We start from the raw sequence: 55,858 nt of genomic DNA on the forward strand, positions 1-55,858 counted from the left end.
GGCGAAGCCGAACGCCGCGAGCGCGTCGGTCACCTCGGCGGACGTGCCCGGGTCGACGGCGAGCTCGACGAAGGCCGTCCCGTCCACCACGGGCCCGGCGGAACCGGCGAGCGACTCCTCGAGGCCGAGGAGCGAACGGCGGGCGTCGACGGCGGCGGGACCCGGGTCGGCCTGGCGGAAGACGTCGTTGAACACCTCGAGCGACCAGGGGCCGTCGTAGCCGGCGGCGTCGAGGTGGCCGACGAGGGCGGTGAGGTCGAAGTCGCCCTGGCCGGGGAAGAGGCGGTGGTGGCGGCTCCAGGGCAGGACGTCCATGTCCAGGCGCGGGGCGTCGGCGAGCTGGCAGAAGAACAGCTTGTCGGCCGGGACGGAGCGCAGCCCGGACGGATCGCCGCCGCGCGCGTAGAGGTGGAAGGAGTCGACGCAGAGGCCGAGCGCGGGGTGGTCGGCGAGCGACACGATCCGCCACGAGTGGTCCCACGTGTTCACGTGCCGACCCCAGGCCAGGGCCTCGTAGGCGATCCGCAGCCCGCGGTCCGCGGCGCGCGCGGCGACCTCGGCGAGCTGCTCGGCGGCCAGGTCGTCGTCGTCGATCGCCCTGGGGTCGACCGAGGAACAGATCAGCGCCGTCGACGTCCCGAGCCGTTCCATGACGTCGAAGGCGTGCTCGACCCGCCGCAGCGACGCTGCGAACGCGTCGGGCGGGAGCGCCTCGACGTCCCGGATCGGCTGGTAGAGGTCGATCACGAGGCCGAGGTCGGCGCAGCGACGGGCGATGTCCTCGGGGGGTTCGGGCGAGCCGAGCAGGTCGGGTACGAAGATCTCGACACCGTCGAACCCCGCGGCGGCCGCCGCGGCGAGCTTGTCCTCGAGCAGCCCCGACAGACAGGCGGTGGCGATGCCGTGGCGCCGACCCGCCACCTCACGCCCCCGCGGCGACGAGAGCGGCGAAGTGGGCGAGCATCCGGTCGGCGTCCGGCTCCAGGCCGGTGAAGTGCCGGAAGGCGTCGACGGCCTGGAAGACCGCCATGCCCCCGCCGTCGAGGACCCGCAGGCCGCGGGCCCGGGCCGCCGTGACCAGCGCGGTCGCGAGCGGGCGGTAGACGACGTCGGCCACCCACATCCCGTGGTGCAGCGCGTCGGCCGCCACCGGCGAGCCCGGGTGGGCCGCCATGCCGGTGGGCGTGGCGTGCACCAGACCGTCGACGCCGGCCAGCGTCGCCTCGACGTCGGCGATCCCGACGACGGAGGTGCTCGCCGCACCGCTGTCGCGGACGGCGCCGGCGAGGGCCTCGGCCCGGGTCCGGTCGGCGTCGGCGACGAGGAGTTCGCCGACCCCGACGTCGGTCAGCGCGTGCGCGACGGCCGCCCCGGCGCCGCCGGCGCCGAGCAGCAGCACCCGCCCGACCGGCACGCCGGGGAGGCCGCGCCGGAAGGAGCGGGCGAAGCCGGAGCGGTCGGTGTTGTGGCCGACGGCGCCGTCCGGCCCGAACACCACGGTGTTGACCGCGCCGAGCGCCGCGGCGGCGGGGTCGATCCGGTCGAGGTGGGCGAGCACGGTCTGCTTGGCCGGGTGGGTGACGTTGAGCCCGGAGAAGCCGGTGAGGCGCGCCGCGTCGAGCACCCGCCCGACGTCGTGGGCGCCCAGGCCGAGCACGTCGAGGTCGAGGCGGCGGTAGAGGTAGCGCAGGCCCTGGGCGTCGCCCTCGCGCTCGTGCAGCGCGGGCGTGAGCGACGGGCCGATGCCGGTGCCCACCAACCCGACGAGGTGGCTCAGGGCCACCGGGGTGCGGGGGTCGGTCAGCGTCAGGGTCACCGGTGCCTCCATGTACGAACTGGTGAGTTCAGAGTAGGCACCGACCGGAGGACCGTCAAACGACGAAGGGCGGACCGGCCTGCCCGCCGATCCGCCCCTCGTGTCCCCCGTACCGGTCTGCCCTCCGACCCGGGATGCCCTGCCCCCTACGACGCGATCTGCTTCTCGATCAGCGCCGAGTTCGCCCCGACCCGCGTGTAGTAGCCGGGCTTGCCCGCGCGGGCACAGCCGTCGCCGAAGCTGGTGATCCCGATGAGCTTGCCGCCGGCCACCAGGGGCCCGCCGGAGTCGCCCTGGCAGGTGTCCACGCCGCCGGTGTCGAAGCCCGCGCAGGTGAGCAGCGTCGGGTCGAAGGACGACGCGGACGACTTGCAGTAGGAGTCCTCGCGGATCGGGACCGTCGCCCCCAACAGGTAGCGCGAGGCCGTGCCGTTCTCCGAGGTGGCCCCCCAGCCGTAGATGCGGGCGGCGGTGCCGGGCCCGTAGAGGGCGGTGTCGGACGCGGTCGCCAGCGGCAGGGTGGCGTTGGGGACCGACTCACCGAGCGTCAGCACCGAGACGTCGAGCCCGCTGCCGACCGCGGTGAACGAGGGGCTGACCCACGTCTTCGTCACGGCCACCGAGCGGCCGGCCTTGGAGCTCTTGTCGTCCCGCCCGACGACCGCGAAGATCTTCCGGTCGGGCGCCGAGGCGGTGCAGTGCGCCGCCGTGACCACCTTGGTCGGCGCGACGAGCGTGCCGCCGCAGAACTGGAAGCCCGAGGCGTCGGTCAGGTAGACCACCCACGGCTCGTCGGCCGTGCTCGTGCGCTCGCCCCCGACGATGCGCGCCTGCGCGACGCCGTCACTCCCGGCGCCGCCCGGGTCGTCGCCCGTGCCACCCGTGGTCACCGCCGAGCTCCGACCCCCGAAGCCGACCAGGCTCACCGCCACCACCGCGAGCACCACCACCGCCGTCGAGGCGACCAGGGTCGCCCGCCGCACCAGCACCCCCGGTGCCGTCGCCGGATTCCGGGTCACCTCGGCACGGTGCCGTCCGTGCGATCGCTCCCGCATCCCGCCTCCGCTCACGTACTGCAGTTCCGCCGGCCCCTCGCGGGGCCCGTCCGGCGTACCGCCCACCGTCCGTCGGAGCAGAGATGACCAGAGACCGGCGGTCGTGAACAAGTCGGCGAGCGGGAGTTCGCCCCGCTGAGCGACGACGAACGGTCGATTTCGGACGGTAAACGACACCGCTGGGTGAGGAAGCCGCGATGAGCGGTCCGAGACGACCGCTCACCGGGCGCCGTCTCGACGATTACAGAGCGTTGTCGAGACGGAGGAGACAGTGCCGACCGTCCGACGGGACGAGCCCGGACCGGCAGGGCTCAATACAGTGGGGCGCGTGCCCCACCACGACCTCGTGATCATCGGCTCGGGATCGGGCAACTCGATCCTCGACCCCCGCTTCGACGACCTGGACGTCGCCATCGTCGAGCACGGCGTGTTCGGTGGGACGTGCCTCAACGTCGGGTGCATCCCGACGAAGATGTACGTCTACGCCTCGGACGTCGCCGAGACGATCCGGCGGGCCGGCACCTACGGCGTCGACGCGAGCATCGACAAGGTCCGGTGGCGCGACATCGTCGACCGCGTCTTCGGGCGGATCGACCCGATCTCGGCAGGCGGACTGCGCTACCGCGACCAGGAGTGCTCCAACATCACCGTGTACCAGGGGCACGCGGTGTTCACCGGTGAGCGGGAGCTGTCGATCACCCCGACCGCGGGGGGCGACGGCGAGACCGTCACCGCCGACCGCGTCGTCATCGCGGCCGGCTCGCGCCCGACGGTGCCGCCGGTGATCGCCGACTCCGGCGTGCCGTTCCACACCTCGGACGACGTCATGCGTCTCCCGGAACTCCCCCGCCGGCTCACGATCGTCGGCGGCGGCTACATCGCCTGCGAGTTCGCGCACGTGTTCTCCGCGCTGGGCACCGAGGTCACGATCGTCACCCGTGGCCCGGCCCTGCTCCGCGAGCAGGACGAGCTGGTCTCCGAGCGCTTCACCCGCCTCGCGCAGGAGCGCTGGAACGTCCACCTGAACGCCGAGCCGACCGCCGCCGAGCAGCGCGCCGACGGCACCATCGTCCTCACCTGCCCCGAGGGCTCGACGATCGAGGGCGACGCCCTCCTCGTGGCCACCGGCCGGAAGCCCAACGGCGACCGGCTCGACGTCGAGAAGACCGGCCTGCAGCTGACCACCGACGGCCGGGTCGAGGTCGACGAGTACCAGCGCACGCCGGTCGAGGGCGTCTATGCGCTCGGGGACGTCAGCTCGCCCTTCCAGCTCAAGCACGTCGCCAACCACGAGGCGAAGGTGGTGCAGCACAACCTGCTGCACCCCGACTCCCCACGCGCCACCAGCCACCGGTTCGTGCCCTCGGCCGTGTTCACCGACCCGCAGGTGGCCTCCGTCGGCGCCCGGGAGCAGGACCTGCGCGAGGCGGGAACCGCGTACGTCTCCAAGGTCCAGGCCTACGGCGACGTCGCCTTCGGCTGGGCGATGGAGGACTCCACGGGCTTCGCCAAGGTGCTCGCCGCACCGTCCGGCGAGCTCCTCGGCGCGCATCTCATGGGGCCACAGGCGTCCTCGTTGATCCAGGTACTCGTGCAGGCCATGGTGTTCGGCCAGACCGCACAGGAGATCGCCACCGGGCAGTACTGGATCCACCCGGCACTGCCCGAACTGATCGAGAACGTACTGCTGGGGCTCCCACTGTCGTCGTGACGGTGTCCAGGGAGGCCCAGAACCGCCGGAGCACCTGGGCCGTCCGCACGGGGTAGCGGGCGGGCCACCAGTGCCCCACGCCCTCGAGGACCGCGACCTGCGCCCCGGCGCGGGCCGCGGCCTCCCGGCGTTGCGCGAGGGTCCCGACGACGGGGTCTCCCGTGGCGAGGACGGCCAGGCCCGGGCGCGCGGCGGCCCGCTCGAGACGCCGGCCGGCGCGCGCCATGGCGGGCTGGGCCGCCGCCCGGTACAGCGCGAGGATCGCGTGCGCCATCGACGGGTCGTACCCGTCGATCACCCGCTCGGCGACCGCGAGCGGCATCCCCCGCCCGGCCAGGCGCGCCGCCCAGGCGTCCCGGTCCGCGAGGCCCGCGAGCTGCCGCTCCCCCGCGCCCGGCGTCTGCCACGTCACCGCGAGCTCGTGCCAGGCGTAGTCCGGGTGGAACACCCCCACCGCGTCGCTGACCCAGCTGCGCAGCAGGTCCGGGCGGTCCATCGCCACCCGTACGACGTGGGCGCCGCCCCAGTCGTGCCCGACGAGGTCGACCGGCCCGTCGAGGCACTCCAGCTCCCCGACCAGCCAGTCGCGGTAGCCGTCGGGCGAGACGTCGAACCCGCCGGGCAGGGGCGCCCCGAACCCGGGCGGGGACAGGAGCCGGACGTCGTCGCGGCCGAGCTCGACGAGCAGCCCCTCCCAGACCGCCGCCGTCATGGGGTTGCCGTGCACGAACACCGTCGTCGTCATGTCCTCGTCCCTCACTTACTTGTCAGTCGACACGCAAGTTAGCACGATATGCTCCCGGCATGGAACGGCGCACCCAGCAGGAACGGCGGGAGACGACCGAGCGGGCTCTCCTGACCGCGACCGCGGACCTCGTCGTGGAGTCCGGGCTGCGGTCGGTGACGCTCGCCGAGGTCGGACGCCGGGCGGGCTACAGCCGCGGGATCGTCACCCACCACTACGGGTCGAAGCAGGCGCTCGTCGAGGCCCTCGTGAAGGCCTCCCAGGCCGGCTTCGTCCCGGGGGTCGACGAGGTCGAGCCGGGCCTCGAGCGCGTCCTCGTCCTGGTGGAGGGCTACCTCGGGGCGGTCGGCGGGATCGGCTCGCTCTCCCGCGCGTTCCTCGTGCTCTGGGCCGAGTCGGTGGCCGACCCGGACCTCGGCCCGGTGTTCCGGGAGCGCGACGCGCTGTTCCGGGCCGACATCGTCGGCGACCTGGAGGCCGGCCGGGACGCCGGGGACGTGCGCGGGGACGTCGAGCCCGCGGTCGTGGCGGCGATCGTGGTGGCCGAGCTGCGCGGCCTCGCCCTGCAGTACCTCGTGGCGCCGGACTCGATCGATCCCGTGGCGGCCGGCCGGGCGCTGCGCGCGCACTGGCAGGCCGCCCTCGGCGTCTAGCCCTGCGCGTGGGAGGCGGCGGTGTGCTCGCGCAGCGTGTGCAGGGCCTCGATCCGCGTCGCCTTCAGCACGTCCGGCGGGTCGCCCGGGAACTGCTTGACCCAGGCGTCGGTGCGGCCGTGGTCGCTCACCGCGAACCAGACCGTGCCGGGCGGCTGGTCGTCCTGCGGGTCGGGTCCGCCGGCGCCGCTCACGGCGACCACGACGTCCGCCCCGAACATCTCGGCGGCGTTCTCGGCCATGGCCCGCACCGCCGGCTCGGCCACGACGGGGCCGTCGGGCACCTTGAGTACGCCGTGCTTGGTCGTGCGGTCGTAGGCCACGACGCCGCCGCGGAACCACTCGCTCGATCCCGACGCGGCCGCGAGGTCGCTGGAGACCAGTCCCCCGGTCAACGACTCCACCACCGCGATCCGGCGTCCGTCCCGGCTCGCACCTTCCGAGATCTCCTGAGCGAGCTGTTCGGGCTCCTCGTTGACGGGCTCGTCCACCGACTACCTCCCGGTCCACGTCCTCGATGACGACCGCGGCGGATGACCGCAGGGACCCGCCGTCGAAACCGCGAGGGTGGCGGTTGCGCGCCACGCGCTCGGGGACAGCTGGATCCTCGGCGGTGTGACCTGGATCATCGGCCGTTCCTCGGCGCCCACGGGCGCCGGACCGCCGGCGAGGGGGCGCACGATGACGACGACGGACGACCGCGACGCGATGTTGCACGAGGCCGGGCTCGACGGCCAGAACCGGACCACGCTCGGCCGGATGCTCGGCACCGGCCGGGTCGGCCACGCCGAGGAGGGCGCGGACGGCGTCATGCGGGCCACCGTCCGCATCCCCGAGGACGAGCTGGTGTGGGACCCGGCGATCCTCGTGTTCCCGCACGGCGGCCAGGTCGAGCTGACGCTGATCAACGACGACAAGAACACGCACTGCGCGCTGCTGCCGAACAACGGCGACCCGAAGCTGATCTGGCTGGTGAACCACTCGAAGGGCGTGGCCCGCCTCGATCTCGACGGTCCGGGCGCCTACTACTACGGCTCGACCACCGGCAACGACGAGGGCCGCGGGCTCACCGGCGCCCTCGTGATGGGCGGCGAGGTGCCCGACTCGGCGAAGCTCGACCGGCCACCGCAGCCGCGGCCCTAGGTGGCCTCCGGCCCCGTGAGTACTTCTCCGTGTCCCAGCACGGAAAAGTACTCACAGGCCGCAGGCACCTCCCGCCGTCCGGGCGACGTGGTCGAAGAAGGCGTCGCGGTCGACCACGACGTTCTCGTACTGCCCGAACAGCTCGAACCCGACCGTGCCGAACAGCTGGGTGAAGGCCGCGATCGCGGCCGGGGCGAGCTCGGGCGAGAGCCCGGGCAGCAGGTCGGGCACGAGGGCGTTCCGGACGGCGGGTCCGGGCTCGGCCACCGGCCCCGCGGCCTCGATCGCGATCCGCGCGAGCACCGTCGCCACCCGTCCGGCGGCCGGCAGCGTGTCCACCGGGGCCGCGTAGCCGGGCACCGGGGAGCCGTAGATCAGCGCGTACTGCGCCGCGTGCTCCCGCGCCCAGCCGCGGACCGCCCGCCACACCGCGAGCCAGCGCTCGAGCGGCGTCCCGCCCTCGTCGGCGTCCTCCGCGGCCTGCCCGACGGCGTCGTAGGCCTCGATGATGAGCGCCGTCAGCAGCTCGTCGCGGCTCGGGAAGTACCGGTAGACCGCCGAGGACACCATCCCGACCTCACGGGTCACCGCACGCAGCGACAACGCCGCGGCGCCGACCTCCGCGAGCTGTGCGCGGGCGGCCGCGAGGATCCGCTCGGTCGTCTCGGCGCGCTGCTCCTGACGAGTGGGCATGCCGGACAGCATTTCAGAGAGCAGTGCTCTTGACACGTCGACCCGGTATGGAGAGCATTGCTCTCGTCCTTCGAGAGCAGTGCTCACACTCAGGAGTCGACCATGACCGTGCACTACCAGCAGCCCGGCCTCATCACCCGTCGCGTGATGAACCCGCTGGTCAGCTTCCTCACCCGGCGCGGGCTCTCCCTCGCCGGCTCGGCCGTCCTCGGGGTGCGCGGCCGGACGAGCGGCGAGGTCCGCACGACCCCCGTCAACCCGCTACCCCTCGACGGCGCCCGCTACCTCGTGGCCGCGCGCGGGCAGACGCAGTGGGTCCGCAACATCCGGGTCGCCGGCGAGGCCGAGCTGACCGTCGGGCGCCGCACCGAGCGGATCACGGTGCGGGAGCTGACGGAGCCGGCGGAGGTCGTGCCGGTGCTGCGCGCGTACCTGAAGGTCTGGGCGTGGGAGGTGGGCGCGTTCTTCGAGGGCGTCGGCGCCGACTCGACCGACGCCGAACTCGCCGCGATCGCCCCGCGCCACCCCGTCTTCGTCGTCACATCGGCGGGCCCCACCTCCCGCCGATAACGTGCAGGGATGAGCGAGCGCGAACACGACGTCGTCCTCTACGGAGCCACCAGCTTCGTCGGGGCCCTGGTCGCCGACTACCTGGCCCGGCACGCCCCGACCGGGACACGGATCGCGCTGGCCGGCCGGTCCCGGTCGAAGCTCGAGTCGGTGCGGGCCGGGCTGCCGGTCCCGGGGAGCGACTGGCCGCTGATCGTCGCCGACTCGACCGACCGCGCGGCACTCGACGCGATGGTCGCCTCCACCACGGCGATCGCGACGACCGTCGGGCCCTACGCCAGGTTCGGGCTGCCCCTGGTGGAGGCCGCCGCGTCGGCCGGCACCCACTACGCCGACCTGACCGGCGAGGTCACCTTCGCCCGCGAGGCCATCGACGCGACCGACGCGATCGCGCAGCGCACCGGCGCCCGGATCGTGCACTCCTGCGGCTACGACTCGGTCCCGTCCGACCTCGGTGTGCTGCTCCTGCACTCCCAGGTCCAGGCCGACGGCGAGGGCGACCTCACCGACGTCACGGCCGTCGCCCGGGTCCGCGGCGGCGTGTCCGGCGGCACGATCGACTCGATGCGCGGCCTGGCCGACGAGGTCAAGGCCGACCGCACGACGGTGAAGCTGCTGCGCGACCCCTACGGCCTCTCCCCCGACCGCGACGGCGAGCCGGACACCCGCCAGCCGAGCGACAGCCCGGCCCCGCACCGCCTGCCGGACGGCAAGTGGGCGGCCCCGTTCGTCATGGCCTCCTACAACACCCGCATCGTGCGGCGCTCCAACGCGATCGCCGGCTACTCCTACGGCAAGGGCCTGCGCTACGGCGAGGTCATGGCCACGGGCGCCGGCCCGGTCGGGGCGGTCACGGCGGGCGCGGTGACGGCGGGTCTCGGCGCGATGCTCGCGGGCTTCGCGACGCCGGGTGCGCGCCAGCTGCTCGACCGGGTGCTGCCGAAGCCGGGCGAGGGCCCGTCGGAGAAGACCCGGCGCACGGGCTGGTTCCGCCACGACCTCGACGCCGTCACGACGACGGGCGCGCACTACACCGCGCGCGTGTCCGGCTCCGGCGACCCGGGCTACGCCGCGACCGCGGTGATGCTCGGCGAGTCCGTGCTCTGCCTCGCCCTCGACGGCGATCGGCTCCCGTCGCGCACCGGGTCCCTCACCCCGGCCACCGCGATGGGCCCGGCCCTCGTCGAGCGCCTGCGGACCGCCGGCCACGTCTACGAGGCCTCGCGGGCGGCCTGACCCCCGACCCGTCCGAGCGAACGGCACTCTCGCGCACGTCAACGTCGCGAACGGGCCGTTCGCTCGGAACCGCTGGCACCACTTCCGGCATAGTGTCTTGCCCGTGACGCACGACGACGGCCTGGACTCGCTGGTGCGGCACCGCATCCGGGCCCTCCGGGTCGCCCAGGGGTGGTCGCTGGACGACCTCGCCCGCCGGGCGAACCTCAGCCAGTCCTCGCTCAGCCGCATCGAGAACGGGCAGCGTCGCCTCGCCCTCGACCAGCTCGTCACGCTCGCCCGCGCGCTGGACACCTCGCTCGACCAACTCGTCGAGAGCGACACCGAGGACGTCGTGTCGAACCCGATGATCGACGGCACACACGGCTCACGGCGCTGGTCGATCCGGGCCGACCCGGGGATGTCGGTCGTGCGCCGACGTCTCACCGACCCGCCCCCGGAGAACGCCGCGACGCTGCGCGCGCACCCGGGCCGGGAGTGGTTCGTCGTGCTCTCCGGGGCGGCGATCCTGCTCCTGGGCGACCGCCGGATCCGCGTGGAGGCCGACCAGGCGGCGGAGTTCCCGACGATGCTGCCGCACGCCGTCGGGACCGCGGGCGGGCCGTGCGACCTGCTCGGCTTCTTCGACCGTGAGGCCCGCCGGGGCCATCGGGACGACCAGGCCTGACGAGCATCGTCGGGAACGATCTCCTTGCCGGAGGCGCAAGAGGCCGCGCTCCAGACGCATCCGCTGGATACGGTGATCGCATGAGTGAGGCACACGGGCACGGCCACGGACATGGCCACGGGCACGACGTCGGGGGCGGCGCGGACATGGCGGAGGTCCTCGACCTCGACGCCGAGGTGTTCGGCGGGTACCTCGCCGACCTGGTCTCGTGGCTCCCGGTGCAGGACACCCCGCGCGAGATCGTGGACCTCGGCGCCGGGACCGGCGTCGGCACGTTCGCCCTGCTCGACCGGTTCCCCGAGGCACACGTGACCGCCCTCGACGCGTCGTCGGCGCACCTGCGGCGGCTGCAGGAGAAGGCGGACGGGGCCGGGCTCGCGGGGCAGGTCGACGTCGTCCCCTGCGACCTCGACGCCGAACCCCTCCCCCTCGGCTCGCCGGACCTGGTCTGGGCGTCGGCGTCGCTGCACCACCTCGCCGACCCGGAGCGGGTCCTGCGCCGGGTGCGCGACGCGCTCGCTCCCGGGGGCCTGCTCGTCGTCGTGGAGATCGACGGCTTCCCGCGGTTCCTGCCCGCGGACGCCCCCGAGGACCGTCCGGGGCTCGAGGAGCGCTGCGCCGCCGTCGCCGACCGGCGGGCCGAGGAGCACCTGCCCCACCGTCGGGCGGACTTCGGGCCGATGCTGGAGGCCGCCGGCCTGCGCGTCGAGGCGCAGCGCACGGACGACCTGGAGATCGACGGCGCCGGGTCCGCGACCGTCGGGCGGTACGCGCTCGAGGGCCTCCGGAGGCTGCGGGCCGGGATCGCCGACGAGCTCTCCGCCGAGGACCTGGCCGCCCTCGACCGGCTGCTCGACGAGGACGGGCCGCAGAGTCTGCTCCGTCGGGACGATGTGCAGGTGCGGACGACCCGACGCGCCTGGGCCGTCCGGCCCACCGCGCGCGATTGAGACGCGCACGATCAGGGCACGCTCCCTCCGTCGACCGGTCGTGTGACGCGCACGGTCCGGTCCGTCCCATCGACGCGATACCGGAAGGACCTTCGTGAGCGACCAGATTCAGGTCAGCAAGACCGTGGACGCCAGCCCGGAGCAGATGTTCGCGCTGCTCTCGCAGCCCTCGCGGCACACCGAGTTCGACGGCGCCGGCATGCTCCGCGGCGTCGAGCCCGGGGGCGAGAACGTCTCGGGCACCGGCGACGAGTTCATCATGAACATGAACCAGGACGCGCTCGGCGACTACCAGATGAAGAACGTCGTCACGGCCTACGAGGAGAACCGGAAGATCGGCTGGGCGCCGTCGCTCCACCCGCTCGACGGCTACAAGGACAAGGTCGGGGACGCGCAGGCCACCGGCCACACGTACACGTGGGAGCTCGAGCCCGCGGGCTCCGGCACCAAGGTCACGCAGACCTACGACTGGTCCGGTGTCGAGGACGAGGCCTTCCGCGGCTTCTTCCCGATGCTCACCGAGGACCAGCTCTCGGAGTCGATCGACAAGGTGGCCAACGCCGCCAAGTAGCCGTTCAGGGAGCGCCGGCCGGCGGCACGATCCGCAGCCCGACCGGCGCCCCCTGCTCGATCAGCCGGATCAGCGCCGCCGTGTCGAGGTGGGCCTCCACGAGGTCGGCGAGCAGGTCGAGCTGCGCGGTGCGGGTGACCGCGAACGAGGTCGTCCTCGAGATCGTGACGTCCCGGCCGGACAGCGACGCGACCCGCGCCAGCACCCGGCGTCGGAAACCGTCGTTCTCCAGCAGCCCGTGCCAGTGCGTCCCCAGCACGTTCCCGATGTCGAGCCCTTCCGCGGCTCCGTCGGACGTCCGCACCAACGCCGGCAGCCCGGGGTCCCGGAGCTCGCGTCCGTGGTGGATCTCGTAGCCGGCCACGTCCTCGCCGAGCGCGGTGCCGTGCGGGTTGCCGAGGTGCTTGTCGGGGTCGAAGACGACGTCGAAGGCGCCCAACCCGAGGCCCTCGTGGTGGCCGGGGGCGGCCTCGACGCCGTGCGGGTCGTCGATGGTGCGGGCCAGCATCTGGTAGCCGCCGCAGATGCCGAGCAGGGGCCGGCCGGCGCGGGCGTGGGCCAGCACGGCGTCGGCGAGCCCGGTCGAGCGCAGCCACGCGAGGTCGGAGACCGTCGCCTTCGAGCCGGGCAGGACGACGAGGTCGGCGCCGACGAGGTCCGACGGGGCGGTCACGTAGCGCACCGACACGCCGGGCTCGCAGGCCAGCGCGTCGACGTCGGTGCCGTTGGAGACCCGCGGCAGTCGCACCACCGCGACCCGCAGCCAGTCCCGGCCGAGGGGCGCTCCGGGGCGACCGACGGTGCCGTCGTGCCCGAGGGAGTCCTCCGCGTCGATCCAGAGGTCGGGGGCGAACGGGACGACGCCGAGCGTCGGCCGCCCGGTCAGGCGTTCCAGCTGTGCGAGCCCGGGTTCGAGCAGGGCCGGGTCGCCGCGGAACTTGTTGACGACGAACCCGCTGACCAGCGCCTGATCGGCGGGTTCGAGCACCGCGACCGTGCCGAACAGGTGCGCCAGCACGCCCCCGCGGTCGATGTCGCCGACGACGATCGTCGGCAGCGACCCGGCGCGCGCGAGACCCATGTTGGCGATGTCGGTGGCCCGCAGGTTGATCTCGGCCGGGGAACCGGCGCCCTCGCAGATCACGACGTCGTGCTCGGCGCGCAGTCGCGCGAGACCTGCCGTCACGATCTCGAGCAGGGCGGGTTTGCGCTCGCGGTAGGACAGCGCGCTGACGCTGCCGTCGACCCGGCCGTGCACCACGACCTGGCTGGTCCGGTCCGACTCGGGCTTGAGCAGCACCGGGTTGAACGCGACGCTCGGCTCGAGCCCGCACGCCGCCGCCTGCAGCGCCTGCGCGCGGCCGATCTCCCCGCCGTCGGTGGTGACGACGGAGTTGTTGCTCATGTTCTGCGCCTTGAAGGGGGCGACGTCGACGCCCTGCCGGGCCAGCCACCGGCAGATCCCGGCGACGAGGACGCTCTTGCCGGCGTCGCTGGTGGTCCCCGCGATAAGGAGGGCGCCGTGCACGGTCCGAGCCTAGGCGCCCGCCGGTGCCCACGATCAGCGCGCTCGGGTACCGGCCTCGTCGCCCGACGGTCGGAGGTGTCCGAGGGCCACCACGGGGACGGGCGCGTCCTCGACGAGGCCGCGCTCGACGGCTTCGACGTCGGGGGCCAGCCGGACGTGGAGGGCGCGGCCGCGATCGCTGAGCGAGACCCGGACCCGCCGTCGGTCCGCCGGATCGACCCCGCGGTAGACGAGGCCCGACGTCGCCAGCCGGTCGACGACCCGCGTGAGCGTGGAGTCGTTGAGCCCGGTCCCCGCGACGAGGTCCCCCATGGCGAGGTCGCCGTCGGCGGCGAGCGCGGCGAGGACCAGCCAGTGCGGTAGCGGCACGCCCTCGCGGGCGGTGATCGCCTCGACCTGCGCGCCGACCAGGGCCAGCGCCCGGTGCAGGGAGAGCGCGAGCGATCCCACGTCCTCGGCCATCGAGCCTCCTCGCCCGTCGCTCCCACGTGAGAATATCCCGACGGTGGCCGCGCCGGACGAGCCGTGGCCCGACGGAGGCCCCATGGACGCGAACCCGTTCCGCGTGACCATGGTGCTGCCCCTGCGTGGCCCCGCCGGCCTGTTCGCACCGTCCTGCGAGGCCGTGATCGCGCTCGCCGTGGCCCAGATCAACGCGCGGGGCGGCATCCGCGGCCGCGAGGTGGTGGCCGAGGTGCTCGACGGCGGGCGGGACCCGACGGTGGTCGCCGCGGACGTCGCCGGCCGGATCGCCCGGGGCCGGGTCGACGCGGTGAGTGGATGGCACATCTCGTCGGTCCGCCGGGCGCTGGTGCCCGTCGTCGCCGGCCGGGTCCCGTACGCCTACCCGTCGCTGTACGAGGGCGGCGAGGACCGGGCCGGCGTCTTCTGCTGCGGCGAGACCCCGGACCAGCAGATCGCCCCCGCCCTGCGCTGGCTGCGCGACGAGGTCGGTGCCCGACGCTGGTACGTGGTCGGGGACGACTACGTCTGGCCCCGCGTGTCCGCCCGGGCGGTGCGCACCTTCGCCCACGAGCTGGGGCTCGACGTCGTCGGGCAGTCCTTCGTGCCGCTGGGGACGGGTGAGGTCGGGCGGCTGGTGGACCGGGTCGAGGCCTCCGCGTGCGACGGCGTGCTCATGCTCCTCGTGGGCCAGGACGCGGTGGAGTTCAACCGCGAGTTCGCCCGGCGGGGCCTCGCCGGCCGACTCGTGCGCTTCAGCCCGCTGATGGAGGAGAACATGCTCCTCGCCAGTGGCGCCGACGCGACCACGGACCTGTTCGTCGCCTCGGCCTACTTCCGGTCCCTCGCGACGACGGGGGCGCTCGACCTGCTCGGCGACTACGTGCGGGCCCACGGCCCCGACGCACCGGCGCTGAGCAGCGCGGCCGAGAGCTGCTACGAGGGCCTGCGCACGCTCGCCGCCCTCGCCGACCGGGCCGCCGACGACCGGCCGGAGGCCTGGGACGCGGTCGTCGACGGGACGGCGTGGGAGGGGCCCCGGGGCACCGTGGAGTTCCGGGGACGGCAGGCCAGCCAGTCGGTGCACCTCGCCGTCGCCGACGGCGTCGACTTCGACGTGCTCACCGCGCTGCCGGCCGTCGCCCCTTGACGCGACTCCCCCGACGGTATTCCCATATGGGAACAACTCGTCGATGGGGAGGCCGTCGTGCCCGACACCGTGTTCCGTGTGGACCAGTCGAAGTCGATGCGGGAGCAGGAGGTCCCGGGCCACAACCGCTGGCACCCCGACATCCCGCCGGCGGCCTCGGTCCGGCCCGGCGACGTGTTCCGGATCGAGTGCAAGGACTGGACCGACGGTCAGGTCCGCAACGACGACTCCGCGAACGACATCCGCGACATGGTCCTCGACCACAACCACATGCTCTCCGGCCCGATCGAGATCGAGGGGGCGGAACCGGGCGACCTGCTCGTCGTCGACTACCTCGACCTCGGACCCACCCACGGCGGCGCTCCCGGGATCGGGTCGCAGGCCGGCCAGGGCTGGGGCTACACCGGCATCTTCGCGAAGAGCAACGGCGGCGGGTTCCTCACCGACCACTTCCCCGACCCGGGCAAGGCCATCTGGGACTTCGAGGGCAAGTACGCCACCTCCCGGCACCTGCCCGGCGTCCGGATCGCCTCGAACGTGCACGCAGGGCTGGCCGGCTGCGCACCGTCCGCCGAGCTGCTCGCCGAGTGGAACCGCCGCGAGCAGGCCCTCATCGACACCGACCCGGACCGGGTGCCGCCGCTCGCCCTGCCGCCGCTGCCCGAGCACGCGCTGCTGGGCACGATGGCGAGCGGCGACGTCGAGCGTGCCGCCCGGGAGGCCGCCCGCACGGTGCCGCCGCGCGAGCACGGCGGGAACGTCGACATCAAGAACCTCTCGATCGGCTCCCGCGTGCTCTACCCGGTCTACGTCCCGGGCGCGAAGTTCTCGATCGGCGACCTGCACTTCGCCCAGGGCGACGGTGAGATCAGCTTCTGCGGTGCGGTGGAGATGGGCGGTTACGCCGACGTCCACGTCGACCTGATCAAGGACGGCGTCGCGAAGTACAAGGCCACGATGCCGATCTTCCAGCCCGGTCGGCACGAGCCCCGCTACGACGACTTCGTCTCCTTCATCGGCATCTCGGTCGACGAGGCGGGCGACCAGCACTACATGAACGCGACGATCGCCTACCGTCGGGCCTGTCTCCAGGCGATCGACTACCTGACCCAGTTCGGCTACACCGGCGAGCAGGCGTACCTGATCCTGTGCGCCGCGCCCGTCGAGGGCCGCGTCAGCGGCATCGTCGACATCCCGAACGCCTGTTGCTCGCTCTACGTCCCGACCGGCATCTTCGACGTCGACATCCGCCCCGGCCACGACGGTCCCGCGCGCGTCGACCGCGGCCAGTGCGCCACCGCGAGCTGAGGAGCCACGATGCCCGCCCCGACCGACTTCGAGGTGTTCGACCTCGGTGACGTGGTCCTGCAGCACGGTGCGACGCTGCGCGGCGCCCACCTGGCCTACCGGACCTACGGCACGCTCAACGCCGACAAGAGCAACGCGATCGTCTACCCGACCTGGTACTCCGGGCGGCACACCGACAACGAGTGGCTGATCGGGGCGGACAAGGCCCTGGACCCCGACGAGTGGTTCATCATCGTGCCGAACATGCTCGGCAACGGGTTGTCCTCCTCGCCGAGCAACACGCCGCCGCCCTACGACCGCGCGCGGTTCCCGCACGTGACGTTCCACGACCAGGTCGAGTGCCAGTACCGCCTCGTCACCGAGCACTTCGGCATCGGAACGCTGCCGCTGGTGACGGGCTGGTCGATGGGCGCCGGCCAGACCTACCAGTGGGCCGTGAGCCACCCGGAGATGGTCCAGCGGGCCGTGCCGTTCTGCGGGTCGAGCCGGACCGCGCCGCACAACCAGGTCTTCCTCGAATCGATCTCCGCCGCGCTGCGCGCCGACGCCGCCTTCGCCGGCGGGTGGTACCGCGACGACGCATGGCCGACGACGGGGCTCCGGGCGTTCGCCCGGGTCTACGCCGGGTGGGGCTTCTCGCAGGCGTTCTACTGGCAGGAGGAGTGGCGGAAGCTGGGGTTCTCCTCGCTCGAGGACTTCCTGATCGGCTTCTGGGAGGCGTTCTTCCTCGACGAGCGGGACCCGAACAACCTGCTCGCCATGGCGTGGACGTGGTTCCACGGGGACGTCGGGCAGACCCCCGGGTTCGACGGCGACACCGTCGCCGCGCTCGCCTCCATCCGCTGCCCCGTCCTCGCGATGCCGGCCGAGAAGGACCTGTACTTCCCGCCCGAGGACGAGCAGTGGGCCTCCCAGCACATCCCCGACGGCGAGGTCCGGGTCATCCCCGGGGTCTGGGGCCACTTCGCGGGCGGCGGACAGAACCCCGACGACACCGCGTTCATCGACCAGGGCATCCGCGACATGCTCGCCCGGGAGGTCTGAGCGCCCCTCACCAGCAGTCGGGTCAGCAACCCGGCCGGTCGCCCTCGGCGTGCCACGGCACCACCCCGATGAGCACGTCCGGGAGGTCCGCCACGTCGAACTCGAGGCGCCGCCAGAAGGCGCGCTCCCGGGCCTGCGCCTCGTCGTCGTAGGGGCCGTAGCAGTCGGCGTGGCCCGTGACGGGATCGATGACCAGGACCATGTACCCGTCCGCACCGGACGTCCCGCCCTCGCCGTTCGCCCGCGCCGTCTCCTCGGTGAACATGACCGTCTCCTCCGCGTGATCGGCGGGGACCCGTGCCCGCGCCGTTGAGGAGAAGCGTCGTCCGGTCGGTGGGGATGCGGTGTCCGCCGGACGCACGGTGGCGTGGAGGACGCACGTGTCCCCCGATCATCCGACCCCGACTGCGGCGTCGTCATGGTCCGGCTCGGCTGGTGTAGGTGTGGCCGGTCGGGGTGGTGGTCTGGACGGTGTGCGGCTGGTCGCCGAGCCCGTCGTGGACGACCCGGTGACGCCAGCCGGGCAGTTCCTTGTCCTGGTTGTGGCGCACGCAGCCGCCGCGGCCGTTCCCGAAACTGGTCGGCCCGCCGGCTTTGGAGCCCGTGATGTGGTCGATGTGGCGGATGGGGGCGGTGCAGAACGCCTCACGGCACCAGCCGTGGTCGCGCCAGGTGATCAGCTTGGTGAGGAACCCGTCGAACAGGCGCCGCTGGGTCTCCCCGCCGATCAGGGTGCCGTGGGCGGGGTGGGTGAACAGTCGCCGCCACCACCGCCGCCCCTTGGAGCTGGACAGGATGTCGCGGACGATGCCGGCGGGGAGCGGCCCGTGCCCGATGAGTTCCCCGGTGCCCGCGTCCTGGAAGTCGGTGAGCGTGTCGAGGGGCAGGACGATCCCGACCTCGACGTTCACGTCCTCCGCGCGGGCCTGTCCGGTGAGGCGTTCGACGAGGGTGTCGGCGACGATCTGGTCGCGGTTGCGGCCGTCGGTGTCGCCGGTGGCGATCAACGAGTCGGCGTGTTTCCGCAGCGCGGCCAGGCAGGCGACGCCCTGTTCGACCGGCAACAGCCCGGAGAGCACGCTCATGGTGTCCGGCGCGGGGCGCAGGGTGACCCGCCGGTCCTTGCGCGTTGCGCGGGCGCGGGCGACGAACCCGGCGGGATCGGCCTGATAGGCCAGCTTCTTCACGGCCGCCAGCGCCTGCTTGCGGCCCAGCTCGTCGAGCCCGGCCTCGGCGCACTGCTGGTCCACGAGGGCGCGGAGTTCGGGGTCGAGGTGGTCGGTCAGCGACACGATCTGCTCGGCGAGGGACTCGCTGATCCGCCCGGCGACCAGGGCGGCCCGGGTGCAGGGCAGGTCGGTCGCCAGCGCCCGCGCGACGGACAGGCGTCGGTCGGCGACGTGCGGGGAGACGTGCGCGGCGAGGGCGATCTGGTCGGCGATACCGCGGCTCAATTCCTCCGGGTCCAGCGAGCCGTCGTGGATGTGGGCGATCTGTGCTTCGACCTGGGCGCGGCCGAAGGTGACCATCGCGGTGTGCTGGGCGGCGGCGACGGTGGAGCGCAGCTGTTCGAGGACCGCGATCCGATCCACGCACCCGGCGCCCTGATCGCCAAGAGCGGGCTCGGTGGGCAGCGAGGCGAGCTCGACCAGGCGGGCGTGGATCGCGGTCAGCTCGGCGCTGACCGCGTCCACCACCCGGTTCGAACTCATGTTCGCACGCTAGCAGCGACCCCCGACAATCACGGCTGCCTCGAGGCTCCCACCTGCGACGATGCGGCGAACCTGTCACTGGACGCCAGCAACGACGCTTCGCTGCCACAGGGACAGGACTGCCAACCGGATACGAGGACCCGCCGTCAGGACGACGGGGCCAGCTGCGCGGCGAGGCCCTCGAGGCACCACTCCCACCCGGTCCGCATGCCCTCCACCGCCGCCTGCCCGGAGAGCCCGTCGACGGTCAGCTCGAGCCGCGTCCCGTCGTCGACCGGCACGAGCAGGACCGTGCACCGGGAGGACTCGTTCATGTCCTCCCCCTCGGTGCGCACGTCCATCACGAGCCGCTCCACCGGCTCGAAGACGACGTAGGTCGCCGTCTCGCGGTAGGCGTCACCGGCCGGGCGGGGGCCGAAGCGGATCCGGTAGCCGCCGTCGGTCCGCGCGTCCACCTCGCAGCTCGACACGAGCCACTCCGGGTCGGGGCAGACCCAGCGCTCCAGCAGGTCCGCGCGGGCGAACGCGGCCCAGACGCGGTCGGGTGCCGCGGCGTAGGTGCGGTCGAGATCGAACGAGAGCAGCGGCGTGGGGGTCATGTCTCCTCCAGGAGGGTGCCGAGGGCGTCGAGCCGGGTCGACCAGAGCGCCCGTTGGTGCGCGGTCCACGTGGCCACCTCGACCAGCGCGTCGTCGCGCAGCCGGCACTCGCGCACCCGACCCCGCTTGACGGTGGCGATCAACCCCGCCTCCTCGAGCACGCGGACGTGCTTGAGGACGGCCGGCAACGACATCGCCGTCGGGGCCACGAGGTCCCCGACCGCGACCGGGCCGCGGGCGAGCTGCTCGACGAAGGCGATGCGGGTGGGATCGCCCAGCGCCGCGAACTGTTGGTGAACCACACGGTTAACTGTCGTGCTCGGAGAGGCTTCCGTCAACCCCTGCCCGGGGACCCGGCCACCCAGGCGGGCAGCACGAACTCCCCGTCCGCGTACGTGGCGGGGCTGACCACCCGCTGCCGCCCGCCCTGGATCTGGTGGACGAGGTGCGCCTGCGCCAGCGACGGGTCGCCCGCGCCGCCCGTCCACGTCTGCGCGGTCTGGCCGGGGGCGTCGAAGCAGTAGGCGCCGTTCACACCGCGGTGGACCGAGCGGCGGAGGTGACCCGCGACGGCGGCGAAGTCACGGAAGTCGGTCGTCGCCCAGGCTCCGGCGACGAGGTGCACCCGGTCATAGGCGATGCCCGCGTGGGACCGGCCGGGGACGGCACCGAACCGTCGGGCGTACCGGGCCGCGAACGCCCGACCGAGGCGGTCCGGGTAGGTCCCGGTGGTGGTGGCCCACAGGATGCCGTCGGCGAGCGCCCCGAGCCGCACCCGGAGCTCCGGGACGGACGGCGCGTAGATCCCGTAGAGCAGCCCTGCGCCACCCGCGCCCCGGAACCCCTCCACGAACGCGACGTGGTCGTCGACGAGGTAACTGCCCATCATCACCGCCGCGGGGTCGTCCGCCGCAGCGCGTGCCCCGGCCGCATGCCAGCCGCCCGCCGTGGGGGCATCCACGGCCAGCTCCCAGCCGCGGTCGGCGGCGTGCTGCGCGGCCTGCTGCAGGCCCAGGTCGACCAGCTCCCAGGCGGGCTGGCGCACCGCGAGCAGGCGGCGGGAGTCCGGCCGCCAGGCGCCGCGGTCACGCAGGCCGCTGAGGTAGTCGACGAAGTGTGGCCCGTAGTGCACGTCGCTCGGGCAGACCTGGAAGACGCGCGCGTACCGGCCGGGATCGTCCGCGGCTCGTCGCTCCATCACGCCGGAGGTCGCGGCGTGCAGGTAGGGCACGCCGACCCCCGCCGCCAGCTCGTGCGCGAGGTCCTGGCAGGCGAGGTAGCCCGACGTCAGGACGTCGACATCCGCGGCGAGCAGCACCTCGAAGCCCCGGTCGATCGTGGCCGCGTCCTGCGGGTCCACGTCCGCCGCCCGCAGCTCGAGCGGGCGACCGGCCACTCCGCCGACCGCGTTGATCTCCTCGATCGCGAGCCGCGCCCCCTGCTCCATCTCCCGGGCGTCGGCGGTGGCCGCGCCGGTGAGCGGGAGCAGCGCTCCCACCCGCAGCGGTCGACGACGTGGCGCCCGCACGGGCGGTCGTCCCGACGGCGGGCGCTCCGCGGCCGCCAGCGCCCGCCCCAGCCGGAGTTGCTCGAAGCCCCCGGCACCGCCCGGCGGCGGGACCACCACCAGACCCTCGTCGAGCGCACGGGCCGCCGCGGCGCCGCGCGAGGCGACGCCGAGTTTGCTCAGGACCCGGTCGACGTGCGTCCCGACCGTCCGCGCCCCGATCGCGAGCCGCTCCGCGATCCGCGCGTTGGTCAACCCGGCGACGAGCAGGGTCGTGACCTCGAGCTCGCGGCGGCTGAGGCCGTACGGGAGTGCCTCGAGCGGTTCGACGGCGACCGTCGCCGACGTCTCGTCCGCCCGCACGTGCACCCGGGTCGGCACCTCGTCGAGCCGGAGCACGCGGAGTTCGCCCACCCCGGCGAGCAACACGCCGGCCGCGAGCCGACGGAGCACCGGGGGGACGTCGTCGGCCACGCCGTCCTCGACCACCGCGACCGCGGCTCGGACGTCGACCCGCAGCGTCGCACGGCCGGGTACTCCCGACGACGTGGTCAGGTCCATGGCCGTCCGTCTCCCGCCGCGCCGACCCCCGACGACCGCTCTCCCCGGCGGACTGTAACCCCGCACCACCGGGAGCAGTGGCGACGTGACGAGATGGCCCCACGGCCGAAACACGGGGTCCGTCGTTCTACGGATTCGCGACGACGGGCGCGGACCTAGCGTCCTGCCACCGGATTCCCGACATCGTGGAGGCAGGCGTGCGCCTCGGCATCTTCGCTCCGACCCTCAGTGGCGGCTGGGTGATCTCGACCGCGGCCCCGTGGTGGAAGCCCGACTGGTTCCTCATGCAGGAGACCGCCCTCAAGGCGGAGAACTACGGCTTCGACTTCCTGCTCGCCCCGAACAAGTACAAGGGCATGGACGGAGAGATCCACTTCTGGAACTACGCGCTGGACTCCTTCACGACGATGGCCGCCCTCGCGGCCGTCACGCGGAAGGTCATGCTGATCCCGTCGATCTCACTGCTCTCGGTGCCGCCCGTCTACGCGGCCAAGCAGTGCAAGACGATCTCCGACATCGCCGGGCCCGGCCGCTTCGGCGTCAACATCATCACCGGCTGGGAGAAGCCGGAGTGGGAGTCGATGGGTCTGTGGCCCGGTGACGAGTACTTCGGCTACCGCTACGACTACGCCGCGGAGTACATGACGGTGATGCGGGAGCTCTGGGAGACCGGGCAGACCGACTTCGACGGCCAGTTCTTCCACATGAAGGACGCGCGGCTCGAGCCGTGGTTCGACAACGGGGTGATGCCCAAGGTGATCTGCGCGGGCCAGTCCGACCGGGGCATGGCGTTCACCGCCGAGCACGCCGACTACCAGTTCATGGGCGGCAAGCTCGACATCGGCGAGCTGACCGAGCAGATGGGACGCGTCCGCGCCGCCTCGGACCGGGCCGGCCGCCCGATGGAGGCGTTCCCGCTCTACCAGTGCGTGGTGCGCGACAGCCTCGCCGAGTGCGACGACGTGATCGGGCAGTGGCGGGAGAACCAGGAGCTCGAGGTCGTGAAGACGATGACCGGGCACGCGTCCATGGACTCCGAGGCCGACCAGAACTCCCTGCACGCGACCCTGCTCGGCAACGACAACTTCATGCTCTGGGAGATCATCAAGGGCGACCCGAAGAGCGTGGCCGAGCAGCTGCGCGCCATCGACGACGTCGAGGGCGTCAGCGGCGTGATGTTCACCTTCCAGGACTACCTGACCGACATCGACCGCTTCGGCACGCAGGTCATGCCGCTGCTCGCCGACTGAGTTCGAGCCGACCGCATCCCGAGGAGGGTCGATGCCCGCGCTGCCGAGCACCGCGTTCGCGGTCGAGGGCCTCGACGACGAGGTCGAGGTGCTCGTCGACCGGTGGGGCGTGCCGCACGTCTACGCCGGCTCGCGGCACGACGCCTTCCTCGCCCAGGGCTTCCAGGCGGCGCGGGACCGGCTCTTCCAGATCGACCTGTGGCGACGGCGGGGCCTCGGTCGCCTCGCCGAGGCGCTCGGCCCCCGCTACCTCGCGCAGGACCGGGCGCGTCGGTTGCTCCTCTACCGCGGCGACATGGACGCCGAGTGGGCCGCGTACCCGGCGGGGGCCCGCGACGTCGTCACGGCCTTCGTCGACGGCGTGAACGCCTACGTCCGGTGGACGCTGGAGGCGGCGGACGAGCGCCTGCCCCCGGAGTTCGCGGCCCTCGGCCACCTCCCGGCCGTGTGGCACCCCGACGACGTCGTCCGCATCCGCACGCACGGGCTGTTCTACAACGCCGAGCAGGAGCTGGCCCGGGCGCTGACGGTGCGCGATCTCGGGCCCGCCGCCGAGGAGCTGCGGGCGGTCCGGGAGCCCGCCGGGCCGCTCGTCGTGCCCGACCCCGCCGTCCTGGAGGGCCTGGGCGAGGAGGTCCTCGACGTCTACCGGCTGGCGTTCTCGCCGGTCGATCTCGCGGGGGCGGCCGCCCCCGGATCCGGGAGCAACAACTGGGTGGCCTCCGCGAGCCGGTCCGGGACGGGGCGGCCCGTGCTGGCGAACGACCCGCACCGCGCGATCACGGTCCCCTCGCTGCGCTACCTCGCCCACCTCGAAGCCCCCGGCCTCAGTGTCATCGGCGCCGGGGAGCCGAACCTCCCGGGCATCTCGATCGGCCACAACGGCCGGGTCGCGTTCGGCCTGACGATCTGGCCGATCGACCACGAGGACCTGTACGTCCTCGAGCTGCACCCCACCGACGACGGGCGCTACGCCCACGACGGCGGGTGGGAGGACCTCGTCGTCGTCGACGAGCGGACCGCGGTCGCCGGAGGGGACGACGCCGGGCTGCGGCTCACGTTCTCCCGCCACGGCCCGGTCGTGCACGTCGACACCGGGGCGCGGGTCGCCGTCGCGCTCCGCGCCACCTGGCTGGAGCCCGGGATGGCGCCCTATCTCGGGAGTCTCGGCTACCAGGACGCCGCCGACACCGAGGACTTCCGGGCGGCGCTCGGCCGCTGGGGAGCACCCGGCGTCAACCAGGTGTTCGCCGACGTCGGCGGCGCGATCGGGATGCAGACCTGCGGCCGCGTCCCCCGCCGGGCCGGATGGGACGGCGCCCTGCCCGTCCCCGGGGACGGCCGGTTCACCGAGGACGGCGTGGTGCCGTTCGAGGAGCTCCCCGGCGAGCGGGACCCGTCGTCGGGATGGTGCACCACGTCGAACCAGTGGAACGTGCCCGCGGACGCGGGCTTCGTCGCGACCACCGACTGGTACTCCCGTGCCCGGCACGAACGACTGTCGGCCTGGCTGGGCAGCGACGCGACCGTCGATGTCGACACGAGCCTGCGGATGCAGTCCGACGCGACGAACCTCCACGCCCGGACGATCCTCGACCGGCTCGCGTCCGTCGTGGTCGCGGAGGACGTCGGCGCGCTGTGGGCCGAACTGCAGGCGTGGGACGGCGTCGAGGACGCCGGGTCCCGGGCGGCGCTCGTCGTCCAGGTGTGGCTGCGACGGCACTGGCGGCCCTGGCTGGTCGAGCGGTGTCTCGACCGGCTCGGGGCGCCGGCCGACCCGGTCGCGCGTGCCCGTCTCGTCCGCGAGGACGCGCTGTTCTCCGACCTCCGGCCGGACCTGCGGATGCTCGACGTCGTCAGCGACGCCGAGACCCTGGCCGTGGGGCTCGGCGCGACGCTCCGCGCGGCCGTCGCGGAGATCGCGGAACGGCTCGGTCCGGACCGGGCGGGCTGGACGTGGGGTTCCCTGCACCGCACCGAGCTCCGACACGCCGCACCCGGCGGCCGCTCGCTCCCGCCGCGGGCCCGGCCGGGCAGTGGCGACACGGTCGGGCTGTCCGGCCACGACGGGACGTTCAACGCGGTGATGGGTTCCAGCTTCCGGATGGTGCTCGACGTCGGCGCGTGGGACGCCGGCCGGGTGATCAACTCGCCCGGCCAGTCCGGTGACCCCCGCTCCGAGCACTACGACGACCTGCTCGACCTCTGGGCCGACGACGGGTCCTTCCCGCTGCTCTACACCCGCGCCGCGGTCGAGGCGGCGGCGACGGGACGCGTCGTCCTGCGCCCCGCCGACCAACCGTGAGCGACCTTCACACCTCGAGTCCCGCCGGGGAACCGGCGAGCGCCTGCTTGAGCCCCCGGCTCGGAGCGTCGGCCAGGACCTCCTCCGCACCCGCCTCGACGCCGTCCACGATCTGAGCCGCGACCGACGACGCGGTGATCTTCGGGACGTCGAGGTGGGCGACCATGTCGGTGTCCATGAAGCCGAGGTGGACACCGACCACGTGCGTGCCCTGCTCGCGCAGCTCCACCCGCACGCCGTTGGTGAACGACCACGCCGCGGCCTTGGTCGCCGCGTAGGAGCCGGCCCACGGGGCGGCCGCCCACGACAGCGCCGAGAGCACGGTCACCACCGTGCCCCCGCCACGTCGGGCGAGCACCGGGGCGAAGGCCCGCACCATCGCGACCGGCCCCCAGTAGTTGGTCTCCATCTCGGCGCGGGCGTGCTCCGGGTCGCCGGTCAGCAGCGACCCCGCGCCGCTGAGCCCGGCGTTGTTGATCAGCAGGTCGACGTCGCCGGCTCGGGCTGCGGCGTCCCGGATCGTCGCGAGATCGGTGACGTCCAGCCGCAGCGGCACGACCCGGGGATCGGCGTGGACCACCGACCGCGGGTCGCGCGCCGCGGCGTACACCGTCCCCGCCCCGCGGGCGAGCAGTTCCTCGACCAGCGCGGCGCCCAGCCCGCGGTTGGCTCCGGTGACCAGCGCGTTCGCTCCCGAGAGGTTCATCGTCCGAGCCGCTCGACGATCGTGGCGTTCGCGGTGCCGCCGGCCTCGCACATCGTCTGGAGGCCGTAGCGCCCACCGGTCTGCTCGAGCACGCCGAGCAGCGTCGTCGCGATCCGCGCCCCGCTGGCACCGAGCGGATGACCGATCGAGATCGCCCCGCCGTTGACGTTGACCCGCGTCGGGTCGGCCCCGGTCTCGGCCAGCCAGGCCAGGACCACCGAGGCGAACGCCTCGTTGACCTCGAACGCGTCGATGTCGCCGAGGGAGAGCCCGGACCGGGCGAGGACCTTCGCGGTGGCCGGGATGATGCCGGTGAGCATGTAGACGGGGTCGTCGCCGGTCACCGTGGCCGTGTGGACCCGGGCGCGGGGCGTCCAGCCGTGGGCCGCCGCGATCTCGGAGGTCGTCACCAGCAGCGCGGCGGCACCGTCGTTGTAGGGGCTCGCGTTGCCGGCGGTGACCGTCCAGTCGATGTCCCCGAAGCGCTCGGCCCAGCGCGGGTCCGCGAACGGCGTGCGCAGGCCGGCGAGCGCCTCGGCGGTGGTGCCCGGCCGGATCGTCTCGTCGGTCTCCAGCTGGCCGACGGAGCCGTCGGGGCGGGTGGTCTTGAGCGGGGCGACCTCACGGGCGAAGCGCCCGTCGGCCCACGCGGCGGCGGCCCGCTGGTGACTGGTCAGGGCGAACTCGTCGAGCCGGGTCCGCGAGAAACCCCAGCGCCGCGCGATCAGCTCGGCGCTCACGCCCTGCGGGATCAGCCCCGGCACGTACCGCCCCGCGACCGACGGGCCCGCCACGTCCTGGGCGATGCCGTCGACCCGCGTCTGACTGCCGATCGGGATGCGCGACATCGACTCGACACCCGATGCGATCGCGATGTCGTAGGCGCCCGCCACCACGCCCTGGGCCGCGAACGACAGCGCCTGCTGGCTCGACCCGCACTGCCGGTCCACCGTGGTACCCGGCACCGACTCCGGGAAGCCCGCCGCCAGGGCGGCGAAGCGGGTCGTGTTGCCGCTCTGCTCGCCGACCTGACCGACCGCACCCCCGATGACGTCGTCGATCTCGGCGGGGTCGAGCTCCACGCGGTCGACCAGCGTCCGCAGCACGTGCGCGTGCAGCTCGACGGGATGCACCCCGGCGTAGGCCCCGTCGGCCTTGCCCTTCGCCACCGGCGTCCGGACCGCCTCGACGATCACCGCGTCTCTCATGGTCTCTCCTCCACGTTGCGGACCGATCGGTCCCGGACCGATCGGTCCGCCATGGTGCGCTCGTCCCGCGAGGAGGTCAACGTCGGCCGGAGTGCTCCGACACACACTCGTCCGCTGCCTCCGGGGTGCCCGTCCGGACAGACGCCAGCGAGGTTCACCTACGTCGCATCAGCGACACCGCCCCGAGGAGAGCGACCCGACGTCACGGTCGCCGCGCGAGGAACCCCTCCGCGAGCCACCGGGCCTGGACCGCCGCGAGGTCCGGTCCGGTCGGCTGCGTGGCGTGGCTGATGACCAGCCGGACGAGCGCGTCGGCCAGCCGCGGGAGGTCCGGGTCCGGGCCGTGCACGGCGGCGAGCTCCGCCCCGAGGACGCCGACGCCGCGCTCGAGCACCACCTCGGGACGCGCGGTGACCACCGGGAGCAGGCTCTCCCCGCCGTCGGCGGTCAGGATCGCCTTGAGCAGGTCGTTCGACGAGCCGAAGTCCAGCGCGGCCCCGACACCCGCGATCGCCCCCGTGACGAGGTCACCCGGGTGCGCCCGCAGCTCGCGGCACACGACGTCGAGGAACGCGTCGGTCTCGCGCGCGACCAGGGCGTCGCCCAGCGCCCGCTTGGTGCCGATCGCGTTGTAGAGGTGCTGGCGGCTGATCCCGGCCCGCCCCGCCACCGCTCCCATCGTCAGCGCCGACCAGCCCTGCGCCGTGGTGAGCTCCCGGGCCGCGTCGAGCAGCCGGGCGAGCAGCTCGGCCCGCGTGTCCTCGCGGAACGAGCCACCCGTCGTCATGAACCCGACCTTACAGAACCGGTCGAGGCGACAACGCCGTTGACAACGGGCAGGCAGATGTCAACGATCGGACGGCATGACGACGACCGCGGAACCGGCCGACGAGGACCGGGTGCTCAGCGAGGAGGAGTCGCGCGCGATCCGGCGCGGCGTGCCCCACCCGCGGGTGCCGATGCCCGTGGTCGCCCTGCCGACGCTCGCGCTGTTCCTCGGGTCCCTGGCGGCCTGGATCGGCGCGACGTGGTGGGTGCTCGCCGGCGAGGACCCGTGGCGCTACGCCGTGACGATCCCGGTCCACGCGGTCGTCACCTTCACGATGTTCACGGTGCTCCACGAGACGATCCACCTCGCGGGCGGGCGGTCGCGCCGGGTCAACGAGCTCCTCGGGCGCCTCGCCATGCCGTTCGTCGTGGCCTGGGCGGCGTTCCCGCTCGTGCGCTACCTGCACATCGAGCACCACCGGAACACCAACGAGGACGTGGCGACCGACCCCGACGCGTGGTCCTCCGCCGGACCCGCGTGGCTCTGGCCGCTGCGGTGGCTGACCCTCGACCTCTGGTACCTGCGCTTCTACGCGCCGCGCATCCCGGGCCGCCCGCGCGCGGAGCTCGCGGAGCAGGCCGCCGTGTTCGCCGTCGTGATCGGCGGCTTCGTCACGCTCGCGCTCACCGGGCACGGCTGGGAGCTGCTGATGATCTACCTGATCCCCCAGCGGATCGGCGTCGGCATCCTCGTCTGGTGGTTCGACTGGCTGCCCCACCACGACCTCGAGGCCACCGCGCGGTCCGACCGCTTCCACGCCACCCGCATCCGCGTCGGGTGGGAGCGCGTGATGAACCCGCTGATGCTCTACCAGAACTACCACCTGGTGCATCACATCCACCCGACGATCCCGTTCTACCGGTACGTGCAGGTCTGGCGGCGGTCCGAGTCCGACTGGCTCGAGCGCGACGTCCCGATCGTCACCGCCTGGGGCACCGAGCTCGACGCCTCCGAGTACCGCGCGTGGCGGAACATCATCGCCACCTACGACCGCGACGCCGACCTCCCGCGTCTCCCCCACCGCCTGCGCGTCGAGGAGGTCCGTCGCCTCACCCCGGACGCGGTGTCGATCACCTTCGCGGTGCCCGACGAGCTCCGCGAGGCCTTCCGGTTCGCCCCCGGGCAGAACGTCACGGTGGCCGCGGAGATCGACGGGGAGACGGTCCGCCGGAACTACTCGATCTGCACCGCGGCCGGGTCGGGAGTCCTGCGCGTCGCCGTGCGCCGCATCGAGGGCGGGGCCTTCTCCACCTGGGCCAACACCGAGCTGCGCGCCGGGGACGAGCTCGAGGTGACCCCGCCGGCCGGAGCCTTCACCGTCGCGACCGACCGACGGAACGCCCGCCACGTGGCCGCGGTCGCCGCCGGCAGCGGCATCACGCCCGTCATCTCCATCCTCACCAGCACGCTCGACGCCGAGCCGCGCTCGCGCGCCACGCTGCTCTACGCCAACCGCGACGCCGAGCACACGATGTTCGCCGACGAGCTCGCCATGCTCGTCCGCCGCTACGAGGGTCGGCTCTCCGTGGTCCACCACCACTCACGTGCCACGGCGGAGGATTCCCGACGACGGGTCGTGCCCGGCCGGCTCGACGCCGCGCAGCTCTCCGAGCACCTGGCGGACCCGGCCCTGCGCGCGGCGGACTGGTTCCTGTGCGGGCCCGCCGCGATGCTCGACGACCTGGAGCCGGTCCTGCGCGGGCACGGCGTCGACGAGGTGCGCCGCGAGCTCTTCGTGGCTCCCGACGACGAGCCGGGCGACCTCGGCGACATCGTCCCCGCGACCGTCGCGGTGACCCGCGGCGGGGAGACGACCGAGGTCGCGAGCACCGGCACCGCGTCGCTGCTGGAGAGCACCCTCGCCGCCGGCGTCGACGTGCCCTACCTGTGCACCGGCGGCATCTGCGGCACCTGCGTGGCCACCGTGACCCGCGGCGAGGTCCACATGCAGCAGAACTACGCCCTCTCCCCCACCGAGATCGAGGCCGGGCGTGTGCTGACCTGTCAGGCGCGCCCGACGACCCCGGAGGTCGCGGTCGACTACGACCGCTGACCTCCGGGGCCCGGCGTCAGGCGCTCGCCTTGGCCTTGCGCCGCCACTGGGTGAGGGCGCGCTCGGTGTAGCCGTTGGGCTCGGTCCCGCCGGTGAAGACCAGTTCGAGGGCGGCCTGGAACGACTCGCTGCCCTCCAGGTCCGGCGCCATCGGCGGGTAGTCGTCCTGGCCCTCGTTCTGCTCGTCGACCAGGGCCGCCATGCGGGCGAACGTGTCGCGGACGGTCTGCTCGTCGACGACGCCGTGCTCGAGCCAGTTCGCGATGAGCTGGCTGGAGATCCGCAGCGTGGCGCGGTCCTCCATGAGGCCGACGCCGTCGAGGTCCGGCACCGTCGAGCAGCCGATGCCCATGCCGACCCAGCGGACGACGTAACCGAGGATCGACTGGGCGTTGGTCTCCAGCTCGTGGCGCACGTCGGACTCGGAGAGCGTGCCCGGGTCGGAGAGCGGGAGCTCGAGCAGGTTGCGGCGGTCGGCCACGGGCCGCCGCGCGATCTCGTCCTGGACGGCGTGCACGTCGACGCGCAGGTAGTGCAACGCGTGCAGCGTCGCCGCGGTCGGCGAGGGCACCCAGGCCGTGTTCGCGCCCGCCTTCGGGTGGCCGATCTTCTGCTCGAGCATCTCGGCCATGGCGGCGGGCTTGGCCCACATGCCCTTGCCGACCTGCGCGTGGTGCTCGAAGCCCGCCGCCAGGGCGACGTCGACGTTGCGGTCCTCGTAGGTCTGCAGCCACGTCGTCGACTTCATGTCGCCCTTGCGCAGCACCGGCCCGGCGGCGAAGCAGGTGTGGATCTCGTCGCCGGTGCGGTCGAGGAACCCGGTGTTGACGAAGATGACGCGGTGCGCGGCCGCGCCGATGCAGGCCGACAGGTTCGCCGTCGTCCGCTTCTCCTCGTCCATGATGCCGATCTTGAGCGTGTTCGCCTCGAGCCCGAGGGCCTCCTCGACCGCCGCGAACAGCTCGACGGTGAGCGCGACCTCGTCGGGACCGTGCTGCTTGGGCTTGACGAGGTAGAGACTCCCGGCGCGGGAATTGGTGTGCGGGCCGAGGCCGCGCAGGTCGTACAGGCCGGCGACGGCGCACACGAGCGCGTCGAGGACGCCCTCGTTGGTCTCGGCGCCGTCCGCGGTGAGCACCGCGTTCGTCGTCATGTGGTGCCCGCACGTCCGCACGAGCATGAGCGAGCGACCCGGCAGCGTGAGCGCCGATCCGTCGGCGGCGGTGTACTCGCGGTCGGGGTGGACCCGCCGGGTGACGGTCTCCCCGCCCTTCGAGAACTCCGCGACCAGGTCGCCGGTCATCAGCCCGAGCCAGGTGCGGTAGGCCAGGGCCTTGTCTTCGCCGTCGACGGTCGCGACCGAGTCCTCGAGGTCGACGATCGTGGTCACCGCCGACTCCAGCACGACGTCGCTGACGTCGGCGTGGTGCTGGCGGCCGACCTGGGTGGACGGGTCGATCACGAGGTCGACGTGCAGGCCGTTGCGGACGAGCAGGACGCTGCCCTTCCCCTCGCCGTCGGGGGCGTTGAAGCCCGCGTACGACGACGGGTCCGCGAGGCCGACGCTGCCGTCGGCGGTGTCCGCGGCGAGCCCGTCGGTCGACGGACGGTAGGCGGTCACGTCGGCGTGGCTGCCGCGCTCGAGCGGGAACAGCTCGTCGAGCAGGGCGTCGGCGGCCTCGATGACCTGGGCGCCGCGCTTCTCGTCGTAGCCCTTCGCGAGCTCGTGGTCCTGCGGGAGCGCGTCGGTGCCGTAGAACGCGTCGAACAGCGAGCCCCAGCGCGCGTTCGCGGCGTTGAGCGCGAACCGCGCGTTCGTCGAGGGCACCACCAGCTGCGGCCCCGGGATCTCGGCGATCTCCGGGTCGACCCGGTCGACCTCGATCGTGGGCACGCTCGACGGCTCCGGCGCGAGGTAGCCCAGGTCGGTCAGCAGCTGCTCGTAATCGTCCCGCGAGCCCGCGCCGTGCTCCTTGTGCCAGGCGTCGATCTTGTCCTGCAGGTCGTCACGCTCGGCCAGCGCCGTCGCGATGCGGGGCGTGAACCGCTCCTGCAGGTCGGCCAGGGTCGACCAGAACTGCTCGGGGGTGATCTCCACCTGGGCGAGCAGCTCGTCCTCGACGAACGCTCGCAGGTGCTCGTCGACCTGCAGCCCGGACCGTTCGGACATCTCGGACACTGACGGACCGCCCTTCTCGCCTGCTGAACTCATCACCGGTCCTGTTCCCCGCTGGCGGCCCTCGCTACTCGGCCACGTCCGTCCACCCGGTCCGACCGGACGGGGGCGCATCGTCGGCGGCACCGGACCCATCCCGCGCTTTCCGTGCTTGTCCCCCGCGAGGACGGGCAGCACGGTGACGGGTATGGCCGAGCAGACCGCGACCGGACCCACGACGACGGACGCTCCCGGGACGTCCTCGGTCGACCGGGTCGTGGCGGCCCTGGAGGCCGCGGGCGAGCGGGTGGTGCTGGTGCACCCCGACGGGGAGACGACCGGCGCGGAGCTGCTCGCAGCGGTCCGCCGCTACGCCCGGGCGCTGGACGGGCTGGGCATCGTCCCCGGGGACCTGGTCGCGCAGTACGCGCCGAACCGCCCCGACGCGCTCGCGGTCCGCTACGCCACCCACCTGATCGGCGCCGCGGCGGTGTACCTCTCCGCGCCGCCCGGGGCCGACCGACGGGCCCGCCAGCTCGAGCAGATCGACCCGCGGCTGGTGGTGGTGTTCCCGCGGACCGCGCAGTGGCTGCCGGTCACGACGGCGCCGGTCGCCGCCGTCGGGTCGGTCGAGGGCGTGCCGCTGCGCCTCGACGAGCTCGCCGCCGGGCAGTCCACGGAGCCGTTCGCGTCGCGGTCCCGGCCCGGCGACCTGGGCACGGTGCTCTCCTCGGGCGGCACCACCGGAATCCCGAAGGCCAGCATCCGGGACGTCGCCGCGTGGGCGGCCGCCGTCGCGACACCACCTCGCCCGGAGCGCCGCCAGCTCGCGTCGGGCGCCGAGGCCTACCTGACCCAGATCCTCGTCGCCCAGACCCTCATCGGCGGCGGCACGGTCGTCCTGCGCGACGACTCCGAGCCCGCCGCACTGCTCGAGGCGATCGAATCCGAGCGGATCACCGACCTGTTCCTCGTCGAACCGCAGCTGGCCGCCCTGATCGACCATCCCGACGTCGGGCGCCGGGACCTCTCGAGCCTGCGCACGCTGACCCACATCGGCGCCTCGGCGCCGCCGGCGCTGCGCCGCCGGGCGTACGAGCGGCTCGGTCCCGTGCTGCAGCACACCTACGGCGCGAGCGAGATGGGGATCGTCAGCGCGCTGCGCCCCGAGGAGTACGACCCCACCGACCCGGCGCGCGCCACCAGTGCGGGTCGCATCCTGCCCGGGGTCGAGGTCCGCTTCCGCGCCGCGGACGGGAGGCTCGACCCGGCGTCCGGAAGCATGGAGGTCCGCTCGGCGGCGATGGCGCACGGCTACCGCAACCGCCCCGAGGAGCAGGCCGAGCACTTCGTCGACGGCTGGTACCGCACCGGCGACCTCGGCCGCCTCGACCCGGACGGCCTCCTGCACGTGCTCGGACGGGCGGCCGACTGCGCGGTCGTCGACGGCAGACTCGTCACCCCGACCGGGATCGAGGACGTGCTGATGGGGCTGCCGTCGGTGCGCTACGCCGTCGTCGTCGCCGACCTCGCCCACCACCGCCGGGTCGCCGCGGTCCTGCCCCCGACCGACCGCGAGTCCGACCCGGCAGCGTGCCGGGCCGCGGTCGAGGCCGAGTACGGCGCGGGCGTGGCCGCAGGCCTCGTCGTCGTGCCGATGACCGACCTCCCGCTCACCGAACAGGGCAAGCCCGACCGCGCCGCCGTCCTCGCCGCCGCCTCCACGAGGGAGGAGGATGCCGGGGCATGACGGTGGTACTGGTGCACGGCAATCCGGAGAGCGCAGCCATCTGGGACCCGCTGGTCGGCGAGCTGGCCCGCGCGGGCGTGGAGGACGTCGTCCGGCTCTCCCCGCCCGGGTTCGGCGTGCCGCTGCCGCCCGACTTCCCCGCTACGGTCACCGCGTACCGCGACTGGCTGATCGGCGAGCTCGAACGCTTCGACCGGCCCGTCGACCTGCTCGGCCACGACTGGGGTGGCGGCCACGTCGTGACCACGCTGATGGAACGCCCCGAGCTGGTGCGGAGCTGGGCCGACGACGCGCTGAGCCTGTTCGAGCCAGACTACGTGTGGCACGACCTCGCGCAGATCTGGCAGACACCCGGCGACGGCGAGGCCAACCTCGACGAGATGTTCGGCGGCACCCCCGCCGAGCGCGCCGCACGGATGGAGTCCTTCGGCATCGGTCACGCCGAGGCCCTGCAGATCGCGGGCGTGCAGGGTGCGGAGATGAAGCGGGCGGTCCTCGCGCTCTACCGGTCCGCCGCCCAGCCGGCCATGGCCGAGCTCGGCAGGGCCCTCCCGACGTTGGCCGGTCGCCCCGGCCTCGCGGTGCTCGCGACGGCGGACCCCTTCGGAGGCTCCGAGGACCTCCGACGTCGCGCCGCGCAGCGGGCCGGCGCCGAGGTCGCCGTGCTCGACGGCCTGGGCCACTGGTGGATGGCCGAGGACCCGGCGCGTGCGGCCCGCGTCCTCACCGCCTTCTGGCGCGCCCGCGCGTGGAGCGCCTGAGCCACTCAGAGCTCGCGGTCAGGAGGGGCGCCGGAGGTCGGAGAGCACGGCGTCCGCGAAGGACGTGGCCGGCCGGCCGAGCAGCCAGCCGAGCACGTTCGCGTTGCCCGGCAGCCCGTGGGCGTCGTACTCGGCGCGCATCGCCTCCACCGCGTCCGCCTCCGGGGAACCTCGTTCGAACAGGCCCCAATCGCCGGGCCCCAGACGCCGGGTGCGCAGCGTGCGCCCCGTGACCCGAGCGACGGTCGCGATCATCGCGCTCAGCCCGAGACGCTCGGGGCCGGCCAACTCGTAGGTCGCAGCGTGGTGCCCGTCCTCGGTGAGGACCGTGGCCGCGACCTCCGCGACGTCACCGAGGTGGACGGCTGCCATGGGCGCCTCGGGGTCCCACGGGACCCCGACCTCGTCGTCCGGACCGACGATCATCCGGCTCACCGTCTGCGCGTAGATCGCCGGCTGCAGGATCGTCCACGCGACGCCGCACCGGCGCACGGCCTCCTCGCCGGCCGCCTTGCGCATGTGGTGCGGCAGCGCCGGCGTGTGGGGGTGGATGACCGAGTGCAGGACGACCCGTCCGACACCGGCCCGTACCGCGGCCCCGACCGCGTTGGCGATCAGCCGGTCCTCGTCGACCCGGAAGGGCGGCGGGACGAAGTGGACCGCGCGCCCTCGAGAGCCGCGACGAGCGAGTCCTCGTCCCCGAGCTCGGCGGTCCGGGCCTCGTGAGCTGCGGGCGGCACGGCGGACGTACGCGTGATGCCACGCACCGCGCACCCGCGGGCCGCCAGCGCTTCCACGATCCGCGATCCCGTCCGGCCGGCAGCTCCGATCACGGCGACCGGCCCGCCGAGAACGTCACCGGCCATGCTGACAACCCCGTCCCGTGCGCACGAGCGCCGATCCTCCCCCGGATCGGCCGTCGGCGCCCACGCTCCCGGTCGCGTCGTCGGCTGCCGCCCCTCCGTCCGTCCGCACGACCGACGCACCCGCGACCGTCGGTCGGGCACGGATCGTGCACGGCCGTCAGACGATCTCCGTCAGCTCCGGCAGCTCGTACCGACGGACCTCGCGCAACGCGGCGAGGCCGGCCGCGATCCCGGGCTGCTCGGCCGCTCCGCGACGCACGGCGGTGACGACGTGGCGGGTGGGCACCGAGGCCCCCGCGATCGGGATGCGCCGGGTGTCGGCGGTGGCGGGGAGGTCGACCAGGCGCGGGATCAGGGCGACCCCGAAGCCACGGGCGACGAGCGCGGCCCCGGTGTCCCAGGTGTCGGCGTGGTGCTCGACGGCGGGGTCGAACCCGGCGCCGGTGCAGGCCAGGGTCACGAGCTGGTGGTACGCGCGGCCCGGCGACCCCATCACCCACGGGTCGCCCGCGAGCTCGTCCAGGGACACCGAACTGCGGGCGGCGTGCGGGTGGTCGGGCCCGACCAGGACGTCGAGCGGCTCCTGGTAGAGCGGGAACTGTTCGAAGGCGGTGTCCGTGCGCGGCGGGATGCTCGGCGTCGCCACCACCACCGCGACGTCGGTGTCCCCCGCCGCGAGCAGGTCGAAGGCGCGCGCCGGCTCGATCTCGCGCAGGCGAACCCGCAGGCCGGGATGCCGCTGCCGCAGCAGGGCCAACGCCCGTGGCGCGACGACGGCGGCCGCGGTGGAGAAGGCCGCGAACCGCAGCGTGCCGGCGAGCTCGGTGCGCTCCTGGTAGGCGGCGAGGTCGGCCTGCGCCCGCTCCCACTGCGCGGTGAGCGTCGCGGCGTGCTCGAGCAGGGTGTGCGCGGCCGCGGTCAACCGGACCGTGCGCCCGGTCGGTTCCAGCAGCACGACGTCGAGCTCGCGCGCCAGGGCCTGCATCTGGTGCGAGACCGCCGACGGGGTCAGGCGGCACACCTCGGCGGCGGCCGTGACGGTGCCGTGCCGGGCGATCGCCTGGAGGACCCGGAGACGGCGATCGATCATGTACCGATCGTACAAGGTCACGTGTACGAACCTTCGATGGACGGAATGAATTGATCTCCGCACACTGAGCGTGCACCTCGGGGTGACGGCGCCGCTCCCCGGAAACCGCACTGTTCTCCTGGAGTCCGGCCATGTTCACGTATCGCGCCGTCGTCATCGGCCTCGGCGGACTGGGTTCCGCCGCCCTGTACCGCCTCGCCACCGAACTCGGACCCGGCGTCCTCGGGCTCGAGCAGTTCGAGCTGGGCCATTCCCGCGGCGCCTCGCAGGACCATTCCCGGATCATCAGACTCGCTCAGCACCAGCCGCAGTACGCCGCGCTCGCCTCGGCCGCGTACAAGGCCTGGGACGAGGTGGAGGGCGAGTCGGGCCAGCAGATCGTCACCCGCACCGGCGGCCTCGTCATCGAGGACCGGGCCGCTCGCCGCGGCGCCGCGACCGGATCGCGCAACATCGAGGGTTACACCGCGATGTTCGACCGCTTCGGCTACGCCTACGAGGTCCTCGACGCCGACGAGCTGGTCGCCCGGTGGCCCCAGTTCACCGTCACCGGCGACGTGCAGGCGCTCTACCAGCACGAATCCGGGATCGTCGACGCCGCTCGCGCCAACGCCGTGCACCTCGCGCTGGCCCGGGCGCACGGTGCCGAGGTCCGGGCGAACACCCCGGTGCGGTCCGTCCGTCCCGACGGCGAGGGCGTCGTCGTCGAGACCGACACCGCCACGATCCGGGCCGAACGCGTGGTCGTGGCCGCGGACGCCTGGACCAACCAGGTGCTCGCCGACACCGGGCTGCAGCTACCGCTGACGGTGCTGCGCGAGCAGGTCACCTACTACTCCACCCCGCACCTCGCCGAATTCGCGCCGTCACGGTTCCCGGTGTTCATGTGGCACGGGGCGCACAACTTCTACGGGTTCCCGGTGTACGGCGAGGTCGCGACGAAACTCGGTCAGCACATGGGCGGCGAGGAGACCACCGCCGACACCCGCAGTTTCGTGCCCGACGACGTGCGACGGGAACGGTACGCCGCATTCCTGTCCCACCACGTCCCGCGATTCCTCGGCCCGGAGCTGTACTCGAAGACCTGCCTCTACACGGTGCCACCGGACCAGAACTTCATCCTCGACCGGCTGCCCGACCATCCACAGATCGTGGTCGCGAACGGCGCCGGACACGCCTACAAGTTCGCCGCCCTGATCGGGTCGCTGCTCGCCGACCTCGCGCTCGACCGCGGCCCCTCGCAGCCGATCGACGCCTTCACCCTCGACCGGCCGGCGCTGACCGACCCGTCGTTCCCCCGCAGCTTCCATGTCTGAGCCCTGGTTCGTCACCGAACGCGCCGCCGTCCCGACCCGCACCCCCACCCCACCGCTGGAGGGAGTCCCCGCGATGACCGAGACCGTCGACCGGCCCACCGACCCCTACGCCGCGCTCCCGGCCCGCCCGATCGACCCGGCCCGGTTCTCGGACGAGGACACCTACGCCCAGACCCGGCTCCCGGTCGATCTCGCCTCGACCCTGATCCCCGACGCCTACAGCTCGCCGGAGTTCTTCGCGCAGGAGCAGGACAAGGTCTTCACCTCCAGCTGGGTCGCGGTCGGCCTGGTCGGCGACCTGGACAAGCCGGGCCGCTGCGTCGTCGTGGAGGTCGCGGGGCGGTCGATCCTGATCACCCGCAACCGCCACGGCGAGCTGCGCGGCTTCCACAACCTCTGCCGCCACCGCGCCACGAAGCTGCTCGACGACGACGCCCGCGAGGTCGGCCACCGCAACCGCATCCGCTGCCCGTACCACAACTGGACCTACGACACGGACGGCGCGTGCCTGGGCACCCCGCTCTTCGAGGGCTCCGACGTCCCGGCCGGCGAGGAGACCATCTTCGACCAGACGGCCAAGGGCTTCGACAAGGCCGACTACGGCCTGCTCCCCGTATCCGTGGACAGCTGGGGCTTCTTCCTGTTCGTCACCCTCGCGCACGATCCCGAGCCCCTGACGACGGCCCTGGGCGACCTGCCCGAGCGATTCGCCGACTACCGCCTCGACGAGTGGACCGCGCAGCGTCGGCTGACCTACGACGTCGCCGCGAACTACAAGCTCATCGGCGAGAACTTCATGGAGTACTACCACCTGCCCTGGGTCCACCCCGAGCTCAACCAGGTCTCCAAGTTCTCCGACCACTACCGCTGGCAGGGCCCCGGCCTCTACACCGGCATGTGCACCACCCCGGTCTCGGGCAACACCGAGGCCGGCGGCTGGGACGGGCTCTCCCCCCTGCGCACCCTCGGACCGCAGGACGCCGACGCCGGCCGCTTCGTGTGGCTGTTCCCGTCCACCGCCCTGGTGGTGCTGCCCAACCACGCCTTCGTGCTGTTCAACCGGCCGGTCGCCGCGAACCGCACCGTCGAGACCGCGGTCCTGCTCACCCACCCCGAGGCCGCCGACGACGCGGACGCCGAGGCCGGGATCGAGCAGCTGGCGAAGTTCTGGGACCTGGTGAACCGGCAGGACCTCGAGATCGTCGAGCGCGTGCAGGAGGGGCTGGAGAACCCCGCCTACCGTGGCGGGCGGATGTGCTTCCGCTTCGAGGAGCCGCTGCACCGCTTCCAGAACATGGTCATCGACAAGATGGTCGGCCTCGACCGGGTCCCCGCCGGCGACGAGGACACCATGACCCGGATGTTCCCCGACCCGTGACCGCGACCCTGCCCGTCCCTCCGGCCCCGGCAGCCCTCGACGGACGCACGCTGCCCGTCGAGGACCCGGCCACCGAGGAGACCATCGCCCACATCGCCCGGGGCGGCGCCGCCGAGGTCGACCGGGCCATCGCCGCAGCCCGGTCGGCCACGCGCACGATGCGCGACACGGCCCCTCTCGAGCGCGGCCGCGCGCTGCGCCGGCTCGCCGCCGAGGTCGACGGCGCCGCGGAGGAGCTCGCGCGGCTGGAGTCGCTGGACACCGGCAAGCCGCTCTCGCTGGCCCGTGGCGAGGTCGCCGGCTGCGTGAGCTACCTGGACTACTACGCCGGGGCGGCCGGCACGCTGCAGGGCGAGAGCATCCCGCTCGGACCCGGGTCGCTGGCCTGGACGGTGCCCGAGCCGGTCGGGGTCAGCGCGCACATCGTGCCGTGGAACGCGCCGCTGTCGATGCTGTGCCGCAGCGTCGCGCCCGCCCTCGCAGCCGGCAACACCGCGGTGGTCAAACCGGCCGAGCAGACGCCGCTCACCGCCCTGCGCTTCGCCGGGCTCGTCGAGGCCGCAGGCTTCCCGACCGGCACCTATGAGGTGGTGACGGGGCTCGGTGCGGAGGCCGGGGCCGCGCTGGCCGCCCACGGCGGGATCGGGTCCCTGACGTTCACCGGCTCGGTCGTCACCGGCCGGGCGGTCCTGCGCGCCGCCGCCGAGCACATCACCCCCGTGGTCACCGAGCTCGGCGGCAAGTCCCCGCAGATCGTGTTCGCCGACGCCGACCTCGACGACGTCGCCCGCCAGGTCGTCACCGGGTTCACGGCGAACTCCGGCCAGTACTGCGACGCCGGGTCGCGACTGCTGGTCGACCGGGCCGTCGCGGCCGAGCTCGTCGAGCGCATCCGCGCCCGCGCGGGCGCACTGACCCTCGGGGCCGGCGTCGACGACCCGGACCTCGGGCCGATGGTGTCCGCGCCGCACCGGCGACGGGTGTCTGAGTACGTCGACCTGGGCCGCGCCGAGGGCGCCGACGCCCCGACCCCGCCGCAGGCGCTGCCCGGCGTCGGGCACTTCGTGGCCCCGACCGTGTTCACCGGCGTCACGCCGGACATGCGGATCGCCCGCGAGGAGATCTTCGGGCCGGTCCTCGCGGTGCTGGAGTTCGGCACCGAGGACGAGGCCCTCGAGCTGGCCGACGCCACGGACTACGGGCTCGGGGTCGGCATCCACACCGCCGACATCGACCGGGCGCTGCGCGTGGCCGACCGGGTCGACGCCGGCTACGTGATGATCAACGAGTACTTCGGCGGAGGGGTGGCGGTCCCCTTCGGCGGCACGAAGCTCTCCGGCACCGGCCGGGAACGCGGCCTGGTCGCGCTCGAGAGCTACCTGACCCGCAAGACCGTCGTCGCCCGGAGGAGGGCCTCGTGAGCACCCCGACCACCACCTCCGCCGAGGTCGTCGTCATCGGCGGCGGCCTGGAGGGCTGCTCCGCGGCCTGGGCCCTGACCCGCCGCGGCGTCACCGACGTCGTCATCGTCGAACGCCTGGGAGGCGTCGCGGACCTCGGCGTGGACGGCAAGAGCTCCGACGACGACATCCCCGCCACCGACTTCCGGCTGTCCCGGTTCGCCGAGGGGGCGCTGCTCACCAGCCCGCACCCCTACGTCGGCGCCGGCCAGGTGCGCTGAGCACCCGCACCCGTCCGACCGAGGGAGGTTCCCGTGGAACTGATCGTCCGTGACCGCCGCGACGAGGCCGACGGCGTCGTCTCGCTGACCCTGGCCGACCCCGAGGGCCACGACCTGCCCGTCTGGACGGCGGGGGCGCACGTGGACCTGACCGTCGACCTCGGCGACGACGCCCACGTCGTCCGCCAGTACTCGCTGTCCTCGGACCCGGCCGACCGCGCGGCGTGGCGCCTCGGCGTCCTGCGCGAACCCGCGGGCCGCGGCGGGTCCGAGTTCGTCTGCACCAAGCTCGACGTGGGCGACCTCGTCGAGGTCTCCGCGCCCCGCAACCACTTCGAGCTGGCCCCGGCCACGGACTACCTGTTCGTCGCCGGCGGCATCGGGATCACCCCGATCCTCGCCATGATCGCCCACGCCCGGGCCGTCGGCGCCCGCTGGTCGTTGGTCTACGGCGGGCGCACCCGGTCCTCGATGGCCTTCCTCGACGAGCTCGCCGTGTACGGCGAGCGCGTCACCGTCGTCCCGCAGGACGAGCAGGGGCTGCTCCCGCTCGCGGCCGTCCTCGGCGATCTCGACCCGCGCACCGCCGTCTACGCCTGCGGGCCCGAGGCGATGCTCGCCGCGGTCGAGGCGACCGTCCCGCACCGGGCCGCCCTGCACCTCGAGCGGTTCACGCCGAAGGTGATCGAGGTCGAAGGTCCCGACGAGGCCTTCCAGGTCGAGTTCGCGACCTCCGGGCTCACCGCGACCGTCCCGGCCGAGAGCACCGTCCTCGCCGTCGCGGAGGAGCTCGGTCTGCCCGTCGACTTCTCCTGCCGCGAGGGCACCTGCGGCAGCTGCGAGACCCCGATCCTCACCGGCCGCGCCGAACACCGGGACTCCGTGCTCGACGAGGCCGAACAGGCGGAGAACACCTGCCTGATGATCTGCGTGTCCCGCGCCGAGCGCGGCTGCACGACGCTGCGGCTGGACCTCTAGATGAAGATCGAGCGCATCCACGTCCACCAGGCCCTGCTCCCGGTCGTCGGCGAGCCCTACCGCATGTCCCACACGACGGTGCACGAGCTCGACAGCACGCTGGTCGAGGTCGTCACCGCCGACGGCCGGCACGGGTGGGGCGAGACCTGCCCGCTCGGGCCGGTGTACCAGCCCCACCACGCCCTCGGCGCCCGCGCCGCACTCGAGCAGATCGCCCCCGGCCTCGTCGGGACGGAGATCGACTCACCCCGGCGTCTCGCGCAGCGGATGGACGAGCTGCTCGCGGGCCACGGCTACGCCAAGGCCGCCCTCGACGCCGCCGTCCTCGACCTCCTCGGGCAGGAACTCGGCGTCCCGGTCTCGACGCTGCTCGGAGGCGCACTCGTCGACCGCGTGCCCTCCTACTACTCGGTGATCGTCGGGACCCCCGAGGACAGCGCCCGCAGCGCGGCGGCGGCCGTCGCGGCGGGCTACCCCCGGGTGCAGGTGAAGATCGGCGGACGGGACCTCGAGCAGGACGTCGAGACCGTGCACCGCGTGTGGGAGGCGGTCGGGTACCGGGCCCGGCTCGCCGTCGACGCGAACCGCGCGATGACCGCGGCCCACGCCCTGCAGTTCGACCGGCTCACCGCCGACGTCCCGTTCGTCCTCGAGCAGCCGTGCAACACGCTCGGGGAGATGGCGCTGCTGCGCGGGCGGCTGACGCACCCGGTCGCGCTGGACGAGAACACCGAGGACGTCGACACCGTGCTCCGCGCGGTCACGGAGGGCCTCGCCGACGCGTTCTCGTTCAAGGTGACGCGGCTGGGCGGCCCGACGCGGGCGGCGCAGGCGCGCGACCTCTGCGCCCTGCGCTCGGTCCCCCACACCGTCGACGACGCCTGGGGAGGCTCGGTCGTCGCCGCCGCGTGCCTGCACCTCGCCGCGACCGTCGAGCCGCACCTGCTCGAGGGCGTCTGGATCGCACAGGACTACATCGAGGGGCACCACGACCCGCAGCGACCCGTCGTGGTGCAGGACGGGCACCTCGCCGTGCCGCAGGGGCCGGGCCTCGGGGTGACGCCCGATCCGGCGTCGCTGACCCCGCTCGCGACCTACGGCGGCTGAGCCCGGCCCCGGTCACTCGGGTCCCGGTGCCCCCGTCAGGCCGAGCTCCTCGTTGTCGAGCTCGGCCTGCACCCGGAGCACCACCTCGTCGTCGATGTCCCCGTCGTCGCGCAGCGCGACGAGCACCCGGCGTCGTTCGCGGACCAGCGCGAGCCGCACCGCCGTCTCGACGTCGTCGTCGCGTCGCCGGCGCTCGTCGTCGAGGACCGCGCCCTGGCGGGCCCGGCGGTCCTCGTGCTCGGCCCGGAGCCTGTCGACGAGGGCGTCGGGTGCGCCGTGGTCGGCGGCGGCGCGCGGGAGGACCGCGAGGGCCCCGTCGAGGGTGCGGGTGTGGGCCAGGGCCATCTCCTCCTCGGCGGCGGTGTCGGGGCCGTAGCGCGCGACGCGGACGACGGCGGGGAGGGTCAGTCCCTGCACGACGAGCGTCACGAGGATGACCCCGCAGGTGATGACGAGGAGCAGGTCGCGGTCCGGGAAGGGCGACCCGTCGGCGGTGGTGAGCGGCACGGCGAGGGCGATCGCGAGCGAGACGGCCCCGCGGAACCCGGACCACGCGAGCGGCAGCCGTTCCCGCGTCGACATCCGCCGGGCCCGCTGGCTCGCGCGCCGGTCGACCAGCCGGATCACGTAGGGCACCACGTTCAGCCACGCGAGGCGGGTGAGGATCACCGCGACCGAGACGAGCACCGCCGCGAGCACCCCGAACCCGAGCGTGCGCGACGACAGCCCGGACACCGCGGCCGGGAGCTCCAACCCGACGAGGAGGAAGAGCGTCGCGTTGAGCAGGAAGGTCGTGATCCGCCAGAACGCGTGCGCCTGGACCCGGGTGCGCGCGCCGATCGTCCGTGGCCCGACCCTCCCGAGGGCGAGCCCGCAGACCACCACCGCGAGCACCCCGGAGGCATGGATCTCCTCGGCGAGCAGGAAGGCGACGAACGGGGTCAGCACGCTGATGACGCTCTCGAGCAACGGGTCCCGCGCGGCGCGCCGGACCCGCGTCGCGACCCAGGCCAGGACGAGCCCGATCGCGATCCCGCCGAGGTAGGACACCGCGAAGTCGCCGAGCACCGGGAGCGCCTCGAACGCCTCGGTCTTGGTCGCCACGCCGACGGCCACCCCGAAGAGCACGAGCGCGGTCCCGTCGTTGACCAGGCTCTCGGCCCGCAGCATCGTCAGCGGCCGCCGCGGGAGACCGCGCGCGACGGCGGTCACCGCGGTCGCGTCCGTCGGCGCGAGGATCGCCCCGAGGACGAACCCGACCGGCCAGCTCAGCCCGAGCACGAGGTGCGCGGTCGCCGCCACCGCGGCCGCGGTCGCCACGACGAGGAAGACCGAGGACAGCACGAGGGTCCGCAGGTCGTTGCGGATCGACCGCAGCGAGGTCGTCAGCGCCTCCCAGTACAGCAGCGCCGGCAGGAACAGCAGCACCACGAGCTCAGGCGGCACCCGGATCTCCGAGGTGAACGGCACGAACCCGAGCCCCACGCCGCCGACGATGAGCAGGACGGGCCCGTTGAAGCCGGTGCGCTTCGCGAGCATCTCCGCCACGACCACCGCGACTCCGCAGAACACGAGCACCGCGAGGCCCGTGATGTCGTACATCACGCCATCTTCACACCGAACCGGGCGGACCGTCCGCAGGAACCGACCCGTCAAGGTCTCCCGCGTCGCCGTCAACGAGGCGTCAAGGTCCGGCGCCGATCCCGGCCCGCCGCGCCACGCTGCTCCGATGACGGAGCGGGGACGCACGACCACCAGGGTGGCCGCGGTGGTGGCGCCGTTCGTCGTCGCCTGGATCGCGGGGCTGCTGCACGACGTCCTCGCCAACACCGACGCGACGCTGGTGCTCGTCCTGGTCGTGGTCGCGGCGGCGGCCCTCGGGGACCGGCTCGCCGGTGTCCTCGCCGCCCTCGCCTCGGCCGCGGCATTCGACTTCTTCCTCACCGCCCCGGTCGACAGCTTCGCGATCGTCGGGCGGGAGGACGTCGAGACCGCGGTCCTGCTGCTCACGATCGGCGTCGCGGTCAGCGAGATCGCGTCGTGGGGACGGCGGCAGCAGGTCACGTCGGGACAGCGGGCCGACTACCTGGACGGCGTCGCCCGCGCGACGCGCCTCGCCGCGGAGGGCTCGCCGTTGGTGGCCGACACGATCACCCGCATGATCAGTGAGGTGCTCGACCTCGACGCGTGCCGGTACGACCCGTTCGCGGTGCCCGGCGCGACGCCGGACCGCCCCGTCCTGCACCGCGACGGCTCGATCTCGCAGAACGGTCACGCCGTGGACGTCCGCCGCGAGGGCCTGCCGGGGATGGACGTGATCGAACTGGCCGCCGGGCACGACGCCGGGTGCTTCCTCCTGACGGCGAGTACCGAGGTCCGGCGTCCGGAGCCCGAGCAGCTGCTCGTCGCCGTGACCCTGGCCGAGCAGCTGCCCGCGGCGCGCCGAACCTCGTCCTGACGACGGGTACGGGCGCCCGTGTCCGCGGGGCGGAGCGGTCAGCCGGTGGCGATGTCGCCGGTGGTGAGCGTCCCGGTGACGGTGCTCCCGCCGATCTGCACGCTGACCTGGTCCCTCCCGCCGGCCCGGTCGACCACGGTCATCGTGAACGGCACGACCTGGCCGCGGCTGGTGACCGCGGTGCCGGAGACGGTGCTGCCCGTCGCGGTCCTGGTGACCTGGGTGACGGTGCGGGAGCTCGCGGTGGTGTCGGCGCCGCCGCCGGCGAGCGCGAACTTGCCGGACGGCTGCCCGGCGGCGGTGGCCCGGGCGTCGACCGAGATCGAGAACCGCTGCCCGTCGATGGTGGTGAGGGTGCCGCCGCCCCTCACCGTCACGGCCCCCGCGACCGGCGCGGTGTAGGAGATGGTCGCGCTGCCTGCCGTGTTGCCGGCCGCGAGGCTCGACGTCCCTCCGGGCAGTGCCGAGCTCGTGCCGCCGGCACCTCCGCCGCCGCTGCCGTTGCTCGGATTGATGGAGCCACCGCCGCCGCCGGCGAGGCCGCCGCCCCCACCGCCGGACGCGTTGTCGATGATTTTCGGGTTCGGGGTGAACTGACCGTCGCCGCCGTCGCGGCCGTCGCCGGCTCCGACCGCGCCGCCCCCCACCCCGAACCGGTCCCCCGGTCCGGGTTGGCCGGCGTCGCCTCCCGCGGGGCTCGAACCTCGATCGCCCGACGGCGCACCGCCACCGGCGCCGGCGAGCGCGAGCAGCGACGAACCCGACGAGAGCGCGGTCCCGCCTCCGCCCCCACCCCCGCTTCCCTGCACCTGTCCGACCCGCGTCGGCGCATCGGCGGTCGACCCGGCACCTCCGCGGCCCTCCCCGGTCCCGCCGGTGCCCGGCGTCGGGGCAGCGCCAGAGCCCTCGACGCCGTTCTGGCCGTCGCCGCCCCGGGCCCCCACCGACAGAGCCAAGGGGGATCCGGTGACCGACAGCGCCCCGGTGATCACCGCCCCGCGCCCTCCGGTCCCGCCCGGGGTGATGTCCCGAGCGCCCGGGCCGTTGCCGCTCGGTACGGACTGGGCGCCGCCGTTGCCGCCCCCACCGCCCGCGAGGGTCACCTGGACGGTCTGCACGCCGGCGGGCGGCGTGACGGTGTAGGTCCCGGGACCGTAGGTACACGTGACCGTGCTCCCCGCCTGTGCGCAGTTCGACGGCAACGCCGCCGTCGCCGCCGGCGCGACGAGCGCCGCCCCACCGACCGTCAGCGCGCCCGCCAACACGGCTGCCAGCACGGACCCATGACCCACGACCACAACCACGTCCCTGCCTCTGTACGGGTGAACCGCGGCGGACGCTAACTGGCACGCCGCGGCAGCAACCTGGGTAAAACCCCTAGGTCCGCCCGGGTGGTCGCTCCGGGACGACGGGATGTCCGGGAGCAGCGCCTCGTCGTCGTCCCGGTCCGGCCCGGCCGGTCACGTCCGCACCGGGACGATCGGCGTCAACCGCTACGACATCGACCTCGGGGCCCCTTCGCCGGGATGAAGGACTCCGGGATCGCTCGTGAGCTCGGGCCGGAAAGATCAACAACTACCTCGAGCACACGTCGATCTACGCCCCGAGCAGCTACCTGCGCTGATCGGCCTTCCCGACGACGGGTCCGCCCGGCGGACCCGTCGTCGGGACCGTGTCACCGAGATCACCCGGTCGGACCTCGGTCCCGTCGACGCGGAGCCACGTACGGGAGCCGACCGATCCTGCGGCCGACCGGACGAACCCCGACCGCAGACGGGCGTCGGTGCTGGTCAGCGAGCTGTGGCGATGCTCGGTTGTACGCCGCTAGATTCGCGCCCGCCCTCGACGATCACGGGGGCGGAGAGGAACCGTCGTGACCGCCCCGACCAGCAGTGACCTGGCGTCGCTGCTCCGGACCCGCTCGTACGACGACGCCGCGCTGGCCGCGGCGAGCGTCGACGCCCCCGACCACGCCGTGCTGCCCGAGGCCACCGTGGTGAAGGTGGGCGGCCAGAGCCTGATGGACCGGGGCGCCGACGCGGTGCTCCCCGTCGTCGAGGAGCTGCTGGCGGCCCGGGGGCAGCACCAGCTGCTCATCGGCACCGGCGGCGGCACGCGCGCCCGGCACGCCTACTCCCTCGCCGCCGAGCTCGGCCTCCCGACCGGTGTGCTGAGCGACGTCGGCTCCGCGGTCGCCGGCCAGAACGCCACGATGCTGGGCTACCTGCTGGCCCGCCACGGCATCCCGGTCGTCGCGCCGAACGCCTTCGCCTCGCTCCCCCTGCAGGTCGCCGAGGTCGGCGCCGCGATCTTCGCCGGCATGCCCCCCTACGGCATGTGGCAGCGCGTGCCCGGCGAGGGCGTGATCCCGCCCTACCGCACCGACGCCGGCTGCTTCCTGGTCGCCGAGACCTACGGCTGCAAGCAGATGATCTACATCAAGGACGAGGACGGCCTGTTCACGGCCAACCCGAAGAACGACTCCTCGGCCACCTTCATCCCCGAGATCACCGTCGACGAGCTGCTCGCCCGCGACCTGCCCGACCTCGTGCTGGAGCGCGGCATGCTCGAGCTGCTGCGCGACGCGCGCCGCGTGCGGTCCGTCCAGGTGATCAACGGGCTCGTGCCCGGCCGGATCACCGCCGCCCTCGCCGGCGAGCACGTCGGCACCATCATCTCGGCGTAGCGGAGACCACCATGAGCGACACCAAGGACGTCCCCTCGGCGCTGATGCGCCAGACCCTGCTCGACCGCGAGCTCGTCCGCTCCGCCACCGGGGTCGAGCACGGCCCGGTCCGGCTGCTGCCCTGGCTCGACGTCGTCGTGCTCGGTGGCTCCACGATCATCGACGGCGGCCGCGACACGCTGCTCCCGGTCATCGACGAGATCCGCTCGCTGCTCGGGTCCCGCCGGATGCTGATCCTCACCGGGGCCGGCGTCCGCGCCCGTCACGTGCTCGGCGTCGGGCTCGACCTCGGCCTGCCGACCGGCGCGCTCGCCGGGCTCGCCGCCACGGAGGCCGAGCAGAACGGCCACCTGGTCGCGGCGCTCCTCGCGAGCGAGGGCGTCTCGTACCTGCCGCACGGCGCGGTCGCCGGTCAGCTCTCGGTGCACCTGGCCGCCGCCCCCGCCGTCGTCTCGAACGGCTACCCGCCCTACGGCGTGCACGAGTTCACCTCGCAGCAGACCAAGCTGCCGCGCCACCGCGCCGACGCGGGTTCGCTGCTGCTCGCCGACGCCCTCGGCGCGCGCTCGGTCACCTACGTCCGCGACGCGGACGCGCTGTCCCGCTTCGCCGGGGCGGACCGGGTCGCGGCCAAGGAACTGCGGACCACCGACGCCGACCTGCCGCTCGACCGCATCGTCGGCGAACTGCTCGAGCACGCCAAGCACGTGCGGGAGGTGCGCGTCGTCGACGGCACCACCCCGGGCCAGATCGGCAGCGCGATGGCGGGCGAGCCGGCGGGCGTCACCGTCCACGCCTGATCTCTTCCCGACGACGGGTCCGCGCGGCGGACCCGTCGTCGGGAACTGCGGCGGAGTGCGTCACCCGTGACGCACATCGCCGCACTCCCGCGCGGGCCGTGGATCAGCCCTCGGAGGTGACCGGCCAGCACATCCGGACGGTCGTGCCCTGCTCACCGGCCTCGATCGAGCTGCGCTGGGCGAGGCGCCCGATGAGGTCGATCCCGCGTCCCCGGAAGCCGGGGTCGCCGCGCGGCTTCCACACCCCGTTGTCGGAGACGAGCACGGAGACCCCGCCGCCACAGGCGCGGGGGCCGGCCACGAGTCGCACGGCGCAGTCCCAGTCCGGGCAGGCGTGCTCCACGGCGTTCGTCACCGCCTCGTCGACGACCAGCAGGATCGACTCCGCGATCTCCTCGTCGATCTCGCCGCCGTCGAGCCACGCCCGCACCCGGCGGCGGAACGCGCGCACGGTGTCCGGGACCGCGTCGTGCCGCTCCTGCACGCCGTTCCACCCCGCCTGACCGGGGTCGGGCCAGCACACGCAGGCCGGACCCTCGGTGCTCGGCGCGTCGTCGGCGGCGCTCACACGCTCCCGCCGGTCCATGCCGTGCACTCCGCCATGGTCCGTGGCTACCCGCAATCGGCTGTTCACACCGTTCTCCGGCGGTCGTCACGTCCGGGGTGGCGCAGGACTCGTCCTAGAGGAGGCCCCGACCGCGGGCGTTGGTGATCACCTGGGCGCGGTTCCGGGCGTCCTGCACGCCCGGCTGCGCCGCGTCGGGGACGACGCCGGCGTGGTGATCGACCGCGTGCCCGACGGCGCCCGCCTGCTCCTCGACGGACAGGAGCTTCCGACGACGGGCCGGGGCACCATCACCGTCGACGTCCCCGCCGGGCCCGCCCACGACCTCGAGCTCGCGCCGTGAGCGCGCCCACCGCCATCGCCTTCGACCTCGTCGACCAGGACGGCGCCCCCGTCGACGCCGGGTCCTACGGCGGCTCCTGGCTGCTCGTGCAGTTCGGCTTCACGTCCTGCCGCGTCGTCTGCCCCCGCGCCCTGACCAAGCTGACCGCGGCCCTCGACGGCCTCGGGGACGACGCCCGGCGCGTCCGGCCCCTCTACGTGACCGTCGATCCCGACCGCGATACCCCCGACGTCATGAAGGCCTTCCTGACGACGTCCTACCCGCGCTTCACCGGCCTGACCGGCACCCCGGAGCAGGTCGAGGCCGCGAAGGCGGCCTTCCGGGTGTTCGCCCGGCGGCGGGCCGACCCGGAGGACCCGGACGGCTACGCCGTCCCGCACACGGCGATCACCTACCTCGTGGACCCCGACGGCCGCCTCGCCCGGCACTGGCCGGACACCTCCGAGGCGTCGGCGATCACGGCCGACCTCGAGGTGCACCTACTTGCTCGCTGACACGCAAGTTGGTTGGATGGCGGCATCGACCTCGAAGGAGCGCGCCCGATGCCGTACACCCACCTCGACCCGCGCCGGCTCCACGCCATCGACGGCGTCCCGACCGGCGAGCCCGTGACGATGCTCAACCTGGTGCGCTTCCGGGAGCAGGCGGACTACGGCCCGGACTCGTCGCACGAGCCGTGCTCGGGCCGGACCGCCTACCTGGAGCGCTACGTGCCGGCCTTCCGGGCGATCGCCCCGACGTTCGGGGGTGCCTCGCCCGTGTACCTGGGCGACGCGCACGACCTCCTCGTCGGTCCCGACGACGAGCGGTGGGACCTCGTGGCCCTGATGCGCTACCCGGACCTGCCCAGCCTCCAGGCGTTCCTCGACGACGAGCGCTACCTGCGCGAGGCGGCCCCGCACCGGGTCGCCGCCCTCGCGGACTGGCGGTTCCAGGTCACCTCCGCGCGGTGAGTCCTCTCAGGGCGTAGCCGGCCGGTGGCGGAGTTCGGTGCTCACCTCGTGCAGCGCCTGTGGCGCCGAACGGCAGACGGTGGGCAGGCTCAGGTAGCCGTGCGGCATGCCGACGTACTCGGTGAACCGCACCGGCACCCCGGCCGCGCGGAGCGCCTCGGCGTAGCGCACCACCGGTCTGCCTCCTCCGCACGTCGTCGTCCGCCCCGCGACGCTACGCGCCGACGAGGTCCACGCCCCCCGACGTCGAGCTGGCCGAGGTGCCGGCCGGGCCGGGTGGGACCATCCCCGCGATGAGCGAGCCGGGCTGGGTCCACCACGCGATCTTCTGGCACGTCTACCCGCTGGGGGCCGTGGGCGCGTACCCCGCCGACGAGCCGCCCGGCCCCGACGAGCACCGGCTGCGGCGCCTCGTCGGGTGGCTGGACCACGTGCAACGCCTCGGCACCAACGGCGTCCTGCTCGGGCCCGTCTTCGCGTCGTCGACCCACGGCTACGACACGACCGACCACCTCCGCGTCGACCCCCGGCTCGGCGACACCGGGGACCTCGACGCGCTGATCGCCGAGGCGCACGACCGCGGCCTGCGGATCGTGCTCGACGGCGTGTTCTCGCACGTCGGGCCGGAGCACCCGCGGGTGCTCGCCGTCCGTGCCGACCCGGCGGGTCCGGACGCGCGCTGGTTCCGCCACGACGACGACGGCGGGCTCGCGACCTTCGAGGGCCACCCCGGTCTACTCGCCCTGGACCACGGGCGTGCCGAGGTCCGCGACCACGTCGTCGAGGTCATGGGCCACTGGCTCGACCACGGCGTCGACGGCTGGCGGCTCGACGCCGCGTACGCCGTCCCGGCCGACTTCTGGGCGGAGGTCCTCCCCCGGGTCCGCGAACGCCACCCTGACGCCTGGTTCCTGGGCGAGGTCCTCCACGGCGACCACGCGGAGATCGCCCGGGCGACGACGATCGACTCGCTCACGCAGTACGAGCTGTGGAAGGCGGTCTGGTCGAGCCTCAACGACCGCAACCCGCACGAGCTGGCCCACGCCCTGCGCCGCCACGAGGGCTTCCTCGCCGCCGAGGTCCCCGCGACGTTCGTCGGCAATCACGACGTCACCCGCCTCGCCAGCCGTCTCACCGACCGCCGCACGCTGCCGCTGGCGCTCGCGGTGCTGTTCACCGTCGCCGGCACGCCCACGGTCTACGCCGGCGACGAGTTCGGGCTGACCGGGATCAAGGAGGACCGCTTCGGCGGGGACGACGCCGTGCGCCCGGAGTTGGCCGAGGACCCGCCCCCGGGCGCCGACCTCGACGTCCTGCACCACCACCAGGAGCTGATCGGCCTGCGCCGCCGGCACGACTGGCTCCACCGGGCCCACGTGGAGATCGTCCACGTCGACCACGAGCGGCTCACCTATCGCAGCCACCTCGACGACCACGCCCTGACGGTCACCCTCGACTACGGCGACGACCACCGCGCGCCGGACTGGCGGCTCGAGGCCTGACGGGCGGCACGGTCCCGGATCGACCGTCGGGCGCCGAGCTGCTTGCTGTGGAGCAGCGCCGCGTCGATCCGGCGGTGGGTCAGGTGGGGCTCGTCGACGTCGAGCACCACCCGGTGGAAGGGCCGACCGCTCAGGTAGACGACCACGAGGTGCGCGCCGTCGTGCACGCCCCAGAACTGGCGGCGCTCACCGACGCCCCAGCAGCCGACCCGCAGCCGGCGCGGCCACCACAGGGCGGGGGCGGCGAGGCGGGGACTCGAGGCGAGGGCGTCCGTCCGCGTCATGACCCGCGCACCGAGGACCCGCTCGTAGGGCACGAACAGCTCCCGCCGACCACCCGCGACGACGTCGAGCCCGGACAGCCGCACCGTGAACCCGGTCGAGTCGACGTCGAGCCGGACCGCCATGGGGCACCTCACGGAGATCGGGGAACGGAGACGCCGTCCACGGGGCCTCCCCCCGCCGGATCGAGGAGCGAACCTTCTGCGCCCCGTGTCGGGACCGCCCCCCGCGCAGTTACCCCGACACGCCGACCCGCCGTGAAGTTGGGCCGCTCGGCGGCGCCGATCCGCTCAGTCGGACGCCGGGGCACCTCCCCCGGGAGTCTCGCGCCACCAGGGCGACCCACGCCCGGCGTCGGGACGGGAGAGCTCGAGGCGCTGCCCGGGGCGTGGCAGCGCGAGCCCGACGCCGTCGGCCTCCGCCGCGCGCACCGTGCGCTCCGCCGGCTCGGCCCAGCCGTGGAAGCCGAGGGCGAAGGTCGCCCAGTGCACCGGCAGCATCGTCGAGCCCCGCAGCGCGACGTGGGCCGCGACGGCCTCCTCGGGGGTCGTGTGGATGTCCGGCCACAGCTCGGCGTACGCCCCGACCGGGACGAGGGTGAGGTCGAACGGGCCGTGCTCGGCGCCGGTCCGGGCGTGCACGGCGCTCGCCCCGGTGTCCCCCGCGACGTACACGGCGCGCGTCGGACCGGCCACCTTCCACGCGGCCCACTGCGTGGTGTTGCGCCGGAACCCGCGGCCGGAGAAGTGCCGGGCCTCCAGGCAGGTGAACGTCAGCCCGGTGAGCACCGCGGCCTCGTTCCAGTCCCGCTCGACGATGCGGTCCGACGCGACACCCCAGGTCCGCAGGTGGGCACCGACCCCGAGCGGCACGACGAAGGTCGCGGCGGTGCGGCGGGCCAGCGCGACGACCGTCGGGCGGTCGAGGTGGTCGTAGTGGTCGTGACTGACCAGGACGACGTCGACCTCGCCCAGCGCCGTCAAGGCGACCGGCGGCTCGTGCAGGCGGCGCGGCCCGAAGCCGGGGACGGGCGACGTGCGCCGCGACCACAGCGGGTCGGTGAGGACCCGCCGTCCGTCGATCTCGAGGAGCACACTCGTGTGCCCGAACCAGGTCGCGGCGAGCGGGGCGCGCCCGGACGTCGTGTCCGGGACGTCGAGCGGGACCGGGCCCGACGGCATCCCCCGCTCCCGGCGGCGCAGCAGCATCGTCGCGATCTGACGCGCCGTCAGGTCCGGTCGTGGCAGGCCCGGCTCGCGGTTGGCGAAGGTGCCCCCGGGCGCGTGCGGCGAGGCCGCCGCGATCCGGCGCAGCGCCGACGGCCACGCCCCCATGTTCCGGCGGACGTGGAGGCCGAACCCGGCCACGCCGAGGGCGAGCGGGGCACCGAGACCGACCACGACCGCGCGGGGGGAGCGACGCACGGCGTCAGCCTCCCGTGCCGGCGTCCGACCCGCTCCCCCGGTCCCCGGCGTGCGTGCCGCCTCACGAGGGCGGGAGACCGGCCCCGCACGGGGGTAACCGGGCGGTATGGCACCTCGAGCGGCGCGTGACGCCGGCGTCCTGTTCCGTCGGATCGCGGTGACGATCGTCGGCGTCGCCCTCGTCGTGGTCGGCGTCGTCCTGCTCGTCCTGCCCGGGCCCGGCCTGCTGCTCGTGCTCGCCGGACTGATCGTGCTCGCGAACGAGTACCCCTGGGCGCAGCGCTACGTCGCGCCGGTCCGGCGGCAGGCGATCACGGCCGCGCAGTTCAGTGTCGCGTCGCGGCTGCGCATCGCCTGGACCGCCGCCGTCGGCCTGGCGCTGGTCATCGGCGGGATCGTGTGGATGACCGTGCCGTCCCTGCCCTTCGCCGGGGTCGGCACCGGGTCGAGCCTGATCCTCTCCGGGGTCATCCTGCTCGGCCTGCTGGGCTACAGCGTCCACCGCTGGGGCGGCCGCGCCGCGACGCCGGAGCCTTCCCGACGACGGGTGGTGTGAGTCCGTCGTCCGGCCGCGCTCAGTTCAGCTGCGACGTCCAGTCCCGCGGGACGCGGTCGGCCGGGCCGGGCACGGTCTGCTCCGTGGGGTGGTGCCGCGGGTCCGCCAGGTCGGGACCCTCGCCGGCGGCACCGGTCCGGTCGTCGTAGAACCAGTACTCGCCGGGCTCGTAGCTGGTGAGGATCGGGTGGCCCGCCTCGCGGGCGTGCCGGGTGGCGTGCTGCGACGGCGAGGAGTCGCAGCAGCCGACGTGACCGCACGCGGCGCAGCGCCGGAGGTGGAACCACCAGCCGCCGTTCCGGTCGCACTCCAGGCAGCCCGCGCCGGACGGGGCGGCGGCGGGGTCGATCTCGCTCGGGGTCTCGTCCACGCGCGACATCCTGCGCGCACCACCGCCACGCCCGCATCGGTCGTTCGGCCGTACCGCCGCGTTCAGCGCGCGGCGCCCCCACCCGCCGTCGGGAACCAGTCCGAGGCGACGGCGAGATCGTGCTCGGCCCGGAGGATCCGGTCGTGCTCGGCCTGCGTCTCGCCCGCCGGCAGGGCCACGAGCACCGGGTCGGTCGCCCCGCGGTGGCAGGACAGGTCGTCGATCGGCCACCCCGCCCGGGACGCGCCGGCGCGGTAGGCGCTCTCGTAGAAGTCGAGGACCGCCCCGCGCGGGTCGGCTGCCGCGCGGGCGTCGGCGTAGGTCAGGACCGCGAGGTGCGCGCCGTTCTGCTCCTGCCACCGCGCCGCGGGCGGGACGAGCGGCGCATCGGTGATCCCGGCGGGTTCGGGCGCGGTGTACGAGTAGAACGCCGGCTCGGGGGTGACGGGGTCGCCGAACCAGAACCCGAAGCTGACCACCTCCCGTGAGTACGCCTCCCGCGTCACCGGGTCGGTGTCGGCGCCGTGCTCGACCACCCGGTCGGAGAACCGGGTGAGTGCGATGTCGAAGGTGTGCCAGAAGTGGTGGACCGGGCTGGTCTTGCCGCTGTAGCGCCCGGCGAACTCCTCGAGGAGCAGATTGACCTGGCCGAGGATGCGCCAGTACCGGGTGACGGCCTCCGGGTCGTAGGTCGCGTGCTCGGTGTCCGCGGCGAACGGACGCGCGGCGTCGGGGAGGTCGAACGGACGGGGGTCGGCGATCACGACGGGGAGGCCGAGCGCGGCGAGCCCGGCCGTGAGGTCGG

56 protein-coding genes and 1 pseudogene (2 of these 57 running past the window's edge) are annotated in these 55,858 nt (G+C 73.8%); 29 read left to right on the forward strand and 28 right to left on the reverse strand.

The annotated features are described in order from the left end of the window. The 3 genes from BJ983_RS12820 to BJ983_RS12830 all read right to left on the reverse strand — a co-directional run. Positions 1–921, reverse strand: partial view of a TIM barrel protein gene (locus BJ983_RS12820; RefSeq protein ID WP_179794134.1) — the 5' portion only. The gene continues 891 nt to the left of window position 1, outside the view; the window shows 921 of its 1,812 coding nt (coding positions 1–921); its start codon is at positions 919–921; its stop codon lies beyond the left edge, outside the window. Between the two features lies 1 nt (position 922). After that, on the reverse strand, positions 923–1,816 hold the full coding sequence (locus BJ983_RS12825) for a shikimate dehydrogenase (protein WP_343054098.1): 894 nt from the start codon (positions 1,814–1,816) through the stop codon (positions 923–925). A gap of 146 nt (positions 1,817–1,962) precedes the next feature. After that, complete coding sequence (locus BJ983_RS12830; RefSeq protein WP_343054100.1) at positions 1,963–2,835, reverse strand: S1 family peptidase; 873 nt, start codon at positions 2,833–2,835, stop codon at positions 1,963–1,965. A gap of 364 nt (positions 2,836–3,199) precedes the next feature. Here BJ983_RS12830 and BJ983_RS12835 point away from each other — a divergent pair, with 364 nt between their 5' ends. Beyond that, positions 3,200–4,582 (forward strand): mycothione reductase, encoded by a 1,383-nt coding sequence (locus BJ983_RS12835; protein ID WP_179794137.1) that lies wholly within the window; start codon positions 3,200–3,202, stop codon positions 4,580–4,582. Between the two features lie 46 nt (positions 4,583–4,628). Here BJ983_RS12835 and BJ983_RS12840 read toward each other — a convergent pair. Next, a pseudogene (locus BJ983_RS12840) lies at positions 4,629–5,327 on the reverse strand (alpha/beta fold hydrolase); the annotation flags it as partial. A 59-nt stretch (positions 5,328–5,386) separates the two neighbouring features. On the opposite strand from BJ983_RS12840, the gene BJ983_RS12845 reads away from it, so the two are divergent. Then, complete coding sequence (locus BJ983_RS12845) at positions 5,387–5,980, forward strand: TetR/AcrR family transcriptional regulator (protein WP_179794138.1); 594 nt, start codon at positions 5,387–5,389, stop codon at positions 5,978–5,980. On the opposite strand, the gene BJ983_RS12850 is transcribed toward BJ983_RS12845, so the two are convergent. Next, positions 5,977–6,471, reverse strand: coding sequence for a nicotinamide-nucleotide amidohydrolase family protein (locus tag BJ983_RS12850; RefSeq protein ID WP_179794139.1), 495 nt, complete (start codon positions 6,469–6,471; stop codon positions 5,977–5,979). The two genes, BJ983_RS12845 and BJ983_RS12850, sit on opposite strands and share 4 nt — an antisense overlap. Positions 6,472–6,661: 190 nt before the next feature. Between BJ983_RS12850 and BJ983_RS12855 the strand changes: the two genes are divergently transcribed. Beyond that, positions 6,662–7,123, forward strand: coding sequence for an MSMEG_3727 family PQQ-associated protein (locus BJ983_RS12855; protein ID WP_179794140.1), 462 nt, complete (start codon positions 6,662–6,664; stop codon positions 7,121–7,123). 51 nt (positions 7,124–7,174) lie between these two features. Here BJ983_RS12855 and BJ983_RS12860 read toward each other — a convergent pair whose 3' ends face one another. Further along, on the reverse strand, positions 7,175–7,816 hold the full coding sequence (locus BJ983_RS12860) for a TetR/AcrR family transcriptional regulator (protein ID WP_179794141.1): 642 nt from the start codon (positions 7,814–7,816) through the stop codon (positions 7,175–7,177). A gap of 102 nt (positions 7,817–7,918) precedes the next feature. On the opposite strand from BJ983_RS12860, the gene BJ983_RS12865 reads away from it, so the two are divergent. The 5 genes from BJ983_RS12865 to BJ983_RS12885 all read left to right on the forward strand — a co-directional run bounded on the left by BJ983_RS12865 (position 7,919) and on the right by BJ983_RS12885 (position 11,810). Beyond that, positions 7,919–8,386, forward strand: a complete 468-nt coding sequence (locus tag BJ983_RS12865) for a nitroreductase/quinone reductase family protein (protein ID WP_179794142.1) — start codon at positions 7,919–7,921, stop codon at positions 8,384–8,386. A 9-nt stretch (positions 8,387–8,395) separates the two neighbouring features. Next, positions 8,396–9,622: a saccharopine dehydrogenase family protein gene (locus BJ983_RS12870; protein WP_179794143.1), complete on the forward strand. Its 1,227-nt coding sequence runs from the start codon at positions 8,396–8,398 to the stop codon at positions 9,620–9,622. A gap of 103 nt (positions 9,623–9,725) precedes the next feature. Then, positions 9,726–10,289, forward strand: coding sequence for a helix-turn-helix domain-containing protein (locus BJ983_RS12875; RefSeq protein ID WP_179794144.1), 564 nt, complete (start codon positions 9,726–9,728; stop codon positions 10,287–10,289). Between the two features lie 80 nt (positions 10,290–10,369). Further along, positions 10,370–11,239: a class I SAM-dependent methyltransferase gene (locus tag BJ983_RS12880; protein WP_179794145.1), complete on the forward strand. Its 870-nt coding sequence runs from the start codon at positions 10,370–10,372 to the stop codon at positions 11,237–11,239. Between the two features lie 94 nt (positions 11,240–11,333). Then, positions 11,334–11,810 carry an SRPBCC family protein gene (locus BJ983_RS12885; protein WP_179794146.1) on the forward strand — a complete coding sequence of 159 codons (477 nt, stop codon included), beginning with the start codon at positions 11,334–11,336 and terminating at the stop codon, positions 11,808–11,810. A gap of 4 nt (positions 11,811–11,814) precedes the next feature. On the opposite strand, the gene BJ983_RS12890 is transcribed toward BJ983_RS12885, so the two are convergent. Both BJ983_RS12890 and BJ983_RS12895 read right to left on the reverse strand, forming a co-directional pair. Then, on the reverse strand, positions 11,815–13,338 hold the full coding sequence (locus BJ983_RS12890) for a cobyric acid synthase (protein ID WP_179794147.1): 1,524 nt from the start codon (positions 13,336–13,338) through the stop codon (positions 11,815–11,817). A gap of 33 nt (positions 13,339–13,371) precedes the next feature. Then, positions 13,372–13,800 carry a MarR family winged helix-turn-helix transcriptional regulator gene (locus BJ983_RS12895; protein ID WP_179794148.1) on the reverse strand — a complete coding sequence of 143 codons (429 nt, stop codon included), beginning with the start codon at positions 13,798–13,800 and terminating at the stop codon, positions 13,372–13,374. 82 nt (positions 13,801–13,882) lie between these two features. Here BJ983_RS12895 and BJ983_RS12900 point away from each other — a divergent pair, with 82 nt between their 5' ends. The 3 genes from BJ983_RS12900 to BJ983_RS12910 are packed head-to-tail and all read left to right on the forward strand — an operon-like array spanning position 13,883 to position 17,302. Next, positions 13,883–14,950: a substrate-binding domain-containing protein gene (locus tag BJ983_RS12900; protein WP_246325579.1), complete on the forward strand. Its 1,068-nt coding sequence runs from the start codon at positions 13,883–13,885 to the stop codon at positions 14,948–14,950. A 57-nt stretch (positions 14,951–15,007) separates the two neighbouring features. Then, positions 15,008–16,258: a formamidase gene (gene fmdA / locus BJ983_RS12905; protein ID WP_179794149.1), complete on the forward strand. Its 1,251-nt coding sequence runs from the start codon at positions 15,008–15,010 to the stop codon at positions 16,256–16,258. Positions 16,259–16,267: 9 nt separating this feature from the next. Next, entirely contained in the window at positions 16,268–17,302 is a 1,035-nt protein-coding gene (locus tag BJ983_RS12910; RefSeq protein WP_179794150.1) for an alpha/beta fold hydrolase, read from the forward strand. 22 nt (positions 17,303–17,324) lie between these two features. On the opposite strand, the gene BJ983_RS12915 is transcribed toward BJ983_RS12910, so the two are convergent. The 5 genes from BJ983_RS12915 to BJ983_RS12935 form a co-directional block, all read right to left on the reverse strand. Further along, positions 17,325–17,567 carry a hypothetical protein gene (locus tag BJ983_RS12915; protein ID WP_179794151.1) on the reverse strand — a complete coding sequence of 81 codons (243 nt, stop codon included), beginning with the start codon at positions 17,565–17,567 and terminating at the stop codon, positions 17,325–17,327. 151 nt (positions 17,568–17,718) lie between these two features. Next, entirely contained in the window at positions 17,719–19,014 is a 1,296-nt protein-coding gene (locus tag BJ983_RS12920) for an HNH endonuclease (protein ID WP_218890256.1), read from the reverse strand. 146 nt (positions 19,015–19,160) lie between these two features. Beyond that, positions 19,161–19,613 (reverse strand): SRPBCC family protein, encoded by a 453-nt coding sequence (locus BJ983_RS12925; protein WP_179794152.1) that lies wholly within the window; start codon positions 19,611–19,613, stop codon positions 19,161–19,163. Then, positions 19,610–19,915 carry an ArsR/SmtB family transcription factor gene (locus BJ983_RS12930; protein ID WP_343054103.1) on the reverse strand — a complete coding sequence of 102 codons (306 nt, stop codon included), beginning with the start codon at positions 19,913–19,915 and terminating at the stop codon, positions 19,610–19,612. The genes BJ983_RS12925 and BJ983_RS12930 overlap by 4 nt, the downstream gene beginning before the upstream one ends. A 32-nt stretch (positions 19,916–19,947) precedes the next feature. Further along, on the reverse strand, positions 19,948–21,681 hold the full coding sequence (locus BJ983_RS12935) for an ABC transporter substrate-binding protein (RefSeq protein ID WP_179794154.1): 1,734 nt from the start codon (positions 21,679–21,681) through the stop codon (positions 19,948–19,950). Between the two features lie 197 nt (positions 21,682–21,878). On the opposite strand from BJ983_RS12935, the gene BJ983_RS12940 reads away from it, so the two are divergent. Then, the gene (locus BJ983_RS12940) at positions 21,879–22,931 is read left to right on the forward strand and encodes an LLM class flavin-dependent oxidoreductase (RefSeq protein ID WP_179794155.1); all 1,053 of its coding nucleotides are present in this window, start codon (positions 21,879–21,881) and stop codon (positions 22,929–22,931) included. Between the two features lie 31 nt (positions 22,932–22,962). After that, positions 22,963–25,236, forward strand: coding sequence for a penicillin acylase family protein (locus BJ983_RS12945; RefSeq protein ID WP_179794156.1), 2,274 nt, complete (start codon positions 22,963–22,965; stop codon positions 25,234–25,236). 7 nt (positions 25,237–25,243) lie between these two features. Here the strand turns inward: BJ983_RS12945 and BJ983_RS12950 are convergent, their stop codons facing one another. The 3 genes from BJ983_RS12950 to BJ983_RS12960 all read right to left on the reverse strand — a co-directional run bounded on the left by BJ983_RS12950 (position 25,244) and on the right by BJ983_RS12960 (position 27,937). Next, positions 25,244–25,942 (reverse strand): SDR family oxidoreductase, encoded by a 699-nt coding sequence (locus tag BJ983_RS12950; RefSeq protein ID WP_179794157.1) that lies wholly within the window; start codon positions 25,940–25,942, stop codon positions 25,244–25,246. After that, entirely contained in the window at positions 25,939–27,150 is a 1,212-nt protein-coding gene (locus tag BJ983_RS12955) for a thiolase family protein (protein WP_179794158.1), read from the reverse strand. Before BJ983_RS12955 ends, BJ983_RS12950 begins: the two co-directional genes overlap by 4 nt. 202 nt (positions 27,151–27,352) lie before the next feature. Next, on the reverse strand, positions 27,353–27,937 hold the full coding sequence (locus BJ983_RS12960) for a TetR/AcrR family transcriptional regulator (RefSeq protein WP_179794159.1): 585 nt from the start codon (positions 27,935–27,937) through the stop codon (positions 27,353–27,355). A gap of 76 nt (positions 27,938–28,013) precedes the next feature. On the opposite strand from BJ983_RS12960, the gene BJ983_RS12965 reads away from it, so the two are divergent. Beyond that, positions 28,014–30,032 (forward strand): fatty acid desaturase, encoded by a 2,019-nt coding sequence (locus BJ983_RS12965; RefSeq protein ID WP_179794160.1) that lies wholly within the window; start codon positions 28,014–28,016, stop codon positions 30,030–30,032. Positions 30,033–30,048: 16 nt separating this feature from the next. Here BJ983_RS12965 and BJ983_RS12970 read toward each other — a convergent pair whose 3' ends face one another. Then, positions 30,049–32,202, reverse strand: a complete 2,154-nt coding sequence (locus tag BJ983_RS12970; RefSeq protein ID WP_179794161.1) for a malate synthase G — start codon at positions 32,200–32,202, stop codon at positions 30,049–30,051. A 193-nt stretch (positions 32,203–32,395) separates the two neighbouring features. On the opposite strand from BJ983_RS12970, the gene BJ983_RS12975 reads away from it, so the two are divergent. After that, a complete protein-coding gene (locus tag BJ983_RS12975) occupies positions 32,396–33,937 on the forward strand; it encodes a class I adenylate-forming enzyme family protein (RefSeq protein WP_179794162.1) in 1,542 nt (513 codons plus the stop codon). Further along, complete coding sequence (locus BJ983_RS12980; protein ID WP_179794163.1) at positions 33,934–34,698, forward strand: alpha/beta fold hydrolase; 765 nt, start codon at positions 33,934–33,936, stop codon at positions 34,696–34,698. Before BJ983_RS12975 ends, BJ983_RS12980 begins: the two co-directional genes overlap by 4 nt. A gap of 18 nt (positions 34,699–34,716) precedes the next feature. Here the strand turns inward: BJ983_RS12980 and BJ983_RS12985 are convergent, their stop codons facing one another. Continuing rightward, entirely contained in the window at positions 34,717–35,472 is a 756-nt protein-coding gene (locus BJ983_RS12985) for an NmrA family NAD(P)-binding protein (protein WP_179794164.1), read from the reverse strand. A 249-nt stretch (positions 35,473–35,721) separates the two neighbouring features. Then, positions 35,722–36,654, reverse strand: coding sequence for a LysR family transcriptional regulator (locus tag BJ983_RS12990; RefSeq protein WP_179794165.1), 933 nt, complete (start codon positions 36,652–36,654; stop codon positions 35,722–35,724). A 131-nt stretch (positions 36,655–36,785) separates the two neighbouring features. Here BJ983_RS12990 and solA point away from each other — a divergent pair, with 131 nt between their 5' ends. The 6 genes from solA (at position 36,786) to BJ983_RS13020 (ending at position 43,114) form a co-directional block, all read left to right on the forward strand. After that, positions 36,786–37,970, forward strand: coding sequence for an N-methyl-L-tryptophan oxidase (gene solA / locus BJ983_RS12995; protein WP_179794166.1), 1,185 nt, complete (start codon positions 36,786–36,788; stop codon positions 37,968–37,970). A 73-nt stretch (positions 37,971–38,043) separates the two neighbouring features. Further along, complete coding sequence (locus BJ983_RS13000) at positions 38,044–39,348, forward strand: aromatic ring-hydroxylating oxygenase subunit alpha (RefSeq protein WP_179797767.1); 1,305 nt, start codon at positions 38,044–38,046, stop codon at positions 39,346–39,348. Continuing rightward, the gene (locus BJ983_RS13005) at positions 39,345–40,769 is read left to right on the forward strand and encodes an aldehyde dehydrogenase family protein (protein WP_343054108.1); all 1,425 of its coding nucleotides are present in this window, start codon (positions 39,345–39,347) and stop codon (positions 40,767–40,769) included. The genes BJ983_RS13000 and BJ983_RS13005 overlap by 4 nt, the downstream gene beginning before the upstream one ends. After that, positions 40,766–41,029: an NAD(P)-binding protein gene (locus BJ983_RS13010; protein ID WP_179794167.1), complete on the forward strand. Its 264-nt coding sequence runs from the start codon at positions 40,766–40,768 to the stop codon at positions 41,027–41,029. The genes BJ983_RS13005 and BJ983_RS13010 overlap by 4 nt, the downstream gene beginning before the upstream one ends. A 33-nt stretch (positions 41,030–41,062) precedes the next feature. Beyond that, the gene (locus tag BJ983_RS13015; protein ID WP_179794168.1) at positions 41,063–42,007 is read left to right on the forward strand and encodes a 2Fe-2S iron-sulfur cluster-binding protein; all 945 of its coding nucleotides are present in this window, start codon (positions 41,063–41,065) and stop codon (positions 42,005–42,007) included. Beyond that, a complete protein-coding gene (locus tag BJ983_RS13020) occupies positions 42,008–43,114 on the forward strand; it encodes a mandelate racemase/muconate lactonizing enzyme family protein (protein ID WP_179794169.1) in 1,107 nt (368 codons plus the stop codon). It abuts the gene before it with no gap. 12 nt (positions 43,115–43,126) lie between these two features. On the opposite strand, the gene BJ983_RS13025 is transcribed toward BJ983_RS13020, so the two are convergent. Further along, positions 43,127–44,716, reverse strand: a complete 1,590-nt coding sequence (locus BJ983_RS13025) for a Na+/H+ antiporter (protein WP_179794170.1) — start codon at positions 44,714–44,716, stop codon at positions 43,127–43,129. A gap of 127 nt (positions 44,717–44,843) precedes the next feature. Here BJ983_RS13025 and BJ983_RS13030 point away from each other — a divergent pair, with 127 nt between their 5' ends. Further along, the gene (locus BJ983_RS13030; RefSeq protein ID WP_179794171.1) at positions 44,844–45,572 is read left to right on the forward strand and encodes a DUF4118 domain-containing protein; all 729 of its coding nucleotides are present in this window, start codon (positions 44,844–44,846) and stop codon (positions 45,570–45,572) included. A gap of 38 nt (positions 45,573–45,610) precedes the next feature. Here the strand turns inward: BJ983_RS13030 and BJ983_RS13035 are convergent, their stop codons facing one another. Then, positions 45,611–46,849 carry a hypothetical protein gene (locus BJ983_RS13035; RefSeq protein ID WP_179794172.1) on the reverse strand — a complete coding sequence of 413 codons (1,239 nt, stop codon included), beginning with the start codon at positions 46,847–46,849 and terminating at the stop codon, positions 45,611–45,613. A gap of 596 nt (positions 46,850–47,445) precedes the next feature. Here BJ983_RS13035 and BJ983_RS13040 point away from each other — a divergent pair. Together BJ983_RS13040 and BJ983_RS13045 are read left to right on the forward strand one after the other, a co-directional pair. Next, positions 47,446–48,258 carry an amino acid kinase family protein gene (locus tag BJ983_RS13040; RefSeq protein ID WP_179794173.1) on the forward strand — a complete coding sequence of 271 codons (813 nt, stop codon included), beginning with the start codon at positions 47,446–47,448 and terminating at the stop codon, positions 48,256–48,258. Positions 48,259–48,269: 11 nt separating this feature from the next. Next, a complete protein-coding gene (locus BJ983_RS13045; RefSeq protein WP_179794174.1) occupies positions 48,270–49,058 on the forward strand; it encodes an amino acid kinase family protein in 789 nt (262 codons plus the stop codon). Positions 49,059–49,161: 103 nt separating this feature from the next. On the opposite strand, the gene BJ983_RS13050 is transcribed toward BJ983_RS13045, so the two are convergent. Together BJ983_RS13050 and BJ983_RS30180 are read right to left on the reverse strand one after the other, a co-directional pair. After that, the gene (locus BJ983_RS13050) at positions 49,162–49,644 is read right to left on the reverse strand and encodes an ATP-binding protein (RefSeq protein WP_218890257.1); all 483 of its coding nucleotides are present in this window, start codon (positions 49,642–49,644) and stop codon (positions 49,162–49,164) included. A 94-nt stretch (positions 49,645–49,738) separates the two neighbouring features. Then, on the reverse strand, positions 49,739–49,945 hold the full coding sequence (locus tag BJ983_RS30180) for a hypothetical protein (RefSeq protein ID WP_218890258.1): 207 nt from the start codon (positions 49,943–49,945) through the stop codon (positions 49,739–49,741). Positions 49,946–49,962: 17 nt separating this feature from the next. Between BJ983_RS30180 and BJ983_RS13060 the strand changes: the two genes are divergently transcribed. Beyond that, a complete protein-coding gene (locus BJ983_RS13060) occupies positions 49,963–50,460 on the forward strand; it encodes an SCO family protein (protein WP_179794177.1) in 498 nt (165 codons plus the stop codon). Positions 50,461–50,508: 48 nt separating this feature from the next. Beyond that, complete coding sequence (locus BJ983_RS13065) at positions 50,509–50,919, forward strand: hypothetical protein (protein ID WP_179794178.1); 411 nt, start codon at positions 50,509–50,511, stop codon at positions 50,917–50,919. A gap of 6 nt (positions 50,920–50,925) precedes the next feature. Here the strand turns inward: BJ983_RS13065 and BJ983_RS13070 are convergent, their stop codons facing one another. Further along, positions 50,926–51,093 carry an alpha/beta hydrolase family protein gene (locus tag BJ983_RS13070; RefSeq protein WP_179794179.1) on the reverse strand — a complete coding sequence of 56 codons (168 nt, stop codon included), beginning with the start codon at positions 51,091–51,093 and terminating at the stop codon, positions 50,926–50,928. 119 nt (positions 51,094–51,212) lie between these two features. Between BJ983_RS13070 and BJ983_RS13075 the strand changes: the two genes are divergently transcribed. Continuing rightward, positions 51,213–52,421 carry an alpha-amylase family glycosyl hydrolase gene (locus tag BJ983_RS13075; RefSeq protein WP_179794180.1) on the forward strand — a complete coding sequence of 403 codons (1,209 nt, stop codon included), beginning with the start codon at positions 51,213–51,215 and terminating at the stop codon, positions 52,419–52,421. On the opposite strand, the gene BJ983_RS13080 is transcribed toward BJ983_RS13075, so the two are convergent. Together BJ983_RS13080 and BJ983_RS13085 are read right to left on the reverse strand one after the other, a co-directional pair. Then, positions 52,376–52,828 (reverse strand): hypothetical protein, encoded by a 453-nt coding sequence (locus BJ983_RS13080; protein ID WP_179794181.1) that lies wholly within the window; start codon positions 52,826–52,828, stop codon positions 52,376–52,378. The two genes, BJ983_RS13075 and BJ983_RS13080, sit on opposite strands and share 46 nt — an antisense overlap. A 165-nt stretch (positions 52,829–52,993) precedes the next feature. After that, on the reverse strand, positions 52,994–54,127 hold the full coding sequence (locus BJ983_RS13085; protein WP_343054112.1) for an MBL fold metallo-hydrolase: 1,134 nt from the start codon (positions 54,125–54,127) through the stop codon (positions 52,994–52,996). 106 nt (positions 54,128–54,233) lie between these two features. Here BJ983_RS13085 and BJ983_RS13090 point away from each other — a divergent pair, with 106 nt between their 5' ends. Next, positions 54,234–54,683, forward strand: coding sequence for a PGPGW domain-containing protein (locus tag BJ983_RS13090; RefSeq protein WP_179794182.1), 450 nt, complete (start codon positions 54,234–54,236; stop codon positions 54,681–54,683). Between the two features lie 19 nt (positions 54,684–54,702). Here the strand turns inward: BJ983_RS13090 and BJ983_RS13095 are convergent, their stop codons facing one another. Further along, the gene (locus BJ983_RS13095; RefSeq protein ID WP_179794183.1) at positions 54,703–55,062 is read right to left on the reverse strand and encodes a UBP-type zinc finger domain-containing protein; all 360 of its coding nucleotides are present in this window, start codon (positions 55,060–55,062) and stop codon (positions 54,703–54,705) included. A 53-nt stretch (positions 55,063–55,115) separates the two neighbouring features. After that, positions 55,116–55,858 carry the 3' portion of a DUF5996 family protein gene (locus BJ983_RS13100; protein ID WP_218890259.1) on the reverse strand. Its footprint extends 301 nt past the window's final position, so only the last 743 of its 1,044 coding nucleotides appear in the window; the start codon falls outside the window, past its right edge; its stop codon occupies positions 55,116–55,118.

It is taken from the genome of Actinomycetospora corticicola, from assembly GCF_013409505.1.
Taxonomy (GTDB): domain Bacteria; phylum Actinomycetota; class Actinomycetes; order Mycobacteriales; family Pseudonocardiaceae; genus Actinomycetospora; species Actinomycetospora corticicola.

Bases quoted from the DNA above. Each gene is read 5' to 3' on its own strand.
- BJ983_RS13020 (WP_179794169.1), top strand. From the start codon at position 42,008: ATGAAGATCGAGCGCATCCACGTCCACCAGGCCCTGCTCCCGGTCGTC.
- BJ983_RS13045 (WP_179794174.1), top strand. From the start codon at position 48,270: ATGAGCGACACCAAGGACGTCCCCTCGGCGCTGATGCGCCAGACCCTG.
- BJ983_RS12915 (WP_179794151.1), bottom strand. From the start codon at position 17,567: ATGTTCACCGAGGAGACGGCGCGGGCGAACGGCGAGGGCGGGACGTCC.
- BJ983_RS13065 (WP_179794178.1), top strand. From the start codon at position 50,509: ATGCCGTACACCCACCTCGACCCGCGCCGGCTCCACGCCATCGACGGC.
- BJ983_RS12960 (WP_179794159.1), bottom strand. From the start codon at position 27,937: ATGACGACGGGTGGCTCGTTCCGCGAGGACACGCGGGCCGAGCTGCTC.
- BJ983_RS12895 (WP_179794148.1), bottom strand. From the start codon at position 13,800: ATGGCCGAGGACGTGGGATCGCTCGCGCTCTCCCTGCACCGGGCGCTG.
- BJ983_RS12965 (WP_179794160.1), top strand. From the start codon at position 28,014: ATGACGACGACCGCGGAACCGGCCGACGAGGACCGGGTGCTCAGCGAG.
- BJ983_RS12910 (WP_179794150.1), top strand. From the start codon at position 16,268: ATGCCCGCCCCGACCGACTTCGAGGTGTTCGACCTCGGTGACGTGGTC.
- BJ983_RS12980 (WP_179794163.1), top strand. From the start codon at position 33,934: ATGACGGTGGTACTGGTGCACGGCAATCCGGAGAGCGCAGCCATCTGG.
- BJ983_RS12860 (WP_179794141.1), bottom strand. From the start codon at position 7,816: ATGCCCACTCGTCAGGAGCAGCGCGCCGAGACGACCGAGCGGATCCTC.
- BJ983_RS13000 (WP_179797767.1), top strand. From the start codon at position 38,044: ATGACCGAGACCGTCGACCGGCCCACCGACCCCTACGCCGCGCTCCCG.
- BJ983_RS12855 (WP_179794140.1), top strand. From the start codon at position 6,662: ATGACGACGACGGACGACCGCGACGCGATGTTGCACGAGGCCGGGCTC.
- BJ983_RS12900 (WP_246325579.1), top strand. From the start codon at position 13,883: ATGGACGCGAACCCGTTCCGCGTGACCATGGTGCTGCCCCTGCGTGGC.
- BJ983_RS12970 (WP_179794161.1), bottom strand. From the start codon at position 32,202: ATGTCCGAACGGTCCGGGCTGCAGGTCGACGAGCACCTGCGAGCGTTC.
- BJ983_RS12865 (WP_179794142.1), top strand. From the start codon at position 7,919: ATGACCGTGCACTACCAGCAGCCCGGCCTCATCACCCGTCGCGTGATG.
- BJ983_RS12935 (WP_179794154.1), bottom strand. From the start codon at position 21,681: ATGGACCTGACCACGTCGTCGGGAGTACCCGGCCGTGCGACGCTGCGG.
- BJ983_RS13025 (WP_179794170.1), bottom strand. From the start codon at position 44,716: ATGTACGACATCACGGGCCTCGCGGTGCTCGTGTTCTGCGGAGTCGCG.
- BJ983_RS12990 (WP_179794165.1), bottom strand. From the start codon at position 36,654: ATGATCGATCGCCGTCTCCGGGTCCTCCAGGCGATCGCCCGGCACGGC.
- BJ983_RS12870 (WP_179794143.1), top strand. From the start codon at position 8,396: ATGAGCGAGCGCGAACACGACGTCGTCCTCTACGGAGCCACCAGCTTC.
- BJ983_RS12955 (WP_179794158.1), bottom strand. From the start codon at position 27,150: ATGAGAGACGCGGTGATCGTCGAGGCGGTCCGGACGCCGGTGGCGAAG.
- BJ983_RS12845 (WP_179794138.1), top strand. From the start codon at position 5,387: ATGGAACGGCGCACCCAGCAGGAACGGCGGGAGACGACCGAGCGGGCT.
- BJ983_RS13030 (WP_179794171.1), top strand. From the start codon at position 44,844: ATGACGGAGCGGGGACGCACGACCACCAGGGTGGCCGCGGTGGTGGCG.
- BJ983_RS12950 (WP_179794157.1), bottom strand. From the start codon at position 25,942: ATGAACCTCTCGGGAGCGAACGCGCTGGTCACCGGAGCCAACCGCGGG.
- BJ983_RS13080 (WP_179794181.1), bottom strand. From the start codon at position 52,828: ATGGCGGTCCGGCTCGACGTCGACTCGACCGGGTTCACGGTGCGGCTG.
- BJ983_RS13075 (WP_179794180.1), top strand. From the start codon at position 51,213: ATGAGCGAGCCGGGCTGGGTCCACCACGCGATCTTCTGGCACGTCTAC.
- BJ983_RS12925 (WP_179794152.1), bottom strand. From the start codon at position 19,613: ATGACCCCCACGCCGCTGCTCTCGTTCGATCTCGACCGCACCTACGCC.
- BJ983_RS12975 (WP_179794162.1), top strand. From the start codon at position 32,396: ATGGCCGAGCAGACCGCGACCGGACCCACGACGACGGACGCTCCCGGG.
- BJ983_RS12920 (WP_218890256.1), bottom strand. From the start codon at position 19,014: ATGAGTTCGAACCGGGTGGTGGACGCGGTCAGCGCCGAGCTGACCGCG.
- solA (WP_179794166.1), top strand. From the start codon at position 36,786: ATGTTCACGTATCGCGCCGTCGTCATCGGCCTCGGCGGACTGGGTTCC.
- BJ983_RS13090 (WP_179794182.1), top strand. From the start codon at position 54,234: ATGGCACCTCGAGCGGCGCGTGACGCCGGCGTCCTGTTCCGTCGGATC.
- BJ983_RS12880 (WP_179794145.1), top strand. From the start codon at position 10,370: ATGAGTGAGGCACACGGGCACGGCCACGGACATGGCCACGGGCACGAC.
- BJ983_RS13095 (WP_179794183.1), bottom strand. From the start codon at position 55,062: ATGTCGCGCGTGGACGAGACCCCGAGCGAGATCGACCCCGCCGCCGCC.
- BJ983_RS13050 (WP_218890257.1), bottom strand. From the start codon at position 49,644: ATGGACCGGCGGGAGCGTGTGAGCGCCGCCGACGACGCGCCGAGCACC.
- BJ983_RS12945 (WP_179794156.1), top strand. From the start codon at position 22,963: ATGCCCGCGCTGCCGAGCACCGCGTTCGCGGTCGAGGGCCTCGACGAC.